This window comes from Amycolatopsis jejuensis (assembly GCF_000717335.1).
In the GTDB taxonomy this organism is placed as follows: domain Bacteria; phylum Actinomycetota; class Actinomycetes; order Mycobacteriales; family Pseudonocardiaceae; genus Amycolatopsis; species Amycolatopsis jejuensis.
This window is the reverse complement of record NZ_JNYZ01000009.1, coordinates 171112-227627: the sequence shown is the minus strand read 5'-3', so window position 1 is coordinate 227627 and position 56516 is coordinate 171112. Positions and strand designations below refer to the sequence as shown.

General features: G+C 69.2%; 57 protein-coding genes, 1 pseudogene and 1 riboswitch (2 of these 59 only partly in view). Of the genes and pseudogenes, 27 read left to right on the top strand and 31 right to left on the bottom strand.

The window, feature by feature from the left end:
* Positions 1-120, bottom strand: the start of a protein-coding gene (locus OO71_RS13605) for a hypothetical protein (RefSeq protein WP_051791517.1). Its footprint begins 531 nt before the window's first position; 120 of the gene's 651 nt are visible here — the first part of the coding sequence; its start codon is at positions 118-120; its stop codon lies beyond the left edge, outside the window.
* A 17-nt stretch (positions 121-137) separates the two neighbouring features.
* A riboswitch (cobalamin riboswitch) is annotated at positions 138-276 on the bottom strand.
* A gap of 33 nt (positions 277-309) precedes the next feature.
* Here OO71_RS13605 and OO71_RS13600 point away from each other — a divergent pair.
* From OO71_RS13600 to OO71_RS13590, 3 genes are all read left to right on the top strand, one after another.
* On the top strand, positions 310-1203 hold the full coding sequence (locus OO71_RS13600; RefSeq protein ID WP_084144918.1) for a Gfo/Idh/MocA family protein: 894 nt from the start codon (positions 310-312) through the stop codon (positions 1201-1203).
* A 202-nt stretch (positions 1204-1405) separates the two neighbouring features.
* Positions 1406-2041 (top strand): VanZ family protein, encoded by a 636-nt coding sequence (locus tag OO71_RS13595; protein ID WP_033290102.1) that lies wholly within the window; start codon positions 1406-1408, stop codon positions 2039-2041.
* Between the two features lie 60 nt (positions 2042-2101).
* Complete coding sequence (locus OO71_RS13590; protein WP_033290101.1) at positions 2102-2842, top strand: GNAT family N-acetyltransferase; 741 nt, start codon at positions 2102-2104, stop codon at positions 2840-2842.
* On the opposite strand, the gene arfB is transcribed toward OO71_RS13590, so the two are convergent.
* The 7 genes from arfB to OO71_RS13555 form a co-directional block, all read right to left on the bottom strand.
* Entirely contained in the window at positions 2830-3258 is a 429-nt protein-coding gene (gene arfB, locus OO71_RS13585) for an alternative ribosome rescue aminoacyl-tRNA hydrolase ArfB (RefSeq protein ID WP_211260514.1), read from the bottom strand. The two genes, OO71_RS13590 and arfB, sit on opposite strands and share 13 nt — an antisense overlap.
* Before the next feature lie 12 nt (positions 3259-3270).
* Positions 3271-4341, bottom strand: coding sequence for a phosphoribosylformylglycinamidine cyclo-ligase (purM, locus tag OO71_RS13580; protein ID WP_033290100.1), 1071 nt, complete (start codon positions 4339-4341; stop codon positions 3271-3273).
* A 31-nt stretch (positions 4342-4372) separates the two neighbouring features.
* Positions 4373-5917, bottom strand: coding sequence for an amidophosphoribosyltransferase (purF, locus tag OO71_RS13575; RefSeq protein WP_033290099.1), 1545 nt, complete (start codon positions 5915-5917; stop codon positions 4373-4375).
* 579 nt (positions 5918-6496) lie between these two features.
* Positions 6497-6883 carry a hypothetical protein gene (locus tag OO71_RS13570; RefSeq protein WP_033290098.1) on the bottom strand — a complete coding sequence of 129 codons (387 nt, stop codon included), beginning with the start codon at positions 6881-6883 and terminating at the stop codon, positions 6497-6499.
* Complete coding sequence (locus tag OO71_RS13565) at positions 6870-7109, bottom strand: DUF397 domain-containing protein (RefSeq protein WP_033290097.1); 240 nt, start codon at positions 7107-7109, stop codon at positions 6870-6872. Before OO71_RS13565 ends, OO71_RS13570 begins: the two co-directional genes overlap by 14 nt.
* Before the next feature lie 923 nt (positions 7110-8032).
* Positions 8033-8911, bottom strand: coding sequence for a helix-turn-helix domain-containing protein (locus OO71_RS13560; RefSeq protein ID WP_033290096.1), 879 nt, complete (start codon positions 8909-8911; stop codon positions 8033-8035).
* A gap of 177 nt (positions 8912-9088) precedes the next feature.
* Positions 9089-9469, bottom strand: a complete 381-nt coding sequence (locus tag OO71_RS13555; RefSeq protein ID WP_033290095.1) for a sterol carrier family protein — start codon at positions 9467-9469, stop codon at positions 9089-9091.
* Between the two features lie 59 nt (positions 9470-9528).
* On the opposite strand from OO71_RS13555, the gene OO71_RS13550 reads away from it, so the two are divergent.
* From OO71_RS13550 to OO71_RS13535, 4 genes are all read left to right on the top strand, one after another.
* Entirely contained in the window at positions 9529-10182 is a 654-nt protein-coding gene (locus OO71_RS13550; protein ID WP_033290094.1) for a type VII secretion system-associated protein, read from the top strand.
* Between the two features lie 102 nt (positions 10183-10284).
* Entirely contained in the window at positions 10285-11094 is an 810-nt protein-coding gene (locus OO71_RS13545) for a lysozyme (RefSeq protein ID WP_033290093.1), read from the top strand.
* A gap of 174 nt (positions 11095-11268) precedes the next feature.
* Complete coding sequence (locus OO71_RS13540) at positions 11269-12153, top strand: lysozyme (protein ID WP_033290092.1); 885 nt, start codon at positions 11269-11271, stop codon at positions 12151-12153.
* 167 nt (positions 12154-12320) lie between these two features.
* Positions 12321-13151: a hypothetical protein gene (locus tag OO71_RS13535; RefSeq protein WP_033290091.1), complete on the top strand. Its 831-nt coding sequence runs from the start codon at positions 12321-12323 to the stop codon at positions 13149-13151.
* Between the two features lie 12 nt (positions 13152-13163).
* Here the strand turns inward: OO71_RS13535 and purL are convergent, their stop codons facing one another.
* On the bottom strand, positions 13164-15479 hold the full coding sequence (gene purL / locus OO71_RS13530; protein WP_033290090.1) for a phosphoribosylformylglycinamidine synthase subunit PurL: 2316 nt from the start codon (positions 15477-15479) through the stop codon (positions 13164-13166).
* 165 nt (positions 15480-15644) lie between these two features.
* On the opposite strand from purL, the gene OO71_RS13525 reads away from it, so the two are divergent.
* The 3 genes from OO71_RS13525 (at position 15645) to OO71_RS13515 (ending at position 19533) form a co-directional block, all read left to right on the top strand.
* Positions 15645-17279, top strand: coding sequence for an ABC transporter ATP-binding protein (locus tag OO71_RS13525; protein ID WP_033290142.1), 1635 nt, complete (start codon positions 15645-15647; stop codon positions 17277-17279).
* Positions 17276-19018 (top strand): ABC transporter ATP-binding protein, encoded by a 1743-nt coding sequence (locus OO71_RS13520; protein ID WP_033290089.1) that lies wholly within the window; start codon positions 17276-17278, stop codon positions 19016-19018. Before OO71_RS13525 ends, OO71_RS13520 begins: the two co-directional genes overlap by 4 nt.
* A gap of 95 nt (positions 19019-19113) precedes the next feature.
* Positions 19114-19533 (top strand): pyridoxamine 5'-phosphate oxidase family protein, encoded by a 420-nt coding sequence (locus OO71_RS13515; protein ID WP_033290088.1) that lies wholly within the window; start codon positions 19114-19116, stop codon positions 19531-19533.
* A gap of 62 nt (positions 19534-19595) precedes the next feature.
* Here OO71_RS13515 and purQ read toward each other — a convergent pair whose 3' ends face one another.
* Together purQ and purS are read right to left on the bottom strand one after the other, a co-directional pair.
* Positions 19596-20273, bottom strand: a complete 678-nt coding sequence (gene purQ / locus OO71_RS13510) for a phosphoribosylformylglycinamidine synthase subunit PurQ (RefSeq protein WP_033290141.1) — start codon at positions 20271-20273, stop codon at positions 19596-19598.
* Positions 20270-20509: a phosphoribosylformylglycinamidine synthase subunit PurS gene (gene purS / locus OO71_RS13505; protein ID WP_033290087.1), complete on the bottom strand. Its 240-nt coding sequence runs from the start codon at positions 20507-20509 to the stop codon at positions 20270-20272. The genes purQ and purS overlap by 4 nt, the downstream gene beginning before the upstream one ends.
* Before the next feature lie 233 nt (positions 20510-20742).
* Between purS and OO71_RS13500 the strand changes: the two genes are divergently transcribed.
* On the top strand, positions 20743-22311 hold the full coding sequence (locus tag OO71_RS13500; RefSeq protein ID WP_033290086.1) for a GMC family oxidoreductase: 1569 nt from the start codon (positions 20743-20745) through the stop codon (positions 22309-22311).
* Entirely contained in the window at positions 22308-23120 is an 813-nt protein-coding gene (locus OO71_RS13495; RefSeq protein WP_033290085.1) for a class I SAM-dependent methyltransferase, read from the top strand. The genes OO71_RS13500 and OO71_RS13495 overlap by 4 nt, the downstream gene beginning before the upstream one ends.
* Here the strand turns inward: OO71_RS13495 and OO71_RS13490 are convergent.
* The 3 genes from OO71_RS13490 to OO71_RS13480 all read right to left on the bottom strand — a co-directional run bounded on the left by OO71_RS13490 (position 23117) and on the right by OO71_RS13480 (position 27152).
* Positions 23117-24337 (bottom strand): glycosyltransferase 87 family protein, encoded by a 1221-nt coding sequence (locus OO71_RS13490; RefSeq protein ID WP_033290084.1) that lies wholly within the window; start codon positions 24335-24337, stop codon positions 23117-23119. The genes OO71_RS13495 and OO71_RS13490 overlap by 4 nt on opposite strands.
* Positions 24338-24482: 145 nt before the next feature.
* On the bottom strand, positions 24483-25646 hold the full coding sequence (locus OO71_RS13485) for an alpha-hydroxy-acid oxidizing protein (RefSeq protein ID WP_033290083.1): 1164 nt from the start codon (positions 25644-25646) through the stop codon (positions 24483-24485).
* 9 nt (positions 25647-25655) lie between these two features.
* Positions 25656-27152 carry an aldehyde dehydrogenase family protein gene (locus OO71_RS13480; protein ID WP_033290082.1) on the bottom strand — a complete coding sequence of 499 codons (1497 nt, stop codon included), beginning with the start codon at positions 27150-27152 and terminating at the stop codon, positions 25656-25658.
* Positions 27153-27380: 228 nt separating this feature from the next.
* On the opposite strand from OO71_RS13480, the gene OO71_RS13475 reads away from it, so the two are divergent.
* The gene (locus tag OO71_RS13475; RefSeq protein WP_033290081.1) at positions 27381-28016 is read left to right on the top strand and encodes an MBL fold metallo-hydrolase; all 636 of its coding nucleotides are present in this window, start codon (positions 27381-27383) and stop codon (positions 28014-28016) included.
* Between the two features lie 576 nt (positions 28017-28592).
* Here the strand turns inward: OO71_RS13475 and OO71_RS13470 are convergent.
* Entirely contained in the window at positions 28593-29291 is a 699-nt protein-coding gene (locus OO71_RS13470; protein ID WP_211260513.1) for a DUF2334 domain-containing protein, read from the bottom strand.
* A gap of 62 nt (positions 29292-29353) precedes the next feature.
* Positions 29354-30217, bottom strand: coding sequence for a class I SAM-dependent methyltransferase (locus OO71_RS13465; protein ID WP_033290080.1), 864 nt, complete (start codon positions 30215-30217; stop codon positions 29354-29356).
* 62 nt (positions 30218-30279) lie between these two features.
* On the opposite strand from OO71_RS13465, the gene OO71_RS13460 reads away from it, so the two are divergent.
* Entirely contained in the window at positions 30280-30675 is a 396-nt protein-coding gene (locus OO71_RS13460; RefSeq protein WP_156096278.1) for a hypothetical protein, read from the top strand.
* Here the strand turns inward: OO71_RS13460 and OO71_RS13455 are convergent.
* Entirely contained in the window at positions 30665-31207 is a 543-nt protein-coding gene (locus OO71_RS13455) for an NADPH-dependent FMN reductase (RefSeq protein WP_425388674.1), read from the bottom strand. The two genes, OO71_RS13460 and OO71_RS13455, sit on opposite strands and share 11 nt — an antisense overlap.
* Before the next feature lie 332 nt (positions 31208-31539).
* Here OO71_RS13455 and OO71_RS51605 point away from each other — a divergent pair, with 332 nt between their 5' ends.
* Positions 31540-31698 (top strand): hypothetical protein, encoded by a 159-nt coding sequence (locus tag OO71_RS51605; RefSeq protein WP_162186068.1) that lies wholly within the window; start codon positions 31540-31542, stop codon positions 31696-31698.
* Between the two features lie 53 nt (positions 31699-31751).
* Here OO71_RS51605 and OO71_RS53105 read toward each other — a convergent pair.
* The 3 genes and pseudogenes from OO71_RS53105 to OO71_RS13445 all read right to left on the bottom strand — a co-directional run.
* Positions 31752-32255: pseudogene (locus OO71_RS53105) on the bottom strand (patatin-like phospholipase family protein); the annotation flags it as partial.
* Positions 32252-33190 carry a helix-turn-helix domain-containing protein gene (locus OO71_RS13450; RefSeq protein ID WP_051791516.1) on the bottom strand — a complete coding sequence of 313 codons (939 nt, stop codon included), beginning with the start codon at positions 33188-33190 and terminating at the stop codon, positions 32252-32254. The gene OO71_RS13450 and the pseudogene OO71_RS53105, both read right to left, overlap by 4 nt.
* Positions 33191-33238: 48 nt before the next feature.
* Positions 33239-34126: a phosphoribosylaminoimidazolesuccinocarboxamide synthase gene (locus tag OO71_RS13445; RefSeq protein ID WP_033290078.1), complete on the bottom strand. Its 888-nt coding sequence runs from the start codon at positions 34124-34126 to the stop codon at positions 33239-33241.
* A 47-nt stretch (positions 34127-34173) separates the two neighbouring features.
* Between OO71_RS13445 and OO71_RS13440 the strand changes: the two genes are divergently transcribed.
* On the top strand, positions 34174-34968 hold the full coding sequence (locus OO71_RS13440; RefSeq protein WP_033290137.1) for an SAM hydrolase/SAM-dependent halogenase family protein: 795 nt from the start codon (positions 34174-34176) through the stop codon (positions 34966-34968).
* Here the strand turns inward: OO71_RS13440 and OO71_RS48775 are convergent.
* Positions 34851-35732, bottom strand: a complete 882-nt coding sequence (locus OO71_RS48775; RefSeq protein WP_169776534.1) for an MOSC domain-containing protein — start codon at positions 35730-35732, stop codon at positions 34851-34853. The genes OO71_RS13440 and OO71_RS48775 overlap by 118 nt on opposite strands.
* 106 nt (positions 35733-35838) lie before the next feature.
* Here OO71_RS48775 and OO71_RS13430 point away from each other — a divergent pair, with 106 nt between their 5' ends.
* Complete coding sequence (locus tag OO71_RS13430; RefSeq protein ID WP_033290077.1) at positions 35839-36402, top strand: carboxymuconolactone decarboxylase family protein; 564 nt, start codon at positions 35839-35841, stop codon at positions 36400-36402.
* Here the strand turns inward: OO71_RS13430 and OO71_RS13425 are convergent.
* Complete coding sequence (locus OO71_RS13425; protein ID WP_033290076.1) at positions 36365-37402, bottom strand: Lrp/AsnC family transcriptional regulator; 1038 nt, start codon at positions 37400-37402, stop codon at positions 36365-36367. The genes OO71_RS13430 and OO71_RS13425 overlap by 38 nt on opposite strands.
* 132 nt (positions 37403-37534) lie before the next feature.
* On the opposite strand from OO71_RS13425, the gene OO71_RS46385 reads away from it, so the two are divergent.
* The 6 genes from OO71_RS46385 to OO71_RS13395 all read left to right on the top strand — a co-directional run bounded on the left by OO71_RS46385 (position 37535) and on the right by OO71_RS13395 (position 45003).
* The gene (locus OO71_RS46385; RefSeq protein ID WP_211260512.1) at positions 37535-38692 is read left to right on the top strand and encodes a metal-dependent hydrolase family protein; all 1158 of its coding nucleotides are present in this window, start codon (positions 37535-37537) and stop codon (positions 38690-38692) included.
* A gap of 118 nt (positions 38693-38810) precedes the next feature.
* Positions 38811-40367, top strand: a complete 1557-nt coding sequence (locus OO71_RS13415; RefSeq protein ID WP_033290075.1) for an FAD-dependent monooxygenase — start codon at positions 38811-38813, stop codon at positions 40365-40367.
* Between the two features lie 19 nt (positions 40368-40386).
* Positions 40387-41793 (top strand): MFS transporter, encoded by a 1407-nt coding sequence (locus OO71_RS13410; RefSeq protein ID WP_033290074.1) that lies wholly within the window; start codon positions 40387-40389, stop codon positions 41791-41793.
* Positions 41790-42749 carry a pyridoxal-phosphate dependent enzyme gene (locus tag OO71_RS13405; protein ID WP_033290073.1) on the top strand — a complete coding sequence of 320 codons (960 nt, stop codon included), beginning with the start codon at positions 41790-41792 and terminating at the stop codon, positions 42747-42749. Before OO71_RS13410 ends, OO71_RS13405 begins: the two co-directional genes overlap by 4 nt.
* A 107-nt stretch (positions 42750-42856) precedes the next feature.
* Entirely contained in the window at positions 42857-43546 is a 690-nt protein-coding gene (locus tag OO71_RS13400; protein WP_033290072.1) for a response regulator transcription factor, read from the top strand.
* The gene (locus tag OO71_RS13395) at positions 43543-45003 is read left to right on the top strand and encodes a sensor histidine kinase (protein ID WP_033290071.1); all 1461 of its coding nucleotides are present in this window, start codon (positions 43543-43545) and stop codon (positions 45001-45003) included. The genes OO71_RS13400 and OO71_RS13395 overlap by 4 nt, the downstream gene beginning before the upstream one ends.
* Here OO71_RS13395 and OO71_RS13390 read toward each other — a convergent pair.
* Both OO71_RS13390 and OO71_RS47335 read right to left on the bottom strand, forming a co-directional pair.
* Positions 44960-46042 carry a hypothetical protein gene (locus OO71_RS13390; RefSeq protein ID WP_033290070.1) on the bottom strand — a complete coding sequence of 361 codons (1083 nt, stop codon included), beginning with the start codon at positions 46040-46042 and terminating at the stop codon, positions 44960-44962. The genes OO71_RS13395 and OO71_RS13390 overlap by 44 nt on opposite strands.
* Before the next feature lie 72 nt (positions 46043-46114).
* Complete coding sequence (locus OO71_RS47335) at positions 46115-47107, bottom strand: LacI family DNA-binding transcriptional regulator (RefSeq protein WP_051791514.1); 993 nt, start codon at positions 47105-47107, stop codon at positions 46115-46117.
* Between the two features lie 147 nt (positions 47108-47254).
* Between OO71_RS47335 and OO71_RS13380 the strand changes: the two genes are divergently transcribed.
* Entirely contained in the window at positions 47255-48055 is an 801-nt protein-coding gene (locus tag OO71_RS13380) for a nitrilase-related carbon-nitrogen hydrolase (RefSeq protein WP_211260511.1), read from the top strand.
* Between the two features lie 2 nt (positions 48056-48057).
* Positions 48058-49554, top strand: a complete 1497-nt coding sequence (locus tag OO71_RS13375; protein WP_051791513.1) for a sodium:solute symporter family protein — start codon at positions 48058-48060, stop codon at positions 49552-49554.
* Position 49555: 1 nt separating this feature from the next.
* Here OO71_RS13375 and OO71_RS13370 read toward each other — a convergent pair whose 3' ends face one another.
* From OO71_RS13370 to purB, 5 genes are all read right to left on the bottom strand, one after another.
* Positions 49556-50296 carry an amino acid ABC transporter ATP-binding protein gene (locus tag OO71_RS13370; protein ID WP_033290069.1) on the bottom strand — a complete coding sequence of 247 codons (741 nt, stop codon included), beginning with the start codon at positions 50294-50296 and terminating at the stop codon, positions 49556-49558.
* Positions 50293-51042, bottom strand: a complete 750-nt coding sequence (locus OO71_RS13365) for an amino acid ABC transporter permease (protein WP_033290068.1) — start codon at positions 51040-51042, stop codon at positions 50293-50295. The genes OO71_RS13370 and OO71_RS13365 overlap by 4 nt, the downstream gene beginning before the upstream one ends.
* Positions 51043-51046: 4 nt before the next feature.
* Positions 51047-51808: an ABC transporter substrate-binding protein gene (locus tag OO71_RS13360; RefSeq protein ID WP_033290132.1), complete on the bottom strand. Its 762-nt coding sequence runs from the start codon at positions 51806-51808 to the stop codon at positions 51047-51049.
* Between the two features lie 20 nt (positions 51809-51828).
* Positions 51829-52629, bottom strand: a complete 801-nt coding sequence (locus tag OO71_RS13355; RefSeq protein ID WP_033290067.1) for a substrate-binding periplasmic protein — start codon at positions 52627-52629, stop codon at positions 51829-51831.
* 68 nt (positions 52630-52697) lie between these two features.
* The gene (gene purB / locus OO71_RS13350) at positions 52698-54125 is read right to left on the bottom strand and encodes an adenylosuccinate lyase (protein ID WP_033290066.1); all 1428 of its coding nucleotides are present in this window, start codon (positions 54123-54125) and stop codon (positions 52698-52700) included.
* 65 nt (positions 54126-54190) lie between these two features.
* On the opposite strand from purB, the gene OO71_RS13345 reads away from it, so the two are divergent.
* Together OO71_RS13345 and OO71_RS13340 are read left to right on the top strand one after the other, a co-directional pair.
* Complete coding sequence (locus tag OO71_RS13345; protein ID WP_033290065.1) at positions 54191-54802, top strand: bifunctional 4-hydroxy-2-oxoglutarate aldolase/2-dehydro-3-deoxy-phosphogluconate aldolase; 612 nt, start codon at positions 54191-54193, stop codon at positions 54800-54802.
* Positions 54803-55786 (top strand): lactonase family protein, encoded by a 984-nt coding sequence (locus OO71_RS13340; RefSeq protein WP_033290064.1) that lies wholly within the window; start codon positions 54803-54805, stop codon positions 55784-55786.
* Between the two features lie 3 nt (positions 55787-55789).
* Here OO71_RS13340 and OO71_RS13335 read toward each other — a convergent pair whose 3' ends face one another.
* Positions 55790-56392, bottom strand: coding sequence for a TetR/AcrR family transcriptional regulator (locus OO71_RS13335; RefSeq protein ID WP_033290063.1), 603 nt, complete (start codon positions 56390-56392; stop codon positions 55790-55792).
* A 36-nt stretch (positions 56393-56428) separates the two neighbouring features.
* Positions 56429-56516, bottom strand: partial view of a hypothetical protein gene (locus OO71_RS13330; protein ID WP_033290062.1) — the 3' portion only. The gene runs 602 nt beyond the window's last position; the window shows 88 of its 690 coding nt (coding positions 603-690); its start codon lies beyond the right edge, outside the window; it ends in the stop codon at positions 56429-56431.

Sequence of the window (56516 nt, the reverse complement as noted above, 5' to 3'; positions counted from 1 at the left end):
CGCGGTGCCCTTGCCGGGCACGGTTGCGGAGGCGGGCGCCGCCCCGCCGAGACCGGTGGTGAGAAGAAGGGCGCAACCGGCGAGAACTCTCCCCCAGTGGCGCACGTGCACGAACCGCATGTCGGATGAACCTCGCATCGATGGGACCACGACGGGCGATCCGGCTCACGGCCCCGAGGGGCCGCTCACGGTTGCGGGCCAGCGCCGGATTTTCACCGGCTTCCCCCGATCGTGGCGTAGAACCTGTCGACGTTAACCCACCGCAGGCACCCGCCGGAAGCGACGGGGGCCACACCTACACTTCCGGGCGTGGGAGTGGACCAGTTGCGCGTCGGCCTCGTCGGAACCGGACCGTGGGCGACCACCGTGCACGCGCCCGGGCTCGCCGACCATCCGGGCACGGCGCTCACTGCCGTGTGGAGCCGCCGTCCGGAGGCCGCGCAATCGCTGGCGCAGGCGTACGACGCGGTGCCCACAGACGACCTCGACGAGCTGTTCTCGCAGGTAGACGCGCTGGCGTTCGCCGTACCGCCGTCGGTGCAGGCGGAGATCGCGACCCGCGCGGCGGAGGCGGGCAAACACCTGATCCTGGAGAAGCCCGTCGCCGCGGACCTGGCTGGAGCCGAACGGCTCGCCGACGCGGTGACGAAGGCCGGGGTCGCCTCGCTCGTGATGCTCACGCTGCGGTTTTCCCAGCAGACCCGCGACTGGCTGGACGGCGTCACGCGCGCCGGTGCCTGGCGCGGCGGCGGCGCGCGCTGGCTGTCCGGCGCGCTGCTCGGCGGCCGGTACGCGACGTCGGCGTGGCGGCAAGACCCGGCCGGTGGCGCGCTCGCCGACATCGGCCCGCACGCGTTCGACCTGCTCGACGCAGCGCTCGGGCCGATCACCGACGTCCTCGCCGCCCGCCGCAGCGCCGACGATCTGTGGCAGCTGATGCTCGAACACGAAGGCGGCGTCACGAGCACGGCGGCGCTGTCGCTGCGGCTGCCGGTGCAGCCGACGGTCGTCGAGTTCTCGGTGTACGGCGACCACGGTTTCCGCACGCTGGGCCGCACTGGCACGGCGAACGACGCGTACACCGCGCTGCTGGACGATTTCGCCGCGATGGTGTCGTGCGGTACCACCACACATCCGTGCGATGTCCGCCGTGGCGTGCACCTCGCGTGGGTGGTCGACCGGGCTCGCGCCGTCGCTCGATGAGCTGATCGTTTTCGTCCCTGGACAAGGGTTTTCGCGGTCCCGAAAACTCCATTGTGGACTATCTCGGCTCGGTGCAGCACAGGATTCCGTTTCGCGCCACTGGAAAGATCACCGGTTAGGGCGGGTGGCTGAAGGTGCCGGGCGCATCCCGTGATGCGAAGGTGATCTTGCGAGGGGGTCGGGGTTTCGAGAAAGGAAGCGCATGGGTGCCCTGCTGCGCGCTTTCTGGGGAATCGTTCCGGTCGCGGTCATCGTGGTTTCACAAGCGGTGTGCTGCTGGCCGATGCTCGCCACCCGGCGCCGCCGAAGAGGGACGGACCACGCGGTGCCGACCTCTGGGGTGGACATCGCGCTGGTCGTCCTCGGCGTGCTGGTGCTGCTCGTGGTGACCATGCCCGTCGGCACCGAGAACACGAGCACCCTCGACCTGACGCCGGGCGCCGACCTGGCCGACGCCTTCGCGGACGGTTCGTGGTGGCAGGTGATCGGCAACCTGCTCCTGCTGCTGCCACTTGGCGCGCTGCTGCCGCTGAGAGTCCGCCGGCTGCGCTCCTCCGCCCGCATCGCGATCGCGGCGCTGGCGGTGTCGGTGCTGGTGGAGACCGTGCAGTACGTGATCCACGCCGGTCGCGTCACCTCGACGGACGACGTCCTGCTCAACACCCTTGGCGCCACGATCGGAGCGGCCTTGACGAGACCGTGGTGGCGCATCTTCGACCACCGCCCGGTACCCCGGATCCCCCAGCAGATCCGGCGGGTGTGCGAGGCGCCGGTGCAGTTGCATCGCGCGCCCCAGACCGAGCGTTATGCGCGGCTGAGCCATCCGGATCGCCGGTAAACCCGGTTGCGGGCGATGACAGGATGAAGGTGGTTTTCCGCTCGAAAGGCTTTCCCGGAAATGTCCACCCTTCAGGCATACGTTCGCGCAACCGCACCGAATGGTCGTGATTCCGAGCGGATCGGCCCTTTTCTCGCCACTTTCGCGCGGGACACCGGCCATCCGATGCTCAATTACGCCATTCCCGACGACGGCGCCACGCCGTCACCCACCGACATCGCCGACCTGACCGCGGCCTACCGGAGACGCGATCTCCTGCCGCGGCTGGAGTTCTTCACCGAGGCGGCCCCGGCCGTCGAAACCGCGCTCACCGCGCAGGGGTACGTGCTCGAACGGCGCGTGCCGGTGATGACCTGCACCCCGGCCGAGCGGGTCGACCGGCTGGCGCCCGATGGGGTCCGGCTGCGCGAACCCGGCTCCGACCACGACCTCCGCCGCCTGTGGGCGGCCCAGAACGTCGCGTTCGGGGAGCCGCCGGAGGTTTCCGATGCAGAGATCGAGCACAGCCGCGGTTATCTCAGTGTGCTCGCGGAAATCGGTGACCAGATCGTCGGCGGTGGGTCAGCGCTGGAGATCGTCGGCGGGGTCAGCGAAGTGGCCGGAATCGCCGTGACTGCCGAGTATCGCGGCCGGGGCATTGCGGCGGCGATCACCGCGCGGATCACCCGTCTCGCGCACGAACGAGGTGCCGACACGGCTTTCCTGACCCCAGGTGACGAGGGCATCGGCACGGTGTATCGCCGCGTCGGATATCGCACTGCGGGTGAGTGCGTACACCTTTCGCTGCCTCAGTCGTCGTAACGCCCGCCGCGGCCGCGCTTCACGTCACCACGGCGCTTTTTCGCTGCCAGGCGGCGTTCCTTCGACCCGCGAGACGGCTTGGTGGGACGCCGTTTGGCCGGGGGCGGCGAGGACGCCTTCAGCAGCAGGTCGGCGAGCCGCTCCCGGGCGGCGTCACGGTTCATCAACTGTGAGCGGTGCTCGCTGGCGGCGATCGTGAGGACTCCGTCGACCAGCCGGTTACCCAGCCGCGTCGTGATGCGTTCCTTCAGCGCGGGCGGGATTGCCGCGGAACCCGCGACGTCGAACGACAGCTCGACGCGCGAGTCTGTGGTGTTCACGCCTTGTCCGCCCGGCCCAGAGGACCGGGAGAAGCGCTCCCGCAGTTCGGCGCCCGGGATCACGAACCGGGCGCCGACCGTCAAGTCCTCCGCCATGTCTCAGCGGGGTCAGAACCGCGGATGGTCTCCGGAGAGCACCGCGCGCGGGCCGTCCGGGTCGTCCGCGGGCTGCACGTCGCCGAGAATCCAGGACGGCACGTGCCGGGCGGTGAGCACCGCGAGCGCGCGGTCGACGTCGTCGGCCGACACGATCGCGACCATCCCGACGCCCATGTTGAACGTCTTCTCCAGCTCCGCCCGTTCGACCTTGCCGCGCTGCCCGATCAGGGCGAACACCGACGCCGGGGTCCACGTGCCGCGTTCCAGCCGGGCGACGAGGCCGCGCGGCATCACGCGCGCGAGGTTGGCTTCGAGGCCGCCGCCGGTGATGTGCGCGAACGTGCGCACCTCGGTTTCGGCGACGAGCGCGAGGCAGTCCTTGGCGTAGATCTTGGTGGGTTCGAGCATCTCCTCGCCGAGAGTGCGGCCGAACTCCTCGACGTGCCCGTGCAGCGGCATCCGCGCGATGTCCAGCAGCACGTGCCGGGCGAGCGAGTAGCCGTTGGAGTGCAGGCCGGACGAGCCCATGGCCAGTACGACGTCGCCAGGCCGCACCTTCTCCGGCGACAGCAGCGCGGACGCCTCGACCACGCCGACCCCGGTGGCCGACAGGTCGTAGTCGTGTTCGCCCATGAGGCCCGGGTGCTCGGCCGTCTCGCCGCCGAGCAGCGCGCAACCGGCTTGTACACAGCCCTCGGCAATGCCGCCGACCAGCGCCGCGATCTTCTCCGGCACCACCTTGCCGACGGCGATGTAGTCCTGCAGGAAGAGCGGCTCGGCGCCGGTGACGACCAGGTCGTCGACGACCATCGCGACCAGGTCGATGCCCACCGTGTCGTGCTTGTCGAGCGCCTGCGCGACCGCGATCTTGGTGCCGACACCGTCGGTGGACGACGCGAGCACCGGCTCTTTCCACTTGTCGAGCTTGAGCGAGAAGAGCCCGGCGAAGCCGCCGACCCCGCCGCGCACCTCGGGCCTGGTCGCCCGCTCGGCGTGTGGCTTGAGCAGCTCGACGGCCTGGTCACCGGCGTCGATGCTGACCCCGGCGGCTGCGTACGTGGCGCTCGTGGACTCGCTCACGGAAGCGGACTCCCTACTGGACATGCTCTGGTCACGGACGCCGGACGGCGTCCTCGGCACCGTACCCGGCCGCGCTGACCGGAGTCGCCGCGCCACCGGCCGCGTCCATGCTTTCCAGCAGGTGCTTGCCGATGAGGGCGTCCTCGGGCAATGGGATCGGGTACTCGCCCGAGAAACAGGCGGTGCACAGCCGCGAACGGGGTTGTTCGGAGGCCGCGACCAGGCCGTCGAGCGAAATGTAGCCGAGCGAATCGGCCCCGATGGAACGACGGATTCCGTCGAGGTCGACGCCATTGGCCACGAGTTCCGCACGCGAGGCGAAGTCGATGCCGTAGAAACACGGCCAGCGGACGGGCGGCGACGCAATCCGCACGTGTACCTCGAGCGCCCCGGCCTCGCGCAGCATCCGGACGAGCGCGCGCTGCGTGTTGCCGCGCACGATCGAATCGTCGACCACCACGAGGCGCTTGCCGCGGATCACGTCGCGCAACGGGTTGAGCTTGAGCCGGATGCCGAGCTGGCGGATCGTCTGCGACGGCTGGATGAACGTGCGTCCGACGTAGGCGTTCTTGACCAGGCCGGTGCCGTACGGGATGCCCGAGCCCTGCGCGTACCCGATCGCGGCGGGGGTGCCGGATTCCGGGACGGGCATCACGAGGTCGGCGTCGGCCGGATGCTCGGTGGCGAGGCGACGGCCGATCTCGACGCGCGTGGCGTGCACGCTGCGCCCGGCGATGGTGGTGTCCGGACGAGCCAGGTAGACGTACTCGAAGATGCAGCCCTTGGGGTCGGGGTTGGCGAACCGCGAGGAGCGCAGGCCCGCGGCGTCGATGGCGATCAGCTCGCCCGGCTCGACCTCGCGCACGAACGACGCACCACAGATGTCGAGCGCGGCCGTTTCGCTCGCCACGACCCAGCCGCGTTCGAGCCGGCCGAGCACGAGCGGGTGCACGCCATGCGGGTCGCGGGCGGCGTACAGGGTGTTCTCGTCGGAGAAGACGAGGCAGAACGCGCCTTTGAGGGTGGGCAGCAGCTCCATCGCGGCGGCCTCGATGCCCTTGTCTGCGGCATTGGCGGCGAGCAGGCCACAGACGAGGTCGGAGTCGCTGGAGGAGCCGGTGAGCCCCGAGTGCGGCTTGAGCCCGGCGGCCACCGTACGGTCGCGCAGCTCGGCGGTGTTGACGAGGTTTCCGTTGTGCGCGAAGGAAAGCCCGCTGCCGGTGGCGGTGGTGCGGAAGATCGGCTGGGCGTTCTCCCAGATCGTGGCGCCGGTGGTGGAGTACCGGCAGTGCCCGACGGCGATGTGCCCCTGCAGCGACTGCAGGACCTGCTCGTCGAACACCTGGCTCACGAGGCCGAGGTCTTTGAAGACGACGATCTGGGCGCCGTCGGAGACGGAGATGCCTGCCGCCTCCTGCCCGCGGTGCTGGAGGGCGTAGAGGCCGTAGTAGGTGAGCTTGGCGACTTCTTCCCCGGGAGCCCAGACGCCGAAGACGCCACACTCCTCGCGGGGTTCTGGGTCTGGTTCTCGTTCCAGGTCGGGCTGATCTGTGCTGGCGGAGGGGTCGGAAACCACCGAGGAGCTCCCAGGGGAGATGTGGGGCGGGCTGGTTTCAGTGTAAGGGGTGGGGGTGGGGGAAAGCCGGTTTCGGACGTGGTTCTGACCACTACGGGGGAGGGTTTCAGGAGAGCGGTGCTCTTGTTGTGGATCATGCGTGCTGGGGGGGGTGCTTCGGGGAACTGTTGCGTGGGGCACCCCGAAGCCGGAATTGTGACTACGGCCTGGGGTTGCTTGTCAAGGCGGGAAAGATGCCTTGACAAGCAACCCCAGACCGTGTTTTTGGCTTCGTATCGGGGTGCAGGGCCGGGTCTGGGCTGCTGGGTCTCGTGGGGTGCGGGGGCTGCGGTTGGGTGCCTGGGCCCGGTGGGTGCGCCGGGTGCGGCTTCGGTGGGTGGTGCCGGGAAGTCCGTGAAGGGAACCTTCACGGAATGTGGGGCTGTGAAGGGAACCTTGAGGGAATCTGATTCCGTGAAGGTGGCCTTCACGGAACTGTGCGTGCGGGGTGGGCATGAGCCAGGCCCCGTACGAAGTGGATTGGGCCAGTTCGTACGGGGCCTGAAATCAGGGGGAGACGCGAGCGCGAGGGGGCTGAGGTCAGCGGGCGGCGAGCCATTTCGAGCGGCCGCCGCGGCCGGGGACCCAGCAGCCGTTTGCGGTGGTGTCCGCGGGGTGGTGCTCGTCGGGGAGGGACAGTACTTCGTCCAGTACCTCGCCTGCTTCGCCGCGGGAGCGCCACAGCCACGTCACCGGCTCGAAGATGTTCTCTTCGCCGCCGGGGAGGCGGGTGGCCTCTACATCGTCTTCGGCGTTCAGGCGGACGACGTCCACTACGTCGTCGTGGACTCGTACTCCGACCACGGCCTGCACTTCGCCGCGCTCGTTCGTCGGGTGGACGAACTGGTAGCCGCGGGCGATCAGTTGCTGCAGGCCGTGCTCGATGTCGAAGCCAGGTTCGGCGATGTCCGTGTCAGCCGAGGACATCGTCGAATTCGCCGTCCTTCGCGCCGGCGAGGAACGCGGCCATCTCCGCACGCGTGTAGACGAGCGCCGGGCCCTGCGGGAAACGGGAGTTCCGCATGGCGATCTCGCCAGAAGCAAGCGGGGCGACCTCCACACAGTTGCCCACCGCGCCGCTGTAGCTCGCTTTACGCCACTGCGCGCCGGTCAGACGGTCGGCCGGAATGCCGTTCTCGAACCGCTCAGCCATGATGCCCACCTTCCGGAAAGGACGAGGGGAAGCTCAGGAATCTGCATGTGCATCTGCCTGTGACTCCGACGCTAGCACGCGCGCATGCAGCGGTAAATGCACGTGCAGAAGTTTCTGCAAATTTCTCACTGCGTAACGACATGGTTCAGTAGAAGTTCCCCAGTCAGGTGATTCGAGCACTACCCAAAAGGGGTAATTACTACACTACGTGATCGCAGCCCGGTCTGGCGAGTGCGGAGAGCGAAATGTTTCCTTCAGTCGACCGCAGCGGGTGAGTAACGGGCACTCAGGGTGATGTCCGATTCGACGGCGAGAGCGGCAAGAGACCGGGTCAGCGGAGGGCGATGGCGGCGAAATGCACGCTCGGTGAGGGGCGTCGGGGTCGTTTTTCTCCATTTGGCTACTGACGAACTCGGCTGGCCCTGCGAATGAGGACGGTGGGATGTGGACAGATTCTTGCCGTAAGTGCGGGAAAGCCGGTGAGGAATTCCTGCGGCCGCATCGGGGTGGAAGGGGACGTGAACCGCGGAGATCGGCCGGACTCTGGCGAGGGCCGGACAAGCCGGAGCAAAACCCGCGGCGCGAGCCAGACACGCCGGAGCCAAACCCGCGGCGCAAGCCAGACACGCCAGAGCCAAACCCGCAGCGCGGGCCGAACACGCCAGAGCCAAACCCGCCAAGCAAGCCGGACAAGCACTAGCCCAACCCGCGGCTCAAGCCAGAGCCAAACCTACGGCGAGAACCGACAAACGGGATCAAAACTCGGTCGGAGGGGCGGTGAAGCATGCGGGAGTGAGCGAAACTCCGCCGGAGTGCCAACCCCGCGGTAGTAGCCGCACGCGCTGCATGGGCGTCACCTACGTGTCTCCGGAAGCCGCCCCACCCAGCTGCGCCCGCGTCCGGCCGTAAGCAAAAAAACCCGGTCAGATTTCCTGCCGTCGCTTGGCGATTCGGGCTCGGCTGCGTTCCGGGGTTTCCGCGTCGACCGCCAGCAGGTCCAGTGCTCGGCTGTACTTCTCGATCTCGTCGCGCTTGTCCAGGTAGTGCGCGCCCGTCAGGTATTCCACGTACACGATGTTCGGCAGTTCCGCTTCCGCGAAGCGCAGCAGCGAGAACGCGTGCTCCGCCGACAAGCCGCTCCGGCAGTACGGCAAGACCTGCACCGACACGTGCGGCAGCGTCGTCACCTCGAGCAGGTACTCCAGCTGCTGCTTGAACACCTTCGGCCCGCCGATCGGGCGGTACAGCACCGATTCGTCGAGCACCGCCCAGATCCGCGGGGCGTCCGGGCGGGCCAGCATCTTCTGCCGCCGCATGCGCAGCGCCACCAGCTGGTCCACGCGCTCGTCGGCCATTTCCGGGCGGCCGTGGCTGAAGATCGCTCGCGCATACGGCTCGATCTGCAGCAAACCGGACACGAAGAGCGGTTCCCAGATCTGGATCCGGGACGCCGCCTCCTCCAGGCCGACGAGATCGGTGAACCATTGCGGCACCGTCTCCCCGAACTTGCGCCACCAGCCTGCCTCGTTGGACTGCTTGACCATGTCGAGGAAGGCCTTGCGCTCTTCCTCGTCGGCTACGCCGTACATGGTGAGCAGGTCGGCGACGTCCCGTTCCTTGAAGCCGACCCGGCCGAGTTCGAGCCGCGAGATCTTCGACTCGGAGCCACGGATGTTGTAGCCCGCCTGCTGGCGCGTGATCCCGGCTTCCTCGCGCAGCCGGCGAAGCTGCGAACCGAGGATCATCCGGCGCGCTGTCGGGCCGAGGCTCTGCTCGCCAGCGGACGCGTTCACCGCGTTCATGAACCGGGCCCTTCCATCGCCGCTCGTCGTCCTGGGAATCGAAGTCCGACTACCCAAAGTACACGCAAGGCACCGACCCGTATAGCACGGCACGGGCCAAGTCGGGGTCGGCTCCGGGGGATTCTACGGAGTGTGGGCGTCCGGCGACACCGCCGAGCGTTATTGACACCGGGAAAATCAGATCCGGACCACCGGCAGCCACTGTGCGAGGTCGGCGCGGCTGCCGGATGCGGTCACTCGCGCGCCGGCGACGGCGTCGTCCCATTCCAGGAGGCCGGTCGCCAGTTCCAGCCACGTCCGCGGGTCGGTCTCGACGACGTTCGGCGGCGTACCCCTGGTGTGCCGCGGGCCTTCGATGCACTGCACCGCGGCGAACGGCGGGACCCGGACCTCGACGCTGTGTCCCGGCGCGTCCTGCGCGAGGACCCGCAGCGTCGAGCGCACCGCCGCGGCCAGTTCGGCTCGCGCCGGATCCGGCCCGCCACCTCGCAACCAGTCCGAAACGGCCAGCACCGCGGCTCGTAACTGAGCGGGATCGACCGAACGCGAAGAGGCCATGGCCCAACAGTAGAGTGACGTCGGACGGACTTTCAGGCACCCGGCACCGAGGGACGGCGATGGCGCAGCGGGACGAGGCAGATCGGATGGTTTCCCGGACCTCGGCGGGCAAGCGTGCGCGGCGCAACGCGTACCCCCGGCGCGGACCGCAAGGCAAACCCGAGATCACCCCCGAGATGCGCACCAACGCGCGGACCAACCCGAACAGCTGGCTGTACGTCATCGACGAGGCGTTCGACGCCCGCGGGCCGGTGCCGTCCTGGGCCGTCGTCGGGGCCTATCCGGTGAACGGCACGGGGGACGTCGTCGAGGACTTCCATCCCAACGACCGTTACCGGCCCTCGCCGAAGGCACTCGGTTTTCCCGAGCCTGCCAACGAACTCGAGCGGCTGCTGCAGCTCGTGCGCACCGAGCACCGCCCGGCCGAGGACCTGCCGCGCCTCATCCTCGACTCGACCCTGCTGGTGTACGCGATGTCCCCGGTGCAGCGCACGGTCATCGGCTTCCACAACACCGACGGGCGCGTGATGGTGCCCGCGTACACGTCGAAGTCACTCGTACCCCGCGAGTGGCCGCACGCCCGCGCGGTGCTCGGCCGCGACATCGTCGGCCTGCTCGGCGGGCATCCGGTGGCAATCAATCCGCACGACCTCGTCACCGCCGTCGTCCCGGCCGAGCACCTGATCAAGGCGATCGCCGACGAGCGCCGCTGACCTGGGTAAACCACTCGGCCGAGTGATCACGAGTCGCCGGAAAGCGATCATCCGGGCAATCTGACGCGCAGGAGTACACGCGTCCGGTGAAGGAGCCCCAGGGTGAAGCGTCGTCTGCTGCTGCGCTGGAGCGCGGTTCTCGTCGCCGGGCTCGCCGGCACGTCCTTCCTGTCCACGACCGCCGAGGCGGAGCCGAGCTACGCCGGTGCCGAAGGCCACTACGCCGGGTCGCAGATCGCGAAGCACGAAGGCGTGTTCGCGCAGCCGAGCGTCGAGTACAGCACCCAGGACCAGCTCCTCGGCCACGACGTGAGCGGGCACCAGGGCGCCGTCGACTGGCCGGCCGCGGCGGGTGCCGGTGCGCAGTTCGTGTACGTGAAAGCGACCGAGGGCACCGGCTTCGTCAACCCGCAGTTCACCCAGCAGTACAACGGTTCCTACCAAGCCGGGATCGTCCGCGGCGCCTACCACTTCGCCCGCCCCGACGTCTCCGACGGCGCCGCGCAGGCCAACTACTTCCTCGCGCACGGCGGCGGCTGGTCTCCCGATGGCAAGACCCTGCCGGGCGCGCTCGACATGGAGTACAACCCGTACGGCGAAACGTGTTTCGGCATGGACGCGGCCGGGATGGTGGCGTGGGTCCGCGCGTTCTCCGACACCTACCGCGACCGCACCGGCCGCTTCCCGACCATCTACACCTCCACCAGCTGGTGGAAACGGTGCACCGGAAACAACCCTTCTTTCGGCGGGAATCCACTCTGGGTGGCGAGGTACAACTCGTTTGTCGGCGAGCTGCCCGCGGGCTGGGCGCAGCAGACCATCTGGCAGTTCGCGAATGCGGGGACATTGCCCGGGGATCAGAACTGGCTCAACGGATCCCACTCGGCGCTCCGCAATCTGGCATTCGGGTGAACAATCGTGGCTTTGTCACGAATTTGTCATCGCTGATCGATGAAAATCACCCACTCGACGATTCGATTTCACGGAACTTGGTGACAAACGCGGGGTCCTGATCAAGAATCTCCCCCGTGGCGGCTACCTGCACATAGCCGCCCTCCGCGAGGGTATCTGTGAAGGGATTCGACGATGTCCACTTCCCGAAGAGGCCGGCGTACCACGCTGCTCTCGATTCTGGCCGTCCCCGCTGTGGCGCTCCTGCTCGGCGCCTCGACGCAGGCGGCCGCCGCACCGTCCCCGCTTTCGGCGAGCGAGGTCGACGCCATCAATGCCGACATCCAGGTGAACAACCATGCACTGGGGTCGCAGATCAGGCGCGTCGAAGGGGATCACTCGACCCCCGAGACGCGCGCCGCCGCGCAGCAGCCGCAACCTGCCGCGGCGATCCCGAACCAGGTATTGGCCACCGTCGCCGGAATCGACGTCGCCAGCTATCAGGGCAACGTCGACTGGGCCAACTGGTGGAACCAGGGCAAGCGGTTCGTCTGGACCAAAGCCACCGAGAGCACGAACTACACGAACCCGTACTTCGCCCAGCAGTACAACGGTTCGTACAACCAGGGGTTCATCCGCGGCGCCTACCATTTCGCCACCCCGAACACGTCCAGCGGCGCTGCGCAGGCGAACTATTTCGTCGCGCACGGCGGTGGCTGGTCCGGGGACGGCAAGACGCTGCCCGGCGCGCTCGACATGGAGTACAACCCCTACGGCGCCACGTGTTACGGGCTCAGCAAAGCGGCGATGACGGCGTGGATCAAGGACTTCCACGACACCTACCACGCCAAAACGGGCCGCTGGCCGGTGATCTACACGTCGACGAGCTGGTGGAACCAGTGCGCCGGCGGTGATTTCTCGGCCACCGCACCGCTGTGGGTCGCGCGGTATGCGTCCTCGCCGGGCACGCTGCCGTACAACTGGGGTTTCTACACCGTGTGGCAGTACACCTCGAGCCCGCTGGACCAGGACACCTTCAACGGTGCCTACGACCGGCTGCAGGCGCTCGCGAGAGGCTGACCGGTATCCGTTTCGGCTCCCGGTCGCCCAGTGCGGCCGGGAGCCGCTTTTGTGCCGGGGCCGCGCACCTTGCACAATTGCGGGCCTGGGGCGGAGACGGAACCGCCGCCGCCTGCGGGGCGTCAGACCGCGGCGCGAATCGGTGCAGCAGGAAGGCGGAACCGGACATGACCTACCCACCGCAGCCCGGGCAGGGCGGGGATCCGTACGGCCAGGGCTGGCAGCAGCCCGGCTCGGGCGGGGTACCCCAGCAGCCGAGGTGGGATCCGAACGCCCAGCAGCCCGCGTCCGGCGGAGTTCCACAGCAGCCCGGATGGGATCCGAACGCCCAGCCGCAACCCGGGTGGGATCCGAACCAGCAGCAGTGGAACCCGCAGCAGTACCCGGGACAGCAGCAGTACGCGTACCCGACCCAGCAGTACCCGCAGCAGGGCTGGGACCCGAACCAGCAGTACGGCGCGGGTGGTCCGCAGCCGCCGAAGAACAACAAGACCGGGCTGTGGATCGGGCTCGCCGTCGTGGTGGTGCTGCTCGCGGCGCTGGGGATCACCGGTTTCGTCGCGCCCGGGTTCTTCCTGAGCAAGGACGACAAGGGCACCACGCAAGCACAGCCGCCGGCGCCGTCGTCCTCGCCGCAGCTGCCGACCGACGAGTCCTCCCCGCCGACCGACGAGAGCACCGCGCCCAGCACCGGCGGCGGGTCGGCGTCGGGGCCGGCGAAGCAGACCGTCGATGCGTTCATGGCGAAGATCAACGCCAAGGACGCGGCCGGAGCCACCTCGATGGTCTGTCCGGGCACCGAGTCCTTCTCGAAGGACAGCATTGACGAAGCCACGAAGGGCGACCCGAAGCTCACCGTGGCAGGCTACGAGGGCACTGCCACGGTGACCGCCAACCTCGACGGCACACTGTCCGGGAAGGACGCCAACGGCTCCGTGATCGTCACGAAGGTCGGCGGCAACTGGTGCGTGGGGTTCTTCTTCGTCCTGGCGTTCTGAGCGTTCTGAGTTTCAGTCGAACAGGGCGGGCAGCGTCTTTTCCCACGCTGCCCGCAGTTCGTCCAGCGAAAACTCCGTGATGCCCTGCAGTTCCAGCGTGCCGGAATCCGGGTCGACCACGCCGGTCTTGCGCCACGGCAGGCCGCGCGCGGTGCACATCTCGGTGAACCGCAGCTCTTCCGTCCGCGGGACCGCCACCAGCACCCGGCCGGCCGACTCCGAGAACAGCTGCACGAACGGATCCTGGTCGCGGTCGAGGAAAACGCGGGCACCGCACTGTCCAATGAGGACAGTCTCGACGAGCGCCTGTGCCAGGCCGCCGTCGGCGAGGTCGTGCGCGGCCGAGATCATGCCGTCGCGCGAGCCCGCGACGAGGACGTCCGCCAGGAGCTTTTCGCGGGCCAGGTCGACCCGCGGGGGCACGCCGCCGAGGTGGCCGTGCAGCTCGCGGGCCCAGGCGGACCCGTCGAGCTCGTCGTGGGTTTCGCCGAGCAGCAGCAGCGTCTCGCCCGCTTCCGCGCCGATGCCGGTGGGGATGCGGCGGGTGACGTCGTCGATGACGCCGAGCACGGCGATCACCGGCGTCGGCAGGATGGCCGTGTCGCCGGTCTGGTTGAAGAAACTGACGTTGCCGCCGGTGACCGGGATACCTAGCTCCACGCAGGCGTCCGCGAGACCGTGCACGGCCTGCTCGAACTGCCACATCACGCCCGGGTCGGTGGGCGCGCCGAAGTTGAGGCAGTCCGACACCGCGACCGGCGTCGCGCCGCCGGTGGCCACGTTCCGGTACGCCTCGGCGAGCGCGAGCTGCGCGCCGCGGTACGGGTCGAGGTACACGAACTTCGCGTTGCAGTCAGTGGACACCGACACGCCGCGGCCGCTGTTCTCGTCGATCCGGATCATGCCCGAGTCGGACGGCTGGGCCAGCACCGAGTTGCCGCGCACATAGCGGTCGTACTGCGAGGTGACCCATTCCTTCGACGCCTGGTTCGGCGACGCGATCAGCTTGAGGAGGTCCGCCCGCAGCTCTTCCGGCGTCGAGGGACGCGGCAGCTGCGCGGAGGTGTCGGCGACCAGCGCGTCCTGGAAGGCCGGGCGCTCGATCGGCCGGTCGTACACCGGACCCTGGTGCGCGACGGTGTGCGCGGGCACGTCGACCACGGTTTCGCCGTGCCAGGTGATGACCAGGTTGTCGCCGTCGGTGACCTCGCCGATGTCGGTGGCGAGGACGTCCCACCTACGGCACACCTCGAGGAACGCCTCGACGTTCTCCGGCGCGACCACCGCGCACATCCGCTCCTGAGATTCGCTGGAGAGCACCTCGGCGGGCGTCATTCCGGTGGCGCGCAAGGGAACCCGGTCGAGATAGATGTGCATCCCGCCGTCGCCGGCGGCCGCGAGCTCGGACGTCGCGCACGACAGCCCGGCGCCGCCGAGGTCCTGGATGCCGACGACCAGCTTCTCCCGGAAGAGGTCGAGACAGCACTCGATGAGCACCTTCTCCGTGAACGGGTCGCCGACCTGCACGCTCGGCAGTTTCCGCCGTCCGGACGCGGATTCGTCGCCGGAGAACGTGTCGCTGGCGAGCACGGACACGCCGCCGATGCCATCGAGACCGGTGCGCGCGCCGAAGAGGATGATCTTGTTGCCCTTGCCGGACGCGAAGGCCAGATGCAGGTCCTCAGCGCGCATGGCGCCCACACACAGGGCGTTGACCAGCGGGTTTCCCGAATACGACGGGTCGAATACCAGCTCGCCGCCGATGTTGGGCAGGCCGAGGCAGTTGCCGTAGCCGCCTACCCCGGCGACCACGCCGGGCAGCACGCGCTTGGTGTCCGGCGCGTCGGCCGGGCCGAACCGCAGCGCGTCGGCCACCGCGAGCGGACGCGCGCCCATCGCCATGATGTCGCGCACGATCCCGCCGACACCGGTCGCCGCGCCCTGGTACGGCTCCACATAGGACGGATGGTTGTGGCTTTCCACCTTGAACGTGACCGCCCAGCCGTCCCCGATGTCGACGACGCCCGCGTTCTCCCCGATCCCGGCGAGCATCTTGGACTTCATCTCGGCGGTGGCCGTCTCGCCGAAGTAGTCGAGGTGCTTCTTCGACGACTTGTACGAGCAGTGCTCGCTCCACATCACCGAGTACATCGCGAGCTCGGCGTCGGTGGGACGGCGGCCGAGGATTTCGCGGATGCGCGCGTACTCGTCGTCGGCGAGCCCGAGCTCGACGTACGGCTGGGTGACCTCGGGGCTGGCCGCGGCTGCCGCGGTGGTGTCGGTGGTGTTAACGGTGCTGGTCACGGTGTCCGTGTCAGGGTTCGCCACGGTCTCAAGACTACGTGTTGGCCGGGTCACAGCCGAACCCGCCCGGCCAGGTCCGTGAAGGGAACCATGAGGGAATCTGCTGGCCTGAAGGTGGCCTTCACGGAACGTTTGCCGGGCAATAAATCAGTCGCGCGGGGTGCGGCGGGAGGCTTACCGTCAGTGATCGTGCTCTCCGCCACTTATCCGTTTCCCGACATCCGGCTGCCGGAGCGGCTCACGCCGCTGCGGTACTTGCTGACGGTTCTGCGTGCGCGGCCGTGGCTGGTGCTGGCCGCGGCGGTCACCGGAGCCGGCTGGTCGCTGCCGAGTGCCTTGCTGCCGCTCGTGATCGGCCGCGGGATCGATGCGATCGCGGCCGGTGACACGTCCACGCTCTGGCGCTGGGCGCTGGTCGCCGGCGTGCTCGGCGTGGTGCAGGCGCTGCTCGGCACCGGGCTGCACTTCGCCGCGTACGGCCTGTGGCTGCACGGCGCGGGCAGCACGCAACGGCTGGTCACCGACCACACCACGCGGCTCGGCGCGACCCTGCGCGAGGCCACCACCACGGGAAACGTCGTGGCGGTCACGTCGTCGGACATGAACTGGGTCGGCAATGCATTCGAGGTGATCGGCCGCACGGTCGGGTCGATCGTGGCGTTCGTCGTGATCGGGATCGCGATGCTCGGCACGTCGCCGCTGCTCGGCGTGGTCGCGCTGGTCGGCGTCCCGCTAGCGGTGGTCGGGATCGGGCCGCTGCTCGCGCCGCTGCAGAAACGCAAGACGGTGCAACGCGAAAACCTCAGCGAGGTCAATGCTCTCGGTGCGGATATCGTGTCCGGGCTGCGAATTCTGCGCGGGGTCGGTGGCGAACGGCGGTTTCTGCGCCGATTCCGCGACGCGAGCCAGCTGGTCCGGCGTTCCGGCGTGGAGGTCGGGCGCAGTGAATCCTGGCTGGCCGCCGCGGAAGTCCTGCTGCCCGGCCTGGTCACGGTGGCGATCACCTGGCTGGGCGCGCGGCTTGCGCTCGACGGCGCGATCGGCGTCGGCGAACTGGTGGCGTTCTACGGCGTTTCGGCGTTCCTGGTGGTTCCGGTCAGCACGGCGACCGAGCAGGTCAGCGCGCTGAGCTCGGCGCTGGTCGCGGCGCGGAAGGTGTGCGGGCTGCTTGCCTTGCGGCCGAAACTGGCCGACCCGGCGGCGCCGCAGCCACTGCCGCCCGGTCCGCTGGACCTGGTCGACACGGCGAGCGGCATCCGGGCCACGCCGGGACGGCTGACGGTGGTCGACCTCGGTGCCGAAGCCGAGACGATCGCCGAGCGGATGGCCCGGTTCACCGAGGCGCCCGAAGGCGAGGAAGTGCTGGTCGGCGGGGTGCCGGTGCATCAGGTCGCGCTTGCCGAGCTGCGGTCGCGGGTGGTGTTCGCGCACAACCAGGACCTGTGGTTTTCCGGGGTGCTGCGCGATCAGCTTGCCCCGGCGCACCCCAGCGAGGTCGACATCTTCGCGGCGCTGCATGCCGCGGACGCCGAGGACATCGTCGAGGCGCTGCCCCGCGGGGTCGACGAGCTGATCGGCGAGCGCGGCCGCGAGGTGTCCGGCGGTCAGCGGCAACGGCTGAGCCTGGCCCGAGCGCTGGCGACGGGCGTGGACGTGCTGCTGCTCGACGAGCCGACGTCAGCGGTCGACGCGCACACCGAAGCGCGGATCACGCGGCGGGTCAAGGAATTGCGGAGCGGAAGGACCACGGTGGTGTTCAGCCAGAGTCCACTGTGGAGGAACGTGGCGGACGAGGTCGTGAGCGGAAAGGCGGTACCGGTATGACCACGCGGCTGCCGCTCGCGTCGAGGCGCGACGTGCGGCGCTGGGCGGTGCGCACGGCAGGCGAGCACCGGCGCGAGTTTTCCTTGATGCTGGGCATGTTCTGCCTGGCCACGCTGATCGGGCTGGCCGGGCCGCAGCTGCTCGGCCTGCTCGTGGACGGCGTCGTCGGGCACGGCACCAGCATGCGGGTCGACCTGCTCGCGGTGGCGTTCGTGCTGGTGCTCGTGCTGCAGGCGGTGGCGAAGAAGGCGGCGCGGCTGCGGGGCCGGGTGTTCGGCGAGCGGGTGCTGGCGCAGACGCGCGAGCGGTTCGTCGCGAATGCGCTCGACCTGCCGCTGGGCAAGGTCGAGGCGGCCGGCACCGGCGACCTGCTCAGCCGCGCGACCAGCGACATCAGCAGGCTGGACCACGCGGTGCGGTTCGCCGCGCCGGAAATCCTGATCGCCGTGGTCACCGTGCTGCTCACCACGATCGCGATGATCATCACGTCGCCGCTGCTCGCGCTCGCGCTGCTGGTCGCGTTGCCGCTGCTGGTGCCGGTGAACATCTGGTACCAGCGGCGGATTCCGAAGGCGCTCGCGTGGATGCTCGACCGGTGGGGCGACCTGCAGTCGGTCACGCACGAGACGGTGGAAGGCGCGCGGACGGCGGAGGCGCTCAGCCTCACCGAACGACGGCTGCGCACCGGACACCGCGCGCTCGACCAGGCGGTGCTCGGCGAACGCCGGATGCGCTCGTTCCAGCTGCGCTGGCTGCCGTCGCTGGAAATCAGTTACGTGCTGCCGATCGCGGCGTTGCTGCTGCTCGGAACGCTGGCGTACACGCAGGGCTGGGCCGGGCTCGGCACGATCACCACGATGCTGGCGTACGCGCAGGCGATGACCGCGCCGCTCAACGAGGCGCTGTTCTGGCTGGAAGACCTGCAGGTCGCGATGGCCGCGGCGCGGCGGATTCTCGGGGTGCAACCGGCCGAATCGGGCGAGAAGGTCACCGAAGTGCCGCGCGGCCGCGACATCGAGGTGCACGACGTGCGCTTCGGTTACACGGCCGACCGCGAGGTGCTGCACGGCATCGACCTGCGTGTACCGCGAGGTGAGCGGCTGGCGATCGTCGGACCTTCCGGCGCAGGGAAGTCGACGCTGGGCCGGTTGCTGGCCGGGATTTCGGCGCCGACGTCCGGGTCGATCCGGGTCGGCGGCACCGAAGTGTCCACACTCGCGGACGACGTGCTACGCGGCGAGGTCCTGCTGCTCACGCAGGAGCACCACACGTTTTCCGGCACGCTGCGGGAAAATCTGGCGCTACCGGCTCGTCGTGCGGGTGGCGACTGGACCGACGACGAGCTGATGGCAGCGCTGGCATCGGCGGGTGCGACGGAGTGGGCGGCCGGGCTGCCCGACGGCCTGGACACCAAGCTGGGCTCGGGCGCGTACGCGGTACCAGCCGGGCTGGCGCAGCAACTCGCGCTGGCCCGTGTCGTCCTCGCCGACCCGCACACACTGGTGCTGGACGAGGCGACGTCGTTGCTGGACACGGGGTCGGCGCGCGAGCTGGAACGGTCGCTGAACGCGGTGCTCGAAGGCCGCACGGTGATCGCGATCGCGCACCGGCTGCACACTGCGGCGGCGGCCGACCGGGTCGCGGTGGTCGAGGGCGGGCGGATCACGGAACTGGGTCCGCACGAGGATCTGATCGCGGCCGGTGGACCGTACTCGCGACTGGTCGCGGCGGCCAGCTGAACCACCTGCTGGACCACTCGCCGGACCCACGGAATGCGCGCGGCCGATCCGGTGTTGCCCCCAGGCAAATCCATTTTCCCTGGGGGTGACGCCGGATGGCGGTCATGTCGGCAGACGAACGAGAGAAGTTCCTCGCGGAATCGCGGGTCGGGGTGCTCTCGATCGGCCGCGACGGCAAGGCCCCGCTCGCGGTGCCGGTCTGGTACGACTACGAGCCCGGCGGCGAGGTCCTGATCTGGATGCAGCGCGGGTCGGCGAAGGACCGCGCGATCCAGGCTGCCGGGCAGCTCAGCCTCACCGTGCAGCACGACAACCCGCCGTACCGGTATGTCACGGTGTCCGGTCCAGTGGTGGACACGTCGGCCTCGCCCACCGAGGAGCAGGCGTATCGGATTGCGTCCCGTTACGTGCCGGAGGACGAGGCACGCCGGTACGTCGCCGGGTCGCTCGGCCTGGACTCGGTGCTGGTGCGGGTACGCGCGGACCGGTGGCTTTCCACCGACCACGGCAAGTGACGGTCCGTGAAGGGAACCATCACGGAATCTGCTGGCCTGATGGTTCCCTTCACGGACTTGGGTCAGGCTTTGACCAGGGCGTCGACGGCGCTGTAGAAGAGGCCGAGGCCGTCGTCCGACGGGCCGGTGAGCGCGTCGATCGCGTGCTCCGGGTGTGGCATGAGACCGACCACGCGGCCGTTTTCGCTGGTGACCCCGGCGATGTCGTTGCGCGAGCCGTTCGGGTTGCCGCCGACGTACCGGAAGGCGACCCGGCCCTCGGCCTCCAGCATGTCCACAGTGGACTGATCGGCCATGTAGCAGCCGTCGTTGTTCTTGACCGGTACCAGGATTTCCGCACCCGCGTCGTACCGCGTGGTCCACGCCGTGGTGTTGTTGTCCACGCGCAGCCACTGGTCACGGCACACGAAGTGCAGGCCGACGTTGCGGATCATCGCGCCGGGCAGCAGACCGGCCTCGCACAGGATCTGGAAACCGTTGCAGATTCCGAGCACCGGCATGCCCTTTCGGGCAGCGTCGATGACCGACGTCATCACCGGCGCGTAGCGGGCGATCACGCCGGCGCGCAGGTAGTCGCCGTAGGAAAAGCCACCCGGGACGACGACCGCGTCCACGCCGTGCAGGTTCTCGTCGGCATGCCAGAGCGCGACCGGCTCGGCGTCGGCGTACCGGACCGCGCGGGCCGCGTCGCCGTCGTCGAGCGTGCCGGGGAAGGTGATGACCCCGATCCGCGCGCTCACGCCTCCACCCGCCGGATCGTCCATTGCTCGATCACCGGGTTGGCCAGGAAGCCCTCGGCCATCTTGGCGAGCGTCTCGTCGTCGACGTCGTCGTCGACCTCGAGTTCGAAGTGCCGTCCCTGGCGCACCTCGGTGACGCCGGTGAAGCCCAGCCGCGGCAGCGCACGCGCCACCGCCTGGCCCTGCGGGTCGAGGATCTCGGGTTTGGGCATGACGTCGACGACGACTCGGGCCACGGCAGGCTGCTCCTTATTCACGCAGGTCGTGGGTGCTGAGGGCTACCCGGCAGAGCGTAGCCGACCCGGCCCGCCCGGCGCGTCCGTGGTGCCTGCGGCAGCCACGCAGGTCACACCTGCGACTGGCCCGCCCGCCCCGGGCGGAGGAAGCTTGATCGCGGGGCTGGGCAGGCCCCGCGTGCTGCGCCAAGATACCTGTTGACAGTGCGCCAACACGAGCAGCGGGAGGCACCGTGTCCTTCGACTACGTCATCGCCGGGGCGGGCAGCGCCGGGTGCGTGCTCGCCGCGCGGCTGAGCGAGGATCCGTCCGCGCGGGTGCTGCTGCTCGAGGCGGGCGGCGAGGACACCGCGGACGAGATCCACATCCCGGCGGCGTTCGCGGCGCTCTTCAAGACCAAGTGGGACTGGAACTACGAGACCGTCGAGCAGAAGCACACCGGCAAGCCCGCGTACTGGCCGCGCGGGCGGATGCTGGGTGGCTGCTCGTCGATCAACGCGATGATCTACATCCGCGGCAACCGCGCCGACTACGACGGCTGGCGCGATACGCACGGCGCCACGGGCTGGGGCTGGGACGACGTGCTGCCGTACTTCAAGCGCGCCGAGGGCAACCAGCGGCTCGGCGGTCCGCTGCACGGTACCGACGGTCCGCTGCACGTCGAAGACCGGCGGTTCACGCACGAGCTGTCGCACGCGTGGGTGGACAACGCGGTCGCCTGGGGGTTGAAGCGCACCGACGACTTCAACGGCGAGTCGCAGGAAGGCGCCGGGCTGTACCAGGTCACCTGCAAGCGCGGCCGCCGCTGGTCCACCGCCGACGCGTACCTGCGCCCGGCGCTCTCCCGGCGAAACCTCACCGTCCGGACGAACGCCCAGGTCACCCGGGTCGTGTTCGAGGGAACGCGCGCGGTCGGAGTGTCCTATTTGGACCAGGGCGTCGAGACGACCGTGCGCGCGGACACCGAGGTGATCCTGTCCGGCGGCGCGGTGAACTCGCCGCAGCTGCTGATGCTGTCCGGGGTCGGACCGGCGGAGCACCTGCGCGAGCTGGGCATCGACGTGGTCGCCGCGCTGCCCGGCGTCGGCGAGAACCTGCACGACCATCCGGCGTCCGGGGTGATCTGGTCGACGAAGGGCACGTCGGACCTGGCCGACGCGGCGACACCGGCCGGGCTCTTGCGTTACCAGCTGACCCGGCGCGGCCCGCTCGTGTCGAACGTCGGGGAGGCGGGCGCGTTCTACCCGACGCGCGACGGGCTTCCCGCGCCGGACATGCAGGTCCACGTCGTGCCCACGCTGTTCTACGACAACGGCCTGCGCGAGCCGACCGTCCCGGGCTTCACGTCCGCGGCCACGCTGATCGACGTCGCGAGCCGCGGACGGCTGCGGCTGAAGTCGGCGAACCCGTTGTGGAAACCGGAAATCGACCCGGCGTACTACGCGGAGCCGATCGACCTGGAGACGATGAAGTCGGCTTTGCGGTCGCTGATCGAGATCGGCCGGTCCGGTCCGCTGGCGAAATTCCTGGACCGGCCGTTCCTGCCCGCGACACACGACCTGTCCGACGAGGCACTCACCGAGCACATCCGCGAGCACACGCAGACGCTGTACCACCCGGTCGGCACCTGCGCGATGGGCAGCGGCGAGCACGCGGTGGTGGACCCGGAGCTGAAGGTACGCGGGGTGGAGGGGCTGCGGGTGGTCGATGCGTCGGTGATGCCGGTGGTCCCGCGCGGCAACACGAACGCCCCGACGATCATGGTCGCGGAGAAGGCCGCCGACCTGATCCGGGCGCGGTGACGTCGTTGAGCCGCTGGCCGGAAATGCTTGCGGCATGGGCAATTCCGGACTCGGTCGACGCTCCTGAGTCGCCTTGGGTGTTGCCGCGCGAGGTGTTCGCGCGGCGCGCGGACCGGCAGATCGCCGACCCGGTCGGGGCGACGTACCGGATGGCCGCCGAGGCGCTGGACCGGCCGGGCACCGTGCTCGACATCGGCGCCGCGGCCGGAGCGGCGAGTTTGCCGCTGGTCGGCCGGACCTCGGTGACGTCCGTGACCGCGCTCGACACCGACGCCGAACTGCTTGCCGCGTACGGGAGAAGAGCCACTGCGCTCGGGGTCGAGCACCGTTTGTTGTCCGGCCGATGGCCCGATCTCGCCGGGGACGCAGGTGCGGCGGACGTCGTGGTGTGCGCGAACGTGGTGTACAACGTCGCTGACCTGGCCTCCTTCGCGACAGCACTCACCGAAGCGGCGCAGCGCCGGGTGGTCGTCGAGCTCGCCGCGCGGCATCCGCTGACCGAGCTGAACCCGTTGTGGCAGCGGTTTCACGGCATCGAACGCCCGGCCGGACCCACCGCCGCCGACTGCGTTGCGGCGCTCGCGGAGGCGGGGATCGAGCCGGAGGTCGTCGAATGGAGCCTGCCGCCGGAACCGGAGTACGCCGAATTCACCACGCTGGTCGACGTCACCCGGCGGCGGTTGTGCCTGCCTGCGTCCGCCGCGCAGAACGTGGCGCGAGCGCTGCTGGACCTGGGCGTGGACCCGGAGGTGCCGCCTGACCTCGGCTCCTCCGGGCGCGCATTGGTGACGCTCGCCTGGTCCGCCTAGGGCGCCGGTTTCTCGATCGACGGCACCGCCGCCCGAGCCGGTTGCAGCGCGAACAGCTGCCACGCCACGAAACCGATGCCGACCAGCAGGTAGGCGTTGCCGACGAGGTGCTGCCACGGTGTCCACGCGAGTTCCCGCATTTCGGCCGACGGCAGGAAGGCGTGTGGCGCGGCGATGTACACGGCGGCGCCCGCGATCAGGGCTGCTGCGGAGCGGGGCGTGCGGACCTGGGAGGCCAGGATGAGCACCGCGGGCGCGACCCAAACCCAGTGGTGCGACCAGGAAATCGGCGACAGCACGAGCACGACCACGGCGTTCACGACGAAGGCGCGCGGTCCGTCGATCCGGCGCATCGCGATCACGGCCGCGACCAGGACGAACGCCGACAAGCTCAGCCACAGCAAGCTGTGCGTGGAGGACGGAAGATCGAGCCGGTTGAGGGCGCCTTCGATGGTCTGGTTGGTCGCGTACGGTGAACCACTCAGGCCCGCGGCGCCGGTGAGGCCTCCGCCGAAGAAGTACGCGGCGGACGCTTGCGGGGCAACGATGAAGCCGAGCGCAGTGGCGCCCACCCCGGCGATCAGGGCGTTGCGAGCGGCCCGGAAATCCTTGGTGAGCAGGAAGAACAGCAGGAAACCAGCGGGCGTGACCTTGATCGCGGCGGCAATGCCCACGAGCACGCCACGCGGCCAGCGCGGGTTGGGCGCAAGACAGTCGACCGCGACGAGGGCCATCAGGATGAGGTTGATCTGTCCGAAGAAGATGGTCGAGCGCACCGGTTCGAAGACGAGCGCCACGACGGTCAGCGCGGTCGCGGTGGCCAGGGTCGTGCGGACGCTCCAGCCGTTCCACAGCCGACGGCACGCCACGTACAGCACGATCCACACGGACGCGACGCTGATCAGGTGCAGCAGAACGGACGCCACCCCCAGCGGCGGGATCGCCAGGATCATGAAGACGATGGCGGCAAACGGCGGGTAGATGAACGGCAGCGCGGTACCCGACGTCGTCGACGCGCGCATCGCGTACGGGTCGGCGCCGTGGAGCACGGAGTCCGCGCCGAAGCGGTAGACCTGCAGGTCGACCGGCCCGAAACTGCCGACGATGGCCACGACCGCCGCCACGATCACCGTCGCTCCGGCGGCGAAAAGCAGCGTGCGTTTCCGGGTGGCGCGCACCCATCCTGCCTTGGCTTGCAACCACGTGCCGATATCCATTTGTCCCCAGTCACCTCATGTTCCGGTGGTCTTGATCCGGAATCAGATTGGCGGCCGGGGCGGGGAAGTTGATCAGCTGTTCGGCCTGCAGATAGTGGCCGTTCGGGCAAGGTTTCCGGGCGAAATTCAGCCGAATGGCCGAGGGCTATGCCACCCGGCGCAGCACCGCGCGGGTCAAGTCGGCCAGGGTCGGGTAACCGTCGACGGCCATGATGAGGTCGGCTTCAGCCAGGAGCGTACGCAGTACGTGCACGACGCCGTCCGCGCCCGCGAGCGACAGGCCCCACGCGTACGGGCGGCCCACGCCGACCGCCGTCGCACCCAGGGCGAGCGCCTTGATCACGTCGGCGCCGGAGCGGACGCCGGAGTCGAACAGGACCGGCGTGCCGTCGGCCGCGTCGACGACGTCGGCCAGGCAGTCCAGCGCCGGGAGGCCGCCGTTGGCCTGACGGCCACCGTGGTTGGAGCAGTAGATGCCGTCGACGCCGCCGTCGATGGCGCGGCGGGCGTCGTCCGGGTGCTGGATGCCCTTGACCAGCAGCGGCAGCTTCGTGAGCGACCGCAGCCACGGCAGGTCGTCCCAGGTCAGCGGGTTGCCGAAGAGCTGCGCCCACAACCCGACGGCGGCCATCGGGTCGTCCTCCGGCGCCTTGCCGAGGCGGTCGCGGAACACCGGGTCGGTGAAGTAGTTGGCGAGGCAATGCCCGCGTAGCTGGGGAAAGTTCGCGGTGGCCAGGTCACGCGGCCGCCAGCCGGTGACCCAGGTGTCGAGCGTCACCACGATTCCGCGGAAGCCCGCCTTCTCGGCACGCTGCACGAGCGACGCGGCGAGGTCACGGTCGGTGGGCGTGTACAGCTGGAAGAACCCTGGGGTGTCGCCCAATTCGGGGACCAGCGTTTCGATCGGGTCGACGCTGAGCGTCGAAGCGACCATCGGGACCCCCGTTCGCGCGCAGGCTCGGGCGGTCGCGAGATCGCCGTGCCCGTCTTGCGCGCACAGGCCGATCATGCCGACCGGCGCGACGAACAGCGGCGACGGCAGCTTCATGCCGAACAGGTCCACCGACAGGTCGCGCTGCACCGCGCCGACGAACATCCGCGGGACCAAGCCCCAGCGCTCGAAGGCCTCGACGTTGCCGCGCTGCGTCCGCTCGTCCCCCGCCCCACCGGCCACATAGGACAGGATGGACGGCGGAAGTGCTTGTGCAGCACGGGCTTCGAGCTCCGCGTAGGACATCGGCAGGTCCGGGACGCGGCCGGCGAGCCCGGCGAAGTAGATCTCGTGCTGGTAGTCGCCGAAGCCGGGCAACGGGTCTCCTCAGCGCTTGCCGTGCAGGACGGTGATGAGTTTGGCGACCAGCGCGTCGGTGGATTCCTTGCGGGTGAAGGAAGTGAGCGTGATCGGCGCGGTGAATCGCTGCCGGGCCACCGCTTTCGGCCGCGAGAACTCGCGCAGCCCCTCCGGACCATGGATCCGGCCGAACCCGGAATCGCCGACCCCGCCGAACGGCAGCGACGCAATGCCCGCGAACGACAGCGGCGCGTTGACCGACGTCATCCCCGCCCGCAGCCGCGACGCGAGTTCGACCCCGCGCGCCCGCGAGAACACCGTGGAGCCCAGGCCGTACTTCGTCGCGTTGGCCTTCTCGACGGCCTCGTCCATGTCACGGACCTTGGCGATGGTGACCGTGGGGCCGAAGGTCTCCTCGCGCACCGCTTCGGAGTCTTCGGGGACGTCAACGAGGACTGTCGGCTGCGCGTACCTGTCGCCGACACTGTCCACGCCACCGACCAGCGCGCGACCACCGCGTTCGAGCGCGTCCGCGATGTGCCGACGGATCACTGCGAGCTGCGAAGGCATGGTGATGGGGCCGTACTGCGCTTCGTCGTCCGAGCCGGCGCGCACGTTCTTCGACTTCTCGACGACCTTCGCGACGAACTCGTCGTGTACGCGCTCATGCACGTACACGCGCTCGACGCCGATACAGGTCTGACCTGAGTTCGAGAACGCGCCCCAGACGGTGGCGTCGGCCGCGGCCTCGATGTCCGCGTCGGTGTCGACCAGCAGCGCGTCCTTACCGCCTGCCTCGATGACCACCGGGGTGAGCGTGGCCGCGGCGGCCGCCATGATCTTCTTGCCGGTGCCGGTGGACCCGGTGAACGCGATCTTGTCCACCCCGGCGCCGACGAGCGCCGCGCCGGTCTCGCCGAACCCGGTGATCAGCTGCAGCACCGGCTGTTCGGGCACGATCTCGGCGAAGGCGTCGACCAGCCATTTGCCCACGCCGGGGGTGTACTCGCTGGGTTTGAAGACGACGGCGTTGCCCGCGGCCAGCGCGTACGTGATCGAGCCGAGCGGGGTGTACACCGGGTAGTTCCATGGCCCGATCACGCCGACGACGCCGAGCGGGCGGTACTCGACCGTGGCGGCTTGGTTGGCCATGAGCAGCCCGGGCGAACGGCGGTGGCGGCCGAGGATCTTGCGCGCGTGCTTCGCGGCCCACGCGATGTGCTCGATGGCGAGGACGCTCTCGAGCTGCGCGTCCGCGACGGGTTTGCCCGTTTCGTCGCGCACCGCCTGGCACAGCTGCGGCAGCCGCCGGGTGAGCACGCCCTTCCAGCGCTGCAGCCGCTCCGCGCGCCCGGCGAACCCGAGGCCGTCCCACCAGCCCGCGCCCGCGCGCGCCCGCTCGACCGCCGCGCGGACGTCGTCGGCCGTATGCACCGGGTACGTACCGACAACCTCGTCAGTGGCCGGGCTGAGCGAATCGAACGTCTCGCCGACAGGCGTCGGCTTCGGCTGGACCGCGGTCATCGGCGTCTCCCCGTGTCGGTTACCTCCAGGCTACGAGGTTGCTGACGCACTGCCAACAACAGCCCGGGGGCTTCCGCCAGCATGGCACTCGGGCCCCGCTCCGGGAAGGCCTCCGGTCCGTGAGGGGAACCTTCACGGAATCTGCTCAACAGGGAATCTGCTGGCCTGAAGGTGGCCTTCACGGCTTCGGGGCACCTAGGGTGATGGGGACAGGTAAGGAGAGACCTGATGCGGATCGTCCATTTCGGACACTCGTGCGTACTGCTGGAGACCGCCGGGGAGCGGATTCTGCTCGACCCAGGCACGTTTTCCACGGGATTCGAAGCCGAACGCGAGCTGTCCGCGGTGCTGATCACGCATCAGCACCCCGACCACCTGGACGTCGAGCGGCTCCCCGCCGTGCTCGCCGCGAACCCGGACGCCCAGCTGATCGTCGACCCGGGCTCAGCCCCTGCGGTCGAGCAGCTGGGAGTGGAATTCGAGGTAGCCCGGCCGGGTGATGCGTTCTCGTTCGGGAGCACATCGGTGTCCGTGGTGGGCGGCGAACACGCCGTGATCCACGCCGACATCCCGGTGATCCCGAACATCGGCTACCTGCTCGACCACGGCGCGTTCTACCACCCGGGCGATTCGTTCCACGTGCCCGAGCAGAAGGTCGACGTACTCGGCCTGCCGACGGGCGCCCCTTGGCTGAAGGCAAGCGAGGCGGTGGACTTCCTGCGCGCGGTCGCCCCGCGGCGCACGGTGCCGATCCACGAGGCGGTGCTTGCTCGACCGGCGATGCACTACGGGCTGTTCGAGAACCTGGCCCCGGAGGGGACCGAGGTGCGGGTACTGGAGCGTGGGGTGGCTACGGAGGTTTGAGGCTTTTCGCTCGGCTGGGTGGGGGTGGCGCTCCGGCTCGGTGGGGGTGGTGCTTCGTTCGTTGGGGGGTTCGACGGTTCGGCTGGCTGCGGGGTTGGCGCTTCGCTCGTTGGGGGGTTTCGACAGTTCGGCTGGCTGCAGAGGGTTGGCATTCCGCTCGGCACGGAGCCTTCGGCGCTCCGCTTGGCGGTGTGGTTCGGGGGGGCGGCCTTTCCGCTCCGCCGAGTTGCGGAGGTGATCGCGCTCCGTTTGGCGGAGGGTCTTCGGTGCTGTGACCGACGGGGAGACGTCGGCGGTCCAACCGGCAGCGAGGCTTCGGCGCTCCACCGGCAGCGAAACCTAGGCGGCCCAACCGGCAGCCAAACCTCAGCGCCCCAACCGGCAGCGAGACCTCGGCACTCCGACCGACAGCGAGGCTTGGGCGCTCCGACCGGAGTGGAATCCTCGGCGCTCCGATCGGCGAGGCAGTTTCGGCGCTCGTTGCAGCACGTCCCGCGCTCCGCTCAGCGGCCGAGGCCCTGACCTCCGTGCCCGCGGGCCCAGCCGGGCGCGTCGGCCGGGTGGGGTGGCCCCGGTTCAGGCGGCGGCGGGGTGGCGCAGTGAGCCGTACGTGCTGCCGAAGGCGCGGTTTTCCAGGGCGACGTCCACGGCGTCGAGCAGGGCCTGGCGCAGGCCTGGGCGGCTGAGGTCCGCGGCGTCGATGCCGAGGCGCACCAAGCCCCCACGCCTGGCGGCTCTCGCGGCGGCCAGTACGAGTGCGAAGCAGCGGACAGTCTCCGTCCGGTGCGACTGGCTCGCGAACTCCTGTACCCGCGCGCGCTGGACGTCGCCGGTCACTAGGTCTCGGACGGCGGCCTGGTCGGCGCACAGGGTGAACCCGTGTTCGCGAAGCGCCTGTACGGTGCCTGCGGACGCGAGCCAGCGCGGAGGCGCGAAGCCGTCGACGGTGAGGCCTGTTGCGTCGAGGGCGGCCTTCGCGGCGATCAGGCGTAGGCGCGCTTCGTGGGCGGGGAGCGCGGCGAACTCGGCCTTGCGACCCAGCTGTACGGCGCGATGTGTCGGCGGGATGCGGTGGTCGTAGCCGTGCAGGAGCACCGAATCACCGGCTTCGGCGCGCGTACGGGTCCAGGCTGTGACGGGCCCGTCCTCGGTGCGCGCGACATGCAGAATCGACAGCGGGACACGTCGACGTTCGAGTTCGGCCGCCAAGTGCGCGCAGCGGTGCAACGTGCGCGTGGTGACCCCGGACAGCGAGACCAGCAGACGAGCATCCACGCCACCATTGCGCCGCACCCGCGTAGCGATGGCCTGACAACGCCGTGAACTGCACGTAAGAGTTACGCGGCAGTCCGGCGGCAGTGCCACACCAGCATGGCCGGGACGTTGCGCGCGGCGGCGGCCAGTGCGTCCGGGATCAGGCCGTTGAGGGACCACGGCCAGAGGTCCCACGGGCCGCCGCCGGGGACGACTGGTGGGGTGGCCGGTTCCGGGATCGGTTCCTGGCAGCTGACCGGCGTCAGACCCGCGGCCAGGAACGCGCGCAAGTAGTCGCCGACTCGGTGATGGTGCGTGCGGACCCGGGCCGGGGCGCCGGTGGTCGTGCGGACGGACGGGATCGAGCCGCGCTGGACCTGTTCGGGGTGGACGTCGGACAGGATGAGGTGGCCGTCCGGGGTCAGGACGCGGGCGAATTCCGCGATCACCGGCGCGAGGTCCGGTACGTGGGACAGCGCGAGGCCGCAGAGTACGACGTCCTGGGTGCCGTCCTCGATGGGCAGCTTGTGCAGGTCGGCGACGTGGGTGAGGTCGGCCTTGGCGTGGCGGAGCATTTCGGGCGAGCTGTCCACGGCGACGACCCGGTGTCCGCGCTCGCTCAGGAGGCGGGTGAGGCGGCCGGTGCCGCAGGCGGCGTCGAGGGCGCGGCCGGGTGGGAGAGCGTCGAGGATTGCGGCGAGGTACGGCTCGTCGGCGAACGCGGCGTTCTCACCGGTGTCGTAGTCGGCGGCCCAGCGCGCGTACCCGTCGGTCGGGGCGAGCTGGGTGACCTCGACGCCGTCGGCCAGGTTCTCGTCGGCGAGCAGCGCGCGGATCTCGGCGAGGCGCGCGTCGACGAACTCTCGGTCGTGTTCACCGGTGAAAGCGCGCAGCAGTGCGCTCCCTTCGACGCCAAGAAGGTAGGCAAGGGGGTGCTCATAACTCACTCTTGCGGACGGTAACGGTGATTGTGCCGGTCGGCGACTGAATTTTGCGCTAGCGTCCGATGATGGTCCGATGGCGAAGGAACTCCGAGGAAACCGCCGCACCGTGGGAAGGGGCGGGCTTGGTCGCGCGTCCGGAACACATCCCGGTGCGACGGCGGACGGTGCCCGGCGTGGTGCTGTCCGCGGGCGAGGTCCGGGCGTCGATGCACGCGCGCGACCTGCGGGACTTCGGGCGTGGCCGGGTGGACGTCGTGGAGTCGATCGGTGACGGGCCGCTGGCCTTCCTGAGCCACGTCCGCGCGGCGGCGCCGAGTTCCCTTGCCGCAGAACAGGTCCGCGACCTTCCGGCCGACGCGGTGGTGCTGCTCGTCGCCGATCCGGGTACGCCGCCGGTGGTAGTGCTGACCGGCGCGGTCCGCGACGGTTTTCTCGAGTGGACGCAGCAACTCACGGGTTGACCGGGTTGACCGGGTTGACCGGCTTGGCCGCGTCGACCAGCCGCCGCACGGCAACCGCGATCCGGCCGCGCAAATCGGGGTCGACGAGCGCACCGTCCTCGACCACTTGGCGGGGAATGGGAATCCGGACACAGGCGTCGTCGACGATGCGGGTGCCGGCATAGGTGAGCGTCTTGCGGAGGGACTCGTGCGCGTCCGCGCCGCCGGTCGGCGCGGCGATCGAAGACGCGTTGATCCACGCCACGGGCTTGCCGTACATCTCGCCGCCGCCGATGGTCCAGTCGAGGAGGTTCTTGAAAGAACCGGGCAGCCCGCCGGCGTATTCCGGGGTACAGAAGAGGATGGCGTCGGCAGCCCCGATCGCAGCCCGCAACGCGGCGACCGGGGGAGGCAAGGGATCGCGGTCGAGGTCGGGGTTGAAGTGGGGGAGGCCGTCGAGGCCTTGGTACACAGTGGACGCGGTGAACCCGGCAGCGGTCGCGATGACAGCCGCGTTGACCGAACCGGCCCGCAGACTGCCGCTGATGAGCAGAATCACGGACGCCAGTGTGCCAGCGATACCGGGGTTGGGGTGGTTTTTCGGGAGGAGATTCGGCTGGCTGTTTCGACGTGGGACTGCTGGACCGGTGGGAGTACGAGACAGGGGCGCGCCGAGAGTGGGCGGGCGTATCGGCGGTGCTTCGCGGGTACGGGATGTGCTGACCGATTCGCCGACGGACGAAGGCCAAGGAACAGGCCACGAACAGCCTGCCCGGAACCGCGTACAACCTCAGCTCACTCCCGCACCACCCCTCCCGTTGGCCTTGTGCTCGAACGGCTTCTGCGGCAGCCGTGCGGGTCTCCGGGTCCAGCGGGTTGGGCCCGATGGCTGCGCGGGAAGGTTCGCCCGGTTCCACTACCGCCACCATCGCACCCTCGGCGCGGAGTTCCTCCACCGTGCGCAGCAAAGACTTCTCCACCGGGTACGGCTCCACAGTACCCACCGGCACGATCACCGTCACCTGGTCGAAACCCCTTGCGTAGTCGGCATTGTCTGCCGATCGGACGCCGCCGTCGATCGTTACTGCTGGCCAGATGCCCGGGCCGGCGCAGCTTGCTGCCACCGCGTCGACCAACGGCACCCCGGAAGCGCGGTCGAACACCACCGGCTCGCCCATTTCCGCTTGTACCGCAATGATTTTCACCAACCTCAGCGGCCATTCCCGTGACGGCAGGCGGGATTCGATCACTGCGCGGCGTCGCTCCTCCGGTACGGTTTCCGCCGACCGTGCGTACTTTCCCATCGCCCGGCGGGTGCCACCCTGCTGCAGCACCGCGGCGAACTCCGCACCGGACGTCTCCATGTCCAGCTCTGCCGGGATCTCCACTGCCCGCAACGCCGGATCTGCCTGCCGCGCATACAACTCCGGCAACGCCAGGCCACTACCCAGCTCCGCCGCGACCACCGACCCCGCCGACGTGCCCACCACCAGATCCGCTTCGGCGACCTCCTGGCCCGCCTCCGCGAGACCGGCGAGCAACCCCGTGGTCCAAGCGACCCCGGCAACTCCTCCGCCACCCAGCACCAACGCCCGGCTCATCCCTCTCCCCTTCCTTCCCCTCCCATTCTTCCCCACGGCACCGACAATTCCCGGATCACCGAGGTCAGCAAGGTTTGCGCGGCCGCCTTCGGCATTGCCAACGCCAGCAACGTCTCCGCCACCTCGCGGTACTTCGCCACTCTCGCCGGGCTCGAACTGCTCGCACTCTCCCGCAGCAGCCGCTCGTGGACGATCGACGGCAGGTCCGCGAAATCGAAAATCGTGAATCCCCTCGCCAGATCCGGGCGGCTGCCCGCCGGGACCACTCTCAGGTCGACCCGGCCTTCCGACAGCAACGCCGCCAGATACCGCACCTGCTCGGCCATCACCCCGGGCCCGCCGATCCTCCCGCGCAGCGCCGCTTCTCCCAGCACCTGCACGCACCGCGGGCCGGACTCCGGCGCCTCACACCGGGCCAGCCTCGACTCCACCAGCGGTTCCAGCGGCGACTCAAGCGATTCAAGCGACTCAGGCAGCTCCGGCGAAGCAGGCACCGGCAGCACTGGCGAAGCACGCGACGCAGCAGCTGAAGCAACCGCGCCCAAAGACCCGCACTGCACCGCTTTCGCGTACGCGCTCGTCTGCAGCAGCCTCGGCACTACCTCCGGCTCCCAGCCGAACACTGCCTCCGCCGTACGCTCCCACTCCAAGTACGCCTCTTCGCCGCCGCTGTCTATCCAATCCTGCTCTCGCGCTCCGCGCGCCATCTCCACTATCCGCCTGCGATCGTCACCGATCACCCTGCAGTGCGCCAGCACCGCTCCCACGTCCTCCGGCTTCGGCAACCGCAGTCCGCGCTCCCAGTTCGTCACGAACCCAGGCGTCATCCCCAGCAACCGGGCCAGCTCTCGCACACCCAGCCTTCTTCTCTCCCGCGCCGCGCGTAACTCCAGGCCCAACGCCCTCGCGCGCGGTGTTGCGTACGGTGTGGCCATGGTTGCAGTCTGTCATGGGGTGCCGACAGTTTTCGGGGTTCTCTCCCCCTAGCCCTCTCCCCAGTCCCCCAACGACAACCCCGTCATTCTCCCGTACGCCTCCACGTACCTCCCCCTCGTCGCCTCCACCACCTTCCCCGGCAACTTCGGCGGCTTCTCCCCCGACTCCCTCCTCCACCCCGACTCCGGCCCCGTCAGCCAATCCCGCACATACTGCTTGTCGAACGACGGCTGTCCCCTTCCCGGCTCATACCCCTCCGCCGGCCAATACCTCGACGAATCCGGCGTCAGCACCTCGTCCGCCAGCACCAGCTCCCCCCTCTCGTCCACCCCGAACTCCAGCTTCGTGTCCGCCAGCAGGATTCCGCGCTCCGCCGCCAATTCCGCGCCAAGGCGGTACACCGCTAGCGTCGCTTCGCGTACCTCCTCCGCCCGCTTCGCGCCGATCTTCGCGACCACATCGTCGAATGACACGTTCTCGTCGTGCTCGCCGATCGCCGCTTTCGTTGCCGGCGTGAAGATCGGCGTCGGCAACTTCGAGGACTCCTCAAGCCCTTCCGGCAGCTGTACGCCGCACAGTGCGCCCGTACGCCGGTAGTCCGCGTACCCGGACCCCGCAAGGTATCCACGCGCAACAGCTTCCACCGGAAGCATCTCGAGCCTGCGTACGAGCAGCGCGCGTCCGCGTACCTCCTCAGGGATGCGCGGGTCGTCGTACGCGACAAGGTGGTTCGGGATCAGGTCCGACAGCTGTTCAAACCAGAACACGCTCATCGCCGTGAGTACGCGTCCCTTGTCGGGGACGGGCGGGTCCAGGATGAAGTCGTAAGCGGAGATGCGGTCCGAAGTCACGAGCAACAGGTGGTCGTCTCCGACCGCGTACAGGTCCCGGACCTTGCCGGCGGCGATCTTCGGGTAATCGGCGAGCGTCGTCACCGCTGCACCCTAACCCGCGGCCCGGCTCATCGAGGATGATGCAGGTCATGGCCTACCCCTTGATCTCGTTCACCTCCGACTACGGGCTGCGTGACGGCTTCGTGGCCGCCTGCCACGGGGTCATCGCAGGCATCGCGCCCGACGTACGCGTCCTCGACGTCAGCCATCTCGTCCCACCGCAGCAGGTGCGCCATGGCGCTGCAGTGCTCGCGCAGACCGTGCCTTTTCTCCCGAAGGCCGTACACCTCGCTGTGGTCGACCCTGGCGTCGGCACCGAGCGGCGTGGCGTCGTAGTGGTCGCTGGGCACGGACTGTTGGTCGGCCCGGACAACGGTCTCCTCGTACCCGCCGCAGAGGCACTAGGCGGCGTCATCGGCGCGTACGCGCTCACTGTGCCCGAGCGTGCGTCCGCCACCTTCCACGGCCGCGACGTCTTCGCGCCCGCAGCCGCGCAGCTCGCCCTCGGTGTCCACCCGGCTGCCCTCGGCCCTGGCGTACCCGAGCTCGTACGGCTGCCGGACCCGCTGGTCGCCGCGTTTCCCGGCAAGCTCGTCTCGGACGTGCTGACCGTCGACCACTTCGGCAACGTCCAGCTCGCCGCCACCCCCGCCGACCTCGAGCTGACCGGCCTGACCAGCGGCGTCACCGTGCACAGCGAGCACGTCGCCGTCCCCGCCACGATCGGGCGGACCTTCGCCGACGTCCCGCCCGGCGCGAACCTGCTCTACCCCGACTCGGCTGGCAGGCTCGCCGTCGCCGTCAACGGCGGTTCGGCAGCCGCCGTACTCCGGATCGGCTCTGCCGACGAATGCACCATCACCGCGTCGCCGACAGCCAGCTGACCGGCCTTCGTCACCGCCGCCTTCATGCCGAAAGTCACGCCGCCGTCGTCGTTGCGCCGGTACGTCGCGAGCGTGCGGATCGGCTCCGGACCCGACCGCTCGCCGGTCTCCTGATCGACCATCGGCACCGCGCACCGGACGCACAGGTTCGCGTACGCGATCTCGACGGCACCCGCGTGCAGCCTGCGCACGGCGTCCTCGGTGTGCGGTTCCGCCCAGCCGCGCACCACGACATTCGGCCGGAACCGGTCCATCGGCACCGGCTCCCCGCCGCGCTCCGCGATCCGCTCGTTCAGGCTGCCCAAAGAGGACTCCGAAATCACCAGCATCGCGTGCCCGTCGGCAAAGGCCGCCGTTCCCGCCGTTTCGCCGCTCGTCACGCGCTCGTGGTCGGGCGCCACTCCGAGCAGCACCGACGGCTTTCCCACCACCGTCGAAAACCACTCGGCCGCTGCCGGACCCTGATGCACGCCTTCGCCGCTCCAGCGGAAGGTGCTCGCCGGATGCCGCGGACCGTCCTTCCGCACGTCGATGACCAGGTCCTCGACCCCCGGCGCCGACAACTCGAGCCGGCCGCCGACCAGCCGCGGCCGGATCGCCGCCATCACCGGGAACCGCCGCTGGCTGCGGAAATCGCCGTCCGGCGCGGCGACGAGGAACTCCCGGTCGTGCGCGAGCCCGGCCGGAGTCACCTCCGCGGACGGCACCGAGGTACCTGCGCATCCCTTGACCGGGTAGTACGTGAGCCGCGAGATCGTCGCCATCCCGCCGAGGTTACCTGCCTGCAGTTTTCCTGCGCCGCAGCGGCCCGGACGGCAGAATCCGGGCAAGTTGCGCTCCCCTCATGGGACACCCGGCACGGTGATCACCATGAGAGTTCCTCCCCTCCCACCCGCCGAACTGTCCGCCGAGCAACGACTGGTGGACGGCCTGGTCCGCGGCCTCCTGACCGGACCACTGCCCTTCCGGGCGACGGCCGGGAACGGCGCCCTGATCGGCCCGTTTCCGATGCTGCTCCGGTTCCCCGAGTTCTCGCGTCCGTTCCTCGAGTGGTACCTCGCCGTCGCAAGCCGGAGCGTGCTCCCGTCCCGGGTGCGGGAGGTCGCGATCCTCACCACCGGATCGCGGTACCGCGCCGCGTACGAGGTCTATTCACACAGCCGGATGGCCGTGGCGGCCGAGCTGTCCGACGGTGTCGTGGCCGCACTGGCCGCCGGAGAACGCCCCGCGGAGCTGACGCCGGAAGAGCAGGTAGCGCACGACCTCGCGTCCTGCCTCTACCGCGGCGGCGCGGTACCCGGCGTGCTCTATCGCGCGGCGATCGCCGCCTTCGGCGAGACCGGGATGGCCGAGCTGGTGTTCCTGATCGCCCAGTACGCGAGCATTTCCGCAATCCTCAATGCTTACGACGTTCCACTGCCGGAAGAGGACTGAACTCGGGCAGCAGCGGCACCGACCGGATCGACCGCCCGTCTTCGTCGAGAATCCGGCCGAGCAGCTTGACCGTGCGCTGGACCACGGCACGATCCTGGACCTGCAGCGTGGGCAGCGCCTGGCACATCCTCCGCTCCACCTCGCGCACCTCCGCCGTCGACCGCAGCCACACGTCGATGACGACGTTGTACGGCCCGGCCACGAATCGGCTCGCCCGTACCCCCGGCAGCGACCGGATGCGTTCCTCGGCCGCGTCGAGGTCCCGCACGTCGAGCGAACCGAAGAAGACCGCAGCGACGCTGTGCCCGGTGAGATGGGGCGAAGTGTCGCACCGGAACGTGACCAAGCCCGCGTCGACCAGCCGGGTCAACCGGCGGCCCACCGCCACCGGGCCGATCCCCGCGTACTCGGCGAGCCGCTCGAACGACATCCGCCCGTCGACGGTCAGCGCGTGGGCAATGCGGTGGTCGGGTCCCTCGAGAACTCCGGCGTGCGCCGGACGTTTCCGCGCAGACCCGGCAAGCCGGCGCCGTTGTTCCGAATCCAGCGCCCCGTCCCGCCACCGGCCCGCCTCGACGGTGGACGAAGTGACGGGGTGGCTCTGCACCTCCGTGATGCCGGGGAGGTGCTCCACCCGGTCGAGGACGTAGCGCGAGAGCGTGCCGAGATCCGGCGCCTGCGCGAGGGCGAGAATGTGCCGCGCTCCGGACATCAACCGCACCGTCGGCGCTTCCACGTCGCCGGCCAGGAGGCCCGCCACCTCGCCCGAGCGTCCGGGCGCGCAGCGGATTTCGACCAGCGCGCAGGTGGGGGTGATGCTGCCCGCCGGATGTGCGGTGACCCACGCGACCCCCGCCGCCTGCATGCGCGCCCAGCGCCGGGCGACCGTGGCCGGGTCGACGCCGAGTACGGCAGCCAGCTCCCGCCAGGTCGCCCGCGCCGACGAGCGCAGCGCGTCCACGATGGCGAGGTCGAGTTCGTCGAATGGTACGTCCGGCATCTCGGGTGATAGCCCCTTTCATGCATCCGGCCACACCTTTCCGAAGGGAACAGGCAGCAGGACCGGCCAAACGCAAGATCGTCTTAGCGTAGCAGCGTTCAGTGATCGGAAAACTGCGAACGGATGTCCTTCATGGAGATCGAGAGCCAGTCCGCGCTGCGGGTGCACAACGTCCGCCTCGTCGACGGCGTCAGCGCCACCGCAGTGGCCGACGCCGTGCTCGAAGCCGACGACGAGGGCCGGATCAGCTACGCCGGGCCGGCGCACGAGGCACCGCCTGCACGGCCGGGGATCCCGACGATCGACGGCCGTGGCGGCACCTTGCTGCCCGGGTTCTTCGACTGCCACCTGCACCTCGGCATGGCCTCCGACCGGTCCATTGTGGACGAAGCGCTGCTGACTGATCCCGTCCTGCGCCTGCTGCAGACCACCGAACGGCTGCGCCGGACCCTCGACGCGGGAATCACCACCGCCCGCGACCTCGGGGGCCTTCCCGCCGGCTTCCGTACCGCCGTCGCGACCGGGTTGCTGACCGGGCCGCGGCTGCAGGTCGCGGTCGGGATCATCAGCCACACCGGCGGGCACGCCGACACCACGCTGCCCGGCGGGGCGGACCTCGGATTCGACTTCTGCGAGCTCGCCGACGACGAACACGAGGCCCGCAAAACCGTGCGCAAGCTGCTGCGAGCCGGCGCGGACGTCATCAAGATCTGCACGACCGGCGGCATGAACAGCGCAGGTGACGATCCCGACGACGAAGACCTGCGGTACGCGGAAATCGCCGCCGTGGTCGACGAAGCACACCGCCATCGCGGCCGCGGCGTCGCCGCGCATGCGCAAGGAAGAGCCGGCGTCCTGGCCGCGATCCGCGGTGGCGTCCGCTCGGTCGAGCACGGTTTCGGCATCGACGCCGAAGGATGCGCGCTGCTCGGCGAAAACGGCACCTTCCTCGTGCCGACCCTGTCAGTGGTCTTCCGCCGTCCGGACCCGGACCGGATGCCGCATTGGGCGTACGAGAAGAAGGTGCGCTGGAACGAACGCAGCAAGGAAAACATCGCCGCCGCCATCGAGGCGAAGGTGGCCATTGCCGCCGGAACCGACGCCGGGATCGCCGAGCACGGCCGGAATCTCACCGAACTGCAGCACCTCGTCGCGCTCGGGATGAGCCCGATGGCCGCCATCCGGGCCGCGACCTCGGAAAGCGCCCGCCTGCTCGGGGTTGCCGACCGGCTGGGCAGCCTGCGGACGGGCCTGCTCGCCGATGTCGTGGTCTGCGCGGGCGATCCATAGCGGGACATCGGGTTGCTGGCCGATCCGCGGAACATCGTCGTGGTCGCCCAGCAAGGCGTGATCCGGAAGAACCTCCTCCCCTCGCCGGCGCCCGCACCCCAAATCCCGGAAGGACACCATGCCTGACACCTTCGACACCGACGTGCTCGTCATCGGCGCCGGACCCACCGGCCTGACCCTGGCGTGCGACCTGTCGCGGCGCCTGGTCACCTCGCGGATCATCGAACGCGACGCCGAGCCGAGCCGGGCTTCCAAGGCGAAGCGCATCCAGTCGCGGTCTCTCGAGGTACTCGACGACCTCGGCGCGGTCGGCCACGTGCTGGCGCGCGGGGTCGCCGAGCTGCCGATGCGTTTCCACGAACCGTCCGGCGCAGTGGACAAGCCCTCGATCGGCGCCCGGGCGGACGACGCCTTCCGCACGCCGTACCCGGATGCGTTGTGGATCGGCCAGTTCGACGTCGAAACCGCGCTGCGGCAACGCCTTGCCGAACTCGGCGGCAAGGTGGAGTTCGGGACCGAAGCGATCGGGATCGAGCAGGACGACGACGGCGTCACCGTCACAGTGCGGACCCGGGACGACGAGAAGACCTTGCGCGCCCGCTATGTCGTCGGCGCGGACGGCGGCAAAAGCAGTACCCGCAAGCTGTCCGGAATCCCGCTGGTCGGCAAAACCCACGACGAGCAGCGCTGGTACCTCGGCGACGTCACCGTGGCCGGGCTCGACCGCGACCACATGCACATCTGGCCGTCCGAGCGCGGCATGCTCGGCCTCACGCCGCTGCCCGGCACCGAGCTGTGGCAGTTCCAGAGCCCGATCCTGCCTGCCGACGAACCGGGGGTCCCGTCGCTCGAGTTCTACCAGCGGCTGTTCGACGAACGCGCGGGCTCGGTGCAGCTCACCAGCGCGACGTGGCTGTCGGTGTACCAGGTGAACGTCCGCATGGTGGAGGACTACCGCAAGGGCCGCGTCCTCCTGGCCGGCGACGCCGCCCACGTGCATTCGCCCGCCGGTGGGCAGGGCATGAACACCGGCATACAGGACGCGTACAACCTCGGCTGGAAGATCACCAGTGCGGTCGACGGCGCCCGCTCGGCCCTGCTCGACACCTATGCGGCCGAACGGATGCCGGTGGCCCGCGCCGTACTCGCGTCGAGCACGGACAAGATGACCAGGACCATGGCGCAGGCAAGCCGCGGCAGCGAGGACGGGCTGGGTTCCGCGCTGGCCGACATGGTCGACAGCGCAACGACCACGGGCCTCGGCATCCACTACCGAACCAGCCCGATGATGTACTGCGACGGCGAGGAAACCGATACCGGGCCGAAGGCCGGTGACCGGGCGCCGAACGTGCACGGGCTCAACGGCGGCGATCTCTTCTCCCTTCTGCGCGGGCCGCGCTGGTCGCTGATCACCTGGAACCACGACGAGCCGGTACTCCTCGGCAACGCGAAGCCGACCCACCTGCAGGTACTGCGGATCGGCTCCGCTCCGGACAGCTCCATTGTGGACACTTCGGGCGAGTTCCCCGACGTCTACCGGCCCCGCCCCGGCGAGCTGATCATGATCCGGCCGGACGGGCACCTCGTCGCCAGGGTCGCCGCCGAGCACGAGAGCGACCTCATCGCCCACCTCGCCCCGTTCCGGTCGAGCGGCACCCGCGTCCGGCCGGCCTGACCCGGAAAGGAGGAGCCGGATGACCCTGCACACGCATTGGGACAAGCTGCTCGCCGGTCAGGTGGCCGTGCTGATCCTGGTGAACGCCATGGTCGACACCGTCATCGGGGCGCCGTTGCTCGTCCTGCCCCAGATGCTCGAGCACTTCGGCACCGACCAGGCGGCGTGGCTCAACGCGAGCGCCATGCTGGCGGGTGCCGTCTGGGCCCCGCTGCTCGGCAGAATTTCCGACCTGCACGGGAAACGCCGCGTTCTCGTGGCAACGCTCGTCGCGGCCGCTGCGGGCGCATTGGTGTGCCTCGTCGCGCCGAACCTCGGGGTGTTCATCCTCGGCCGGTTGCTGCAGGGCGCGGCGGTGGCGTCGATGTTCCTCAGCGTCGCGCTGATCCGTGACCTGTGTACGCCCCGCGTTGCCATGCCGGTCGTGGGCATCGTGACTTCCGGGTCGGCGGTCGTCAGCATCGTCTCGCCGGTGCTGTTCCAGCTCGCCGCGGCCCGGTTCGGCTTCCAGAGCGTGTTCGTGGTTTCCGCGATCGTCGGGGTCCTCACGGCGATCTGCGTACGGGGTCTCATGCCCGAATCGCCGGTGCGGTCCAGCGGCCGGATCGACCTCGGCGGAGCGCTCCTGCTCGGCGGCGGGCTCGCCGGCATGGTCGGCTACCTGAGCCTCGGCTCGCGATCCGGCTGGTTCGGTCCCGGCCCGCTGGCGCTTCTGATCGCCGGAATGACAGCCATCACCTGGTGGTTCCGCGTGTCCAGCCGCAAACCAGGGGCGGTGATCGACACGCGCAGCCTCACCCGGCCGCTCGTGCTCACGCTTCTCGTGGTCGTGCTCGGCACCGGCGCCTACCAGAGCGTGCTCCAGCTGGTCAGCCTCATGGCCGCGGTCTCGCCCGGCCTTGGCCTCGGCTACGGGCTCGCGACCAGCGGCGCCACCGGATTGCTGTTCGCGATGCCCTCGATCGGGATCATGGCAGGCGGCACGCTGGCCGGTGCACTGGCGACGCGCATCGGACCCGACCGGACGCTCGCCGCCGGAGTACTGCTCGGGGTGCTCGGTTCGGCAGGCATGTTCGCCGGTGCGTCCAGCTTCCCGGCCGCGATGTTCTTCGCCCTCGTGCTGGGACTCACCGCGGGCACCCTGGTGACGTCCGGATTCAACCTGGCCGGGAGCCTTGCCCCGGCCGAGCGGCAGGGCAGCGTTTCGAGCCTGGTCACGGTGATGCTCGCGATCGGTTCGGTGGTCGTGAACTTCGTCAGCTCGGCAGTCCTCAGCTCCACCTCGGTGGTCGTCGGCGGGACGACCATGCGGTCGGCGACCGGGGTCTTCAGCACGATTGCCATTGCGCTGGGCGCATTCCTCCTCGCCGCAATCCCGGCCGCCCTGCTGGCCCGCCGCACCGCACTGTCCGGACGCGCCGCATGACCCCGCTCACGCTGGACGACGTGCGCGATGCAGCCGAGCGGCTCGACGGCGTTGCCCACCGCACTCCGGTGGTCCGTTCGCGCACGCTTGACCGGCTGGTCGGCGCCGAGGTGCTGGTGAAATGCGAGAACTTCCAGCGGGCAGGCGCATTCAAGTTCCGTGGGGCGTACCACGCTGCCTCGCGGCTGTCCCGAGCACAGCTGGCCGGCGGCATCGCGGCGTACTCCTCGGGCAACCACGCCCAGGCGGTCGCGCTGGCCGCTCGGGAGCTGGGCGGCCGCGCGGTGATCCTCATGCCGTCGGACGCGCCACAGTCCAAAGTGGAGGCAACGATCGGCTACGGCGCGGAGGTCGTCACCTACGACCGTTACTCCGGCGATCGAGCAGCCATCGGCAGGGCGCTGGCAGCCGAGCGAGGGCTGACCCTCATTCCGCCGTACGACCATCCGCACGTGATCGCCGGACAGGGCACCGTGGCGCTCGAACTGGTGCAGGACGGAGGAGAACTCGACGTGCTCGTGGTCCCGGTCGGTGGCGGTGGCCTGATGGCCGGCTGCGCGACCGCCGCCACGAGCCTGTCACCGGGTATCCGGATGATCGGGGTGGAACCGGCAGCCGGTGACGACACAGCGAGGTCGCTGCGCGTCGGACGACGCGTGACCATCGAGGTGCCGCACACGATCGCCGACGGACAGGCCCTGCCGTGCCCCGGCGAGCTCACCTTCCCGATCAACCAGCGCCTGGTCGACGCCATCGCGCTGGTGACCGACGACGAGATCCGCCACGCCATGCGGTTTGCGTTCGAGCGCCTGAAGATCGTCGTGGAACCGAGTGGTGCCAGCGGACTTGCCGCGCTGCTGGCCGGGCGGGTGGACCATCGGGCCGGACGCGTCGGCGTCGTCGTCTCCGGCGGCAACGTCGGTACCCACCGCTTCACCGAGCTCTGCCGGCCGTGACGGCGAGTGTGACGAGTCCGCACGCGCGCGTCACGGTTCCGCACGAAATGCCACGGCCCCGGACAGTTCCTTAGGATTCGGGCACAGACCCGATCTTGGGAGGCTCCATGCCGCGGCTCCTGCTCGTCGAGGACGACCGGGCGCTGGCCGAAGCGCTGACGATGGCGCTTGCCGCGCTCGGGCATGACGTCGTCGGCGCGGCTACCGGGGAGCGGGCGCTCGAGACGTTGTTCACCGACCGGGTCGAGGTCGACTTCGTGCTGCTCGACGTGATGTTGCCGGGGATCGACGGGTTCGAGGTCTGCCGCCGGATCCGGGCGCGCAGCCGGGTGCCGCTCATCCTGCTGACCTCGCGTGGTGACCCGATCGACGTCGTGGTCGGGCTGGAGTGCGGGGCGGACGACTACGTGGTCAAACCTGCCGAACCGCGGGTGCTCGACGCGCGGATCAAGGCCGTCGGCAGGCGGGCCGTGCCGGACCCGGGTACCCCGGCCGACCTGCTGCGGATCGGAGACCTGGCCATCGACAGCGCCGCGATGACGGCGACCCGCGACGGAGCCGAACTCGCGCTCACGGCCACCGAGATCCGGCTGCTCGTCGAGTTCGCGCAGCACCCCAACCAGGTACTGAGCAGGCAAACGCTGCTCAAACGCGTGTGGGACTACGGCTACGTCGGCGACTCACGGCTCGTCGACGCGGCGGTCGCCCGGCTGCGGGCGAAAATCGAGGACGATCCGGCGAACCCGGCGATGCTGAAGACCGTCCGCGGGCTCGGTTACCGGCTGGTGACCCCGTGAAACTGCCCACCTGGGGGCTCCGGACGAGGGTGACAGCGGCGGTCGTGCTGGTCACGACGACGGCGACCGCCGTGATGGCTGTCGCAGCGGCAAGCCTGCAGAGGGACAATGTGATCGACGGATTCACTTTCGCAGCGGAATCGTCGTTCGGAGCCATGTTCGGTCAGGTGTGGCCTTCGCTGCAGAAGACCATCGCGAACGGGCACACCGATACCCCCAGTTTGATCAGCGCGGTCAGTGATCCGACAGCGAACATTTCGCAAGAGTGGATGCTCTACGCCAAAAGCCCGGATGGCTCGATCAAGATGGTCACCTACGCTTCGACCACTGCTTTGCGGACTCCGCAACCGGCTCCCGTCCGGGTCAACGACCGGCCTGCCGTCATGGCCACGGTCGCGGACAAGGTATTGGTGCGCACGGCCAGCCCGGCCGACTTGCAGACGGCGACCACGGTCGACCCCGAGAGCGGGCAGAAGCTCCTCGTGGTCAGTGGGAACTACGCCGATTACTGGATGGTGGAGTTGTTCGACATGACCCCGCTCGAACTGAGTCTGGCCGAGCAGCCACAGAAGCTGGTGTATTTCGCACTCGCCGTGGCCACGCTGGGGATCGTCGCCGCGGTCTTCGCCGCCTGGCACATCCAACGCCCGGTGCGCCGGGTTGCTTCTGCCGCACGGGAATTGGGTGACGGGACCTACGACGTGCGCGTTCCGGTCAAAGGCCGCGACGAACTCGCCGACCTAGCCGCGTCCTTCAACACCATGGCGCAGCGGATCAGCGAGTCGATCGAGGAACTGCGGGCGAAAGACCGTCAGCAGCAACGGTTCGTCGCGGATGTCGCGCACGACCTGCGGACGCCGCTCGCGTCGATGGTCGCGACCGTCGACGCTCTCGAAACCACCGGGCCGGAAAACCGCGCCACGCAATTGCTCGGCACACAGACGCGGCGGCTCGCGCGGCTCGTCGAGGACCTGATGGAGATCTCGCGTTTCGACGCCGGGTCCGCGGACTTCCGGCCCGAGCCGGTGGACCTGCCCGCGCTCGTCGAGGACGCCATCGAGGTCAACGTGCCCGGCACGGAGGTGCGGGTGCAGACCTCCGGTGACCTGGAGGTGGTCGCCGATCCGCGGCGCGTGCATACCGTAGTGGGGAACCTGCTGGTCAACGCGGTGCGGCACGGCCGGGCGCCGGTCGTGGTGTCGATCGAGGGCGGGGAGGACGTCACGATCCGGGTTTCGGACTCCGGCGCGGGAATCCCCGAGGAGCTGCTGCCGATCCTGTTCGACCGGTTCGTCCGCGGCGATCAGGCGCGGCAGGCGACCGAGGGCAGCGGTTTGGGGTTGTCCATTGCCCGCGAGAACGCGCTGGTCCACGGCGGGACGCTGACCGCGCACAACGACGACGGCGCGGTGTTCACCCTGACACTCCCACGGCGTGCGGTTTCCCCACCAGCGTGATCTCGCGCGGGGTGTACCCGTCGAAGTACGCCATCGGAATGTGCGTGAGGATCAGGAATGCGGCGGCCAGCGCGCCCAGCTGTGCGACGCGGAGTTCCCGGTTCTGCAGCCGCAGAAACAGGACCACGGCGAAGTTGCAGACCAGCAGGAATCCCCAGCGGGCCTCGTCCCAGCCGCCGAACGCGAGCAGCGCCGGTGCCACGATTGCCGCGACAGACAGCAGATCCCGGTGCAGGATCAGGTATCCGCCGATCACCACGAGCAGAATCGGGACCAGGTAAAGCAGCACGTCGGTGATGGAGTAGATCCGCCAGCTTTCGACCTGGGTGCGGGCGAACAACCGGAGCGCATCGTCGCGGAAGGGAAACTGGGCGTCGGCGAGCTTTTGCTGGAACTTCGCGATTGCTCCCGGCGCGGCCGGAGGCAGGGCGAGCACGATCAGCCCGGCGACCGCGGGCGGCGCGACCAGCGTGCAGACCCGGCGGAAGGGCATCTTCTGCAGGAGCACGAGCGCGAACACCGGAAGCACGGTGAGCAGCGCGATTTCGTGCGTCAGAACGGAAAGCACCATCAACCCGCTCGCCACGACCGGCCGGTTCCGGTGCAGGGCGAACAGCGCGGCGAAGAGGAGCAGGTAGATGGCCTGGTCGTAGTAGCCGACCTCGTGGAACAGGTAGCCGCCGGACGGCACGAGCAGCCAGCCGATGAGGACGAACCGGGCGCTTTCCGTACGGCTGCGGAGGAACGCGACCGTGATCACAGTCAGCAACGCGGCGAGAATGAGAAAAGCGGCGGCCGCGAAGAGCCAGTAGTGGTAACCGGCGATCGCGGCGAACGGGTGCAGCAGGGTACCGATGAGAAAGCGCCGGTGGAAACCGTCGGCGAGGGACGCGGTCTGAAGCGTGACGGCCCATGCGCCGGGAAGGCGGAATCCGGTGTACGCGGCGAGCCCGAGCGCGACGACGAACAGTGCGGTGGTGACCCGGCGGGCGGGCCGCGTCACTGGCGGGGCCGGGGCGCGTTCGAGCAGGGCAGTCATCGGATTCGGTCCTCCACAAAGGTTGTGGAGTCCACGCTAGAAATCGATCACGCCGCCGATGCGACAGAGGATCTACGGTTCGGAACGGGTTTGTGACAGCTGCTGCGGAGCGAGCACCCGCGCCGGATGCTGCTGCCGGACCGGACCCGAACCGTCCAGCACGAGCTTCAACGCACGGATGGCGTCGCGGCCGAAGGAATGGGCGCCGAGGTCCACCAGTACGTCGTGCGGGTAGTGCGCGTCCTCGAGGTACGAATCGACCAGGCAACCCGTTTTCAGCACCCGGCTTCCCTTGAGCTTGTGGACCAGCATGGCCTGCGCACGATCCGCGACGTCCTGCCAGGCAAAGAACAACCCGTCGGTTTCGGTCCGGTCGAGCGCGGTGTCGAGCACCTTTTCCAGCTCCACATTGGAGGCGTACGGCGAAAGCCGCAGCGTGAGCGGCTTGATACCGCGGTTTTCGCACCACTTCGTGTACCCGTCGACGATCAATTCACACCACGCGAACGGATCCCGCTTCAGCGGCGCGAACAGGACCGGACTCGCCGACCCGAGTGAGGCCAGCAGGTCGAACGCCCGCGTGGTGGTGGCCGCGTAATCGATCTCGACCAGACCGGCCGCCTTGGTCCGCGCGGCCATCAACCGCCCGGCCGACACGACCGGCACCGCCATCCCCAGAACGCCCTGGAGCACCGGGTCGTCCGGCAGCGCGTCGATGACCACGGCACCCGCGAGCTGCCCGTGCGCGCCGCCGGGCGGATGCGTCACCAGCGTCATGTCGAAGCCGTGCGCGGCCGCTTCCTCCAGCGCACCGAAGGTGAACGGCATGTAGAACGGCATGTTCCGGACGTCCGCGCCGATGTACAGGCCGATCGTCTCCGAAGCCTGCGTGCGCAGCTGCCGGGCCGACTTGTTGGGCCGATACCCCGAGGCGTCCGCCAGCTGCCGTACGCGCTCCCGGGTTGCCGGAGCCACCCGGCCGGTGCCCTTGAGGGCATCGGCGACCGTGGTCTTCGACAGGCCGAGCTCGCGCGCAATGTCGACGATCGTCTTCGCCGCGGTCACCTGCCGCCCACCTCTCCCGCCTCGTCCCGACCGGATCAACCATACCGAAATCCCTGGTCTTGACGGCGGCCGAAACCTCGTGGCACCCTTCCTGCCAGCGTGCCGGAACGTTCCGGCACCTACTCGGAGCAGCACCCGGAGCAGTTAGTGGAGCGTGACCTCCCGATGAAGATCGCGGTTTTGCAGGCGACCAGTGCGCCGGACGGGTTCGCGCGCAACGCGGCCCGGCTCGCCCACGCCGCCTGGTCGGCGAGCGCGCAGGGCGCCGACGTTCTGGTGACCCCGGAACTGTTCCTGTGCTCGTATTCCCCGCGCGAGGTCGCGGCTGTCGACGGCCAGGCGGCACGCGAGGTCGTCGAGCAGGCAGCGGCGGAGAACGGGATCTGGATTGCGGCGTCGACCGTGGAACACGACGCCGGAAAACGCTTCATCACCGGGTCGCTTTTCGGCCCGGACGGCAAGGAAACCACGCGTTACCGCAAACGGAACCTCTTCGGCCCGGACGAGCCTGCGGTGTTCGACCCGGGAGAGCAGGTTCCCGAAATCGTCGACGTCAACGGCTGGGCCACTGCCCTCGGGATCTGTTTCGACGTCGAATTCCCCGAGTTCGTCCGCGATCTCGCCCTCCGCGGTGCCGAGCTCCTGCTGGTACCCACTGCCGTTCCGCTGCGGCCACCGGTCGCCGGAGCGCCCCATCCCCTCGACACCACGATCGTCCCGCGCACCGTCATTCCGGCCAGGGCCTTCGAAAGCCAGCTCTACCTCGCCTACGCCAACCAAGCCGGCCCGGTCTTTTCCGGGTACAGCACACTCGCCGACCCGTTCGGCCGCCGCGTTGCCGCGGCCGGGGAAAACGAGGAACTGATCGCCGGCGAAATCTCCCGGCAGGTGCTGTCGGATGCCCGGGACGCAATCGGCTACCTCGCCGCCTACCCGAAACGGAACTGACCATGCAGATGTTCATCGGATACGCCGGAATCGGCTTGTTTCTGGTGCTGGTCACGCTCGTCATGGAGAAGACCAGGAAAACGGACGCCGATTTCAGCGAGTATTCCACCGCAGGCCGTTCGTTCGGCCCGTTCTACGGGACCATGGCCTACCTCAACACCTTCCTGCCGGGCACGGTGTTCATCTCCTTCGCCGGGCTCGCCGCCGCCTCCGGCCTGATCGGGTTCTACCTGGTGGCGTACTCCTTGCTCGGCATGTTCCTGATGTACGCGCTCGCCCCGCACGTACACACCTGGGGCCGGAAATACGATCTCCGCACCCAATCGGATCTGCTCCGGCTCCGATACCGGTCCAGGACCGTGCAAATCGTGTCCGCGGCAATCGGGACCATTGCGACCATCCCGTGGATCGTCCTGGGAATGCAATCACTCGCGCTCGTTTTCGAAACCCTTTCCTTCGGCGCGATCATTCCGCTCGGCGCCGTGCTGATCAGCGTTCTGTTCATTTGCATCCGCCAGATCTGGACCGTCCGCTTCGGCATGCGCGGAATCATCATCAGCGACCTGGTGCAAGGTATTTTCGCGTATTTCGTCGGCACCGTCGTCGCGGTCGGCCTGATCGTCTGGCTGATCACCAACGGCCACGGATTCGACCAGGTCCCGCCGTCGTTCTTCACCCTCCCCGGCGCGGGCAGCTCGCTCGGGCCGCTCTACGCGGTGTCCATCGTCCTCACCGGCGCGCTCGGCACCTGGTGCTGGCCGGACATCTTCATGCGGCTCTTCACCGCGAACAGCGCCCGCACCGTCCGCAAAACCGCAGTTCAGGCCGCCCCGCTCCTGCTGATCTTCGGTACCGCCGTGTTGCTGGTGGCGTTCTTGGCGGCAAGCATGCCCGAGGTCGCCGCTGCTCCGGACCGCGTGTGGTTCACCGTCGCGCAGGTCGGCGGCGTCGGTCTGCTCACCATCGTCGGTATCTGCGTTGTTGCCGCCACGATGGGCAACGTCGGGGCCAACCTGCAGGCCGCGGGAACGTTGGCCGCAAACGACATTGTCGGCGCGATTTCCGGAACGCGAGTCCACAGTGCCCGGACGGGAAAGATCGCCGTGGTTGCCGTAACCGCGATTTCGGGCTTCGCCGCACTGTTCACCGCGCACGTGACGTCCGGACTGCTTGCCCTCGCTCTCGTTTCATACCAAGGAATTGTGCAACTCGCGCCCACGCTGCTGCTCGGGATCTTCTGGAAGCGCGGCAATGCCGTGGGCGCGGTCGGCGGAATGATCAGCGGATTCACCACCGCCGCCGCGCTCCAGATCGCGTACCCGGTGTCGATTCCCTGGCTCGGCGGCCTGACCTCCGGGGTCGCTGCGCTCCTGGTGAACGTGCTGGTGTACGTCGGCTGCGCCTACGCAATCCAGCCGAAGCCGGAGCTGTCCAGCCACCTCGACGAGCTGTGGACCGCAGGCGCGGAAACGCACGAACCGGTCGAGGTACGGCAGTGAATCACAGCACCTGCGACAGGAATTGCTGCAACCGCGGGCTTTCCGGCGCGTCGAAGATCTTCTCCGGCGTTCCCTGCTCCACAATCCGCCCGGCATCCATGAACGCCACCTCGTCGGCGACACTCCGCGCGAAGCCCATCTCGTGGGTCACCACGATCAGCGTGAGACCCCGCGAAGCCAGCCCGGCCATCAGGTCCAGAATTCCCTTGACCAGTTCCGGGTCCAGCGCGCTGGTCGCCTCGTCGAAGAGCATCACCTCGGGTTCCATGGCCAGCGCCCGCGCGATCGCCACCCGTTGCTGCTGGCCACCCGAGAGCGCCGACGGCCGGTACGGCGCCTTGTCCGCCAAGCCGACCTCCGCCAGCCGCGTCCGCGCCACCTCGATGGCGTCCTCTTTGGACAGCCGGCGGACACTTCGCAGCGGCAGCACGATGTTGTCCAGCACCGTCCGATGGCCGAACAGGTTGAAGTGCTGAAAAACCATGCCCACGCGCTGGCGCAGCTCGTCCGGGTCGGCGGTGATCACGCTTTCGCCGTCGAGCAGCAGGTCACCCCGGTCCGGTTCCTGCAGCCGGTTCACGCAGCGCAGCAGGGTGGACTTACCCGAGCCGGACGGGCCGATGATGCACGTGGTCCGTCCGCTCGCCACCTTCAGGTCGACCCCGCGCAGCACTTCCAGCGTGCCGAAGCGGACGTGGATGTCGCGAAGCTCCACAGAGGACGATCGCACCGCGGCGGTCATCCCGCTACTCCTGCCGTCATTTCGTTGCTCTGCCCGGTTCCCGGCCGCACCTTGCCGCCGGTCTGCAGCCGCCGGTCGATGTAGTTGACCAGATGCGTGAGCGGAATCGTGATCACCAGGTACACCATTCCGGCCGCGACCAGCGGCGACAGGTTACCGGTGTTCGCCGCGAGGTCCTGCCCGATCCGGAACAGCTCGCGCTGCTCCGTCACGAACCCGAGGAAGTACACGAGCGTGGAATCCTTCACCAGCGCAATGAACTGGTTCACCAATGCAGGCAACACTCGCCGCACGCCCTGCGGGATCACGACCAGCAGCATCGCCTTGGCGTAGCTCATGCCGAGCGCGCGGCTCGCCTCCAGCTGTCCTTTGTCGACACTCTGGATCCCGGCCCGGAAAATCTCGCCGATGTACGCCGCGGCAATCAGGCTCAGCGCCGCGATCCCCAGCGGATACGGATTCGTGCCGACGAGCCCGCGCGCGAGCGTGCCGACCCCCTGCCCGATCACCAGAATGGTGAGAATTGCGGGCAGGCCACGGAAAATGTCCGTGTACACCCGGGCCGGCCAGCGCAGCCACCGTTTCGCCGACAGGCCCATCACCGCGACCACCATGCCGAGCACGGTGCCGATCAACGCCGACGACACGGCCAGGATCAACGTGTTGAGCAGGCCGGTCTTCAGCAGGTCGGGAAAGACCTGCCAGATGTACTCCCACTTGAGGAAGGTGTCGAAGAACTGGTCCATCGGGCTACTTGTTCGTGAAATCCGCCGGGACCGGAATGGCCGGTTCGAACTGCTGGTGCACCTTCTGCCAGGTACCGTCGGCAATGGCCTTCTTGATGCCGTCGTTCAGCTTGGCCAGCAAATCGCTGTTGCCCTTCTTCACCGCGTACCCGTGCGGAATGTTGGTGGTGATCGCCTTCGTGACCTTCAGCCCGGCATTCTTCTGCGCGTAGTCCTCCGCGGAGACCTGGTCGAACACCGCACCGGCGATGGCCGACGACTTGAGCGCGCTCAGCACCGCCGCGTCGTTCGGGAACCGCACGGCCTCCGCGGCCGGGGCGTTCGCCGCGAGCCAGGTATCCGACACCGTCCCCTGCACCACGCCGATCCGCTTGCCCGCCAAGGAGTTCTCGTCGGTGATCCCCGCCGACTCCTTCGCCTCGATGCCGAGCGACTGATAGTTGTACGGGTCGCTGAAGGCCACCGTCTTCTTGCGCTCGTCGGTCTGCGCGATCGCCGAGCTGCCGATGTCGAACCGGCCGCTGGCGACCTGCCCGAGCAGCGCCGAGAAGTCGGTGGATACGAATTCCAGCTTCAGCCCCTCTTTCGCTGCGATATCCTTCAGCAGCGCGTTGTCAAAGCCGGTGAATTCGCCGTTCTCCTGGTACGCGTTGGGCCGCGAATCGCTCAGGGTGCCCACGCGCAGGGTCTGCTCCCCGCCGCCACCGCAAGCGGTGAGCCCGGTGGCGAGGAGAGCTGCGACTGCGGTGACGATCAACTTCTTCATGCGCTCAGTCTGCCCGTTCTTCACGCGTTCGTCACCGGAAGGCCTGGACCACCTGGTTCGAGCTCCTTCGCGATCGGCGCCTGCTTGAAGAACTGCGCGTGCAGCCGGGCCGCGGTACCGTCGGCAATCGCCTTGGCCAGTCCGTCGTTGAGCTTCTTCAGCAGCTCCGGGTTCGACTTCGCGACCGCGTAGGCCGACGGCGTGTCCCGGTCCGCCACGGTGTACCCGAACTCGAGCGGAACCGCCGGATTCTGGTCGAAGTACTTCTGGCCGATGTCCTTCGGCACCACCCAGCCGTCGAGCGCACCGGTCTTCAGCTGCGCGAAACCTGCGTTGTAGTCGGGGAACCGGACGACCTGGGCCCCGGCGAGCTTGCCCGCGAACTCGTCCTGCACCGACCCCTGCACCACGCCGAGCCGCTTGCCCGCGACGGATTCCGGACCGGGCAGCGCGGCCCCCTTCTTGCTGACGATCGTGGTGTAGCTGGTGTCGTACCCGTTCGTGAAAGCGACGTTCTTCTTCCGCGCGCTGGTCGCGGAAATCGTCGAACTGCCGATGTCGAGCTGACCACCGGCGACCTTCGCGAGCAGACCGGAGAATTCGGTACCGACGAATTCGACCTGCAGGCCCTCGCGTTTGGCGATGTCGCGCAGCAGTTCGTTGTCATAGCCGGTGAACTGGCCGTTTTCGAGGTAAATGCTCGGCGGCGCGTCGGCGAGGGTGCCGACGCGCAACGTCTGCCCGGACGCGTCCGGCGAACCGCATGCGACGAGTCCCGCGGTGGCGGTGACAGCGAGCACGGCACTGAGGATCTTTCTCATCGGGCGAACGTTAGGGAGTTCGCCCGATCGAGTAATACCGTCTCAGTACGTGGGCGTCGTGCGGACGATCACAGGATCGGCTGCGGCGAATAGCCTGCGGCGTCCGGGAACCGCTTGAGCACGTCCTCCACGCGCCGCGCGACCTCCTCGACCTGACGCGGGGCCACGCCGGTGAACGAGATCCGGTCGGCGAGGAGTTCGTCGAGGTCAGCGCGGTCGAGGGGGAGCCGCTCGTCGGCCGCGAGCCGGTCGAGGAGGTCGTTCTCCGCCCCGCGCTCGCGCATCGCCAGCGCGACGCCGACGGCGTTCTCCTTGATCGCCTCGTGAGCGGTTTCACGTCCGACGCCACGGCGCACCGACGCCATCAGCACCTTCGTGGTCGCGAGGAACGGGAGATAGCGATCAAGCTCACGCTCGACCACGGCCGGGAACGCGCCGAATTCGCCGAGCACCGTGAGGAACGTCTCCAGCAGGCCGTCGAGCGCGAAGAACGCGTCCGGCAGCGCGACCCGGCGCACCACGGAATCCGAGACGTCGCCCTCGTTCCACTGGTCACCGGCCAGCTCGCCGATCATCGACAGGTACCCGCGCAGCACCACGGCGAGGCCGTTGACACGTTCGCAGGACCGGGTGTTCATCTTGTGCGGCATGGCCGACGAGCCGACCTGACCGGGTTTGAAGCCCTCGGTGACGAGCTCGTGCCCGGCCATCAGCCGGATCGTCTTGGCCAGGCTGGACGGCGCCGCGGCCAGCTGGACCACAGTGGACAGCACGTCGAAGTCGAGCGACCGCGGGTACACCTGGCCGACGCTCACGAACCGGCTGCCGAACCCGAGGTGCTCGGCGATGCGGGACTCCAGATCGTCCAAAGTGGACTCGTCGCCGAGCAGGTCGAGCATGTCCTGTGCGGTGCCGACCGGGCCCTTGATACCGCGCAACGGGTACCGCTCGATGAGGTTGTCCAGCCGCGCGAAGGCGACCAGCAGCTCGTCGGCCGCCGTGGCGAACCGCTTGCCGAGGGTGGTCGCCTGCGCGGCGACGTTGTGCGAACGCCCGGCCATCACCAGGTCGGAGTGCTCGACGGCGAGCGCGGCCAGCCGGGACAGCACGGCGGCGACTCGGCTGCGGACCAGCTCGAGCGAACGCAGCTGCTGCAGTTGTTCGACGTTCTCGGTGAGGTCCCGCGACGTCATACCCTTGTGCACGTGCTCGTGCCCGGCGAGCGCGTTGAACTCCTCGATCCGGGCCTTGACGTCGTGCCGCGTGACGCGCTCGCGGGCGGCAATCGATTCCAGGTCGACCTGTTCGATCACGCGCTCGTAATCGTCGACCACGCCGTCGGGCACCTCGACGCCCAACTCGGCCTGCGCCCGCAGCACGGCAAGCCACAGCCGCCGCTCGAGCACCACCTTGCGTTCGGGCGACCAGAGCGCCACCAGTTCGGGAGAGGCGTAGCGGGCGGCGAGCACGTTGGGGATGCTGGGCTTGAGCGTCACGCGGACACGATACCTGGTCGTCGCGCGGGCCCCCGCAGGTCAGAGCCGCTGCTAGCCTCCCCGGCATGGGCTACCGGTGGGATATCACGCGTGCAGCGGTACGGCAGGGCGTCGTCGGAATCGTACGGACGGCGGATGCCGTCTCAGCCGTCACTGCTGCCCGCGCGGTGCTCGACGCCGGGCTGCGCTCGGTCGAGATCCCCCTCACGAACTCGGGTGCGCTCGCCGCTATCGAGGAGCTCGCCGCCGCGTACCCGGACGCCACGATCGGCGCGGGCACGGTGCTCGACGAGTCGTCCGCAACCGCCGCAATCCGCGCCGGTGCGGAGTTTCTCGTGTCCCCGTCGCTGCACGCCGAGGTGTTGCGTACCGCTCATCGGTACGGCGTCGCGGCTTTCCCGGGGACCGGTTCGGTCACCGAGATCGTGCGCGCAATGGAGGAAGGTGCTGACGCGGTAAAGGTTTTCCCGGCTTCGGCGCTCGGACCGCAGTGGGTGCAGGAAGTCCGCGCGGCACTTCCGCAGGCGCCGCTCGTGCCGACGGGTGGAATCGCTCCCGAGGACGTGCCACGCTGGCTCGAAGCGGGCGCCGTCGCCTGCGGCATCGGGTCGGCGCTGACCCGGGGAACCACCGAGGACATCCGGGCCCGCGTGGCCGCGCTGGTGAGGGAGAGCTAGTTGAGCGACGTTGTGCTCGTCGGCTGCCGTACTGCCGAAACCGGCGGAAACGGCACCGGGATCTCGGTTTTCCGGCGGACCGGGACCGAGCTCACGTTCGACTCGACGTTGCCGATGGTCTCGCCGACCTGGCTGGTCCAGCACCCCAGCTTGCCGATGGTGTACGCGGCCAACGAAACGAGCCACGGCGAGATCACGTCCATTTCGGTCGCCGACGGCCTCACCGCACTGGACGTGGTGGACTCCGGCGGCGCTGACCCGTGCCACCTCTCGGTGCCCCCGAACGGCCGATTCCTGTTGTGCGGCAACTACTCCGGCGGCAGTCTCGCGGTGTTCGCCCTGCGCGCGGACGGCCGGATCGACGGGCAGACGGACCTGGTGCAGCACCAGGGGAGCGGCCCGCGACCCGCTCGCCAGGACAGCCCGCACGTGCACATGGCAATGTCGTCGGCGGACAGCTCGGTGGTGAGCGCCGTCGACCTGGGTACCGACGAAATCCGCAGCTACACGCTGTCCCCGGACGGGAAACTGACGCCATTGGCCGTCACGGCGCTGTCCCCGGGCACCGGACCGCGGCAGCTCGTACGTGGCAAGTCGGCGGCGTACGTGGTGGGGGAGCTGTCCGGCGAGCTGATCACGATGCGCGAGACGTCACCGGGCGCGTTCGAGCTGGTCGCGACGACGTCCGCGACGGCAGCCGGTGGCGAATCTCTGGTGGCGCACCTGGAAGTGCGGGAATCCGGCGTCTACCTGTCGAACCGCGGCCCGGATTGTGTGACGTCCTTCACCGGCTCTCCGCTGCAGGCGACGGCCGACCAGCCGTGCGGCACCTACCCATGGCATTTCGCCGTGGTGGACGGAATCTGCTACGTCGCCGCCATGCGCGACGACACGATCTCGGCGTTTCCCTTGGCAGAACTGGGAAATGCGAAGGTACAAAGCTTCCCGGCGGGCTCGCCGACCTGCGTACTCCCGCTCCGCTAGTCCTTATTGGACGGACCCGAGTGCGGTCTGCAGCATCCGCGCCGCGGCCGCGCGCGGAGCCGGGTCCACCGCGATCAGCGCGTTCACCACCGCACCGTCGACCAGCGCGACCAGCCGCTCCAGCTCGTCCTTCGTCACCGGCGTCCCGGAACGCGCGAAGATCTCCGTGAGCAGCTCGTCGAGCTGCTGTGACAACGTCCGCATCAGCGGGCGCAGATACGGCCGCCGACCCGTCGCGACCAGGCGTTCGTACCGCAGCAGGACAGCCTCGGCGTCGGCTTCCGGGTCGCCGCTCGGCGGGCCCAGCAGCAGGTCCAGCACCAAATCCACGGTCGCCTGCACGCCCCGGTTGCGCGTCGCCAGCTCCTCCAGCCTGCGGCGGCCGTTGACGAACTCCACTCGTCCGTGGTGTTCGACCGCCGCGGTGACCAGGTCTTCCAGCGAGTCGAAGTAATACGTGGTGGACGCAAGCGGCAGACCGGCCCGTTCGGCGACGGCCCGGTGCCGCACCGCGTCGAAACCGCCCGAGGCCAGCAGCTCGGCGGCGGCTTCGACGAGCGCCGCCCGTCGTCGCTCACCCTTCGGGGTCGTGGCTGCTGCCGTCATGGGCCGAATTGTGCCAGCCACCCCGTGGGCCGTCCGTCAGAACCGGGGGGCGAGGGTGGCCGCGAAGCGGTCCAGGTCGGTTGCATACGGTGCCGGGTGCCCGGTGGTTCCGGGCACGCTGACC

Coding starts and splice junctions, on each gene's coding strand:
- OO71_RS13595 (WP_033290102.1), top strand. CDS start 1,406: ATGGGTGCCCTGCTGCGCGCTTTCTGGGGAATCGTTCCGGTCGCGGTC.
- OO71_RS13590 (WP_033290101.1), top strand. CDS start 2,102: ATGTCCACCCTTCAGGCATACGTTCGCGCAACCGCACCGAATGGTCGT.
- arfB (WP_211260514.1), bottom strand. CDS start 3,258: ATGGCGGAGGACTTGACGGTCGGCGCCCGGTTCGTGATCCCGGGCGCC.
- OO71_RS13570 (WP_033290098.1), bottom strand. CDS start 6,883: ATGTCCTCGGCTGACACGGACATCGCCGAACCTGGCTTCGACATCGAG.
- OO71_RS13565 (WP_033290097.1), bottom strand. CDS start 7,109: ATGGCTGAGCGGTTCGAGAACGGCATTCCGGCCGACCGTCTGACCGGC.
- OO71_RS13560 (WP_033290096.1), bottom strand. CDS start 8,911: ATGAACGCGGTGAACGCGTCCGCTGGCGAGCAGAGCCTCGGCCCGACA.
- OO71_RS13555 (WP_033290095.1), bottom strand. CDS start 9,469: ATGGCCTCTTCGCGTTCGGTCGATCCCGCTCAGTTACGAGCCGCGGTG.
- OO71_RS13550 (WP_033290094.1), top strand. CDS start 9,529: ATGGCGCAGCGGGACGAGGCAGATCGGATGGTTTCCCGGACCTCGGCG.
- OO71_RS13540 (WP_033290092.1), top strand. CDS start 11,269: ATGTCCACTTCCCGAAGAGGCCGGCGTACCACGCTGCTCTCGATTCTG.
- OO71_RS13535 (WP_033290091.1), top strand. CDS start 12,321: ATGACCTACCCACCGCAGCCCGGGCAGGGCGGGGATCCGTACGGCCAG.
- OO71_RS13520 (WP_033290089.1), top strand. CDS start 17,276: ATGACCACGCGGCTGCCGCTCGCGTCGAGGCGCGACGTGCGGCGCTGG.
- OO71_RS13515 (WP_033290088.1), top strand. CDS start 19,114: ATGGCGGTCATGTCGGCAGACGAACGAGAGAAGTTCCTCGCGGAATCG.
- OO71_RS13490 (WP_033290084.1), bottom strand. CDS start 24,337: ATGGATATCGGCACGTGGTTGCAAGCCAAGGCAGGATGGGTGCGCGCC.
- OO71_RS13480 (WP_033290082.1), bottom strand. CDS start 27,152: ATGACCGCGGTCCAGCCGAAGCCGACGCCTGTCGGCGAGACGTTCGAT.
- OO71_RS13475 (WP_033290081.1), top strand. CDS start 27,381: ATGCGGATCGTCCATTTCGGACACTCGTGCGTACTGCTGGAGACCGCC.
- OO71_RS13460 (WP_156096278.1), top strand. CDS start 30,280: ATGGTCCGATGGCGAAGGAACTCCGAGGAAACCGCCGCACCGTGGGAA.
- OO71_RS51605 (WP_162186068.1), top strand. CDS start 31,540: ATGGCTGCGCGGGAAGGTTCGCCCGGTTCCACTACCGCCACCATCGCA.
- OO71_RS13450 (WP_051791516.1), bottom strand. CDS start 33,190: ATGGCCACACCGTACGCAACACCGCGCGCGAGGGCGTTGGGCCTGGAG.
- OO71_RS13440 (WP_033290137.1), top strand. CDS start 34,174: ATGGCCTACCCCTTGATCTCGTTCACCTCCGACTACGGGCTGCGTGAC.
- OO71_RS48775 (WP_169776534.1), bottom strand. CDS start 35,732: ATGGCGACGATCTCGCGGCTCACGTACTACCCGGTCAAGGGATGCGCA.
- OO71_RS13430 (WP_033290077.1), top strand. CDS start 35,839: ATGAGAGTTCCTCCCCTCCCACCCGCCGAACTGTCCGCCGAGCAACGA.
- OO71_RS13425 (WP_033290076.1), bottom strand. CDS start 37,402: ATGCCGGACGTACCATTCGACGAACTCGACCTCGCCATCGTGGACGCG.
- OO71_RS46385 (WP_211260512.1), top strand. CDS start 37,535: ATGGAGATCGAGAGCCAGTCCGCGCTGCGGGTGCACAACGTCCGCCTC.
- OO71_RS13415 (WP_033290075.1), top strand. CDS start 38,811: ATGCCTGACACCTTCGACACCGACGTGCTCGTCATCGGCGCCGGACCC.
- OO71_RS13410 (WP_033290074.1), top strand. CDS start 40,387: ATGACCCTGCACACGCATTGGGACAAGCTGCTCGCCGGTCAGGTGGCC.
- OO71_RS13405 (WP_033290073.1), top strand. CDS start 41,790: ATGACCCCGCTCACGCTGGACGACGTGCGCGATGCAGCCGAGCGGCTC.
- OO71_RS13400 (WP_033290072.1), top strand. CDS start 42,857: ATGCCGCGGCTCCTGCTCGTCGAGGACGACCGGGCGCTGGCCGAAGCG.
- OO71_RS13390 (WP_033290070.1), bottom strand. CDS start 46,042: ATGACTGCCCTGCTCGAACGCGCCCCGGCCCCGCCAGTGACGCGGCCC.
- OO71_RS13375 (WP_051791513.1), top strand. CDS start 48,058: ATGCAGATGTTCATCGGATACGCCGGAATCGGCTTGTTTCTGGTGCTG.
- OO71_RS13370 (WP_033290069.1), bottom strand. CDS start 50,296: ATGACCGCCGCGGTGCGATCGTCCTCTGTGGAGCTTCGCGACATCCAC.
- OO71_RS13365 (WP_033290068.1), bottom strand. CDS start 51,042: ATGGACCAGTTCTTCGACACCTTCCTCAAGTGGGAGTACATCTGGCAG.
- OO71_RS13360 (WP_033290132.1), bottom strand. CDS start 51,808: ATGAAGAAGTTGATCGTCACCGCAGTCGCAGCTCTCCTCGCCACCGGG.
- OO71_RS13355 (WP_033290067.1), bottom strand. CDS start 52,629: ATGAGAAAGATCCTCAGTGCCGTGCTCGCTGTCACCGCCACCGCGGGA.
- OO71_RS13345 (WP_033290065.1), top strand. CDS start 54,191: ATGGGCTACCGGTGGGATATCACGCGTGCAGCGGTACGGCAGGGCGTC.
- OO71_RS13335 (WP_033290063.1), bottom strand. CDS start 56,392: ATGACGGCAGCAGCCACGACCCCGAAGGGTGAGCGACGACGGGCGGCG.